The organism is Streptomyces sp. RK62, assembly GCF_018070255.1.
Lineage (GTDB): Bacteria > Actinomycetota > Actinomycetes > Streptomycetales > Streptomycetaceae > Streptomyces > Streptomyces nigra.
The window spans coordinates 109,470-165,791 of sequence record NZ_JAGPYD010000012.1 but is presented as its reverse complement, the minus strand read 5'-3'; the positions used below and the strand labels follow the sequence as shown (position 1 = coordinate 165,791).

Below are 56,322 nucleotides of genomic sequence, written 5' to 3'. Positions count from 1 at the left end.
CCGTCTGGGCGACATGGGCCTGGGCCGCGCCGGCCGCGGCGACCGGGTCGTGGTCGGCGATGGCGGTGGCCAGGACACGGTGGTCGTCGTCGCTCTTCCGACGCAACTCCGGGCCCTCAGGGAGGGTGAAGACCTGGTACTTGCGGCTGCGGGCACGGAAGACGGCGAGGAGGGTCGCCAGAGTGGGATTGCCGCCCACCCTGGCGATCTCCGCGTGGAAGCGGTGGTCCAGTTCGGAGGCCTCGGTGGGATCGCTGGTGGCCTCCATGGCGTCGATCAGCGAGAACAGGGTGTCGACGTTCTCCGGGGTGCAGCGCGCCGCCGCCTGGGCGGCCACATGGGCCTCCAGGACGCGCCGGATCTCGTAGACCTCCAACAGGCCGGAGAGCGGCAGCAGCTCGAGGGTCAGGGAGAGGCTGCCGATGACGTCCTCGGGCCTCAGCTGGGAGACATAGGTGCCCGAGCCGTGCCGGGGCTCGATGACACCCAGGGCGGCGAGCATGCGGACAGCCTCGCGCAGCGACCCCCGCGAGACGCCCAGCTCCTCGCAGAGCTCGCCCTCGGGCGGGATGCGCTCACCGGGACCGAGGCGCCCCGTCCCGATCATGTGCCGTAGGCCGTGGAACGCCTTCTCGACTGCGGACATCCGTCCCCTCTTCCTCCCCGTACGGGCCGGCGATCACGCCGCCGACGCCTCGGAGCACTGTAGCGACTTTCCGATGTGTCGGCCGCGTATCACCCCGAAGTCATCTGATGACTTTCACGGTACGACCCCTTGTTTCCGCCTCTGAAGATGTGCAGGATGCCGAGTCATCAGATGTGTCCGGCGGATCCTGTGCTTCCGCAGGACCGCCCTGCCCAGATGTGGAGACCTGTGAGCGAGACCGAGGTGACCACCGCACCACGCCCCCTGCTGCTGGCCGACGGCACGCCGGCCGACCGGGCGTGGTCGCTGGACCCCGCCCTCAAGCACCTGAACCACGGCTCCTTCGGGGCCGTGCCGCTGGTGGCCCAGGAGCGCCAGGAACTGCTGCGCGTGCAGATGGAACGCTCACCCGTGGTGTGGTTCCCGGCGCTCCCGGAGAAGCTCGCAGCCACCCGGGCGCGGCTGGCCGAGTTCCTGCGGGTCGACGCCGGCGATCTCGCCCTCGTCCCGAACGCCAGCGCCGGCGCGAGCGTCGTCTTCGCCGCCCTGAGCCTGCGCCCCGGCGGGGAGATCGTCGTCACCGACCACGGCTACGGGGCCGTGACGATGGGGGCCGAGCGGCTGGCCCGGCGCCACGGCGGACGGGTGCGCACCGCCCGGGTGCCGCTGGACGCGGACGAGGAGCAGGCGTACGAGGCGGTGGCCGCGGAGTTCTCCGACGCCACGCAGCTGGTGGTCGTCGACCAGATCACCTCGGCGACCGCGCGCCGGCTGCCGGTCGAGCGCATCGGCGCGGAGGCCGGGCGGCGCGGCATCCCGGTGCTCGTGGACGGCGCCCACGCCCCCGGTCTGCTCGACGCGCCGCTCGCCGGTGCCACGTACGACTTCTGGACCGGAAATCTGCACAAGTGGGGCTGCGCCCCGCGCGGTACGGCGGCCCTGGTGGCCCGGGGACCGCTGCGCGAGCTGCTGTACCCCCTCATCGACTCCTGGGCGGCGGCCGAGCCGTTCCCGGACCGCTTCGACCAGCAGGGCACGATCGACGCCACGTCCTATCTGGCGGCGCCGGCGGCCCTGGACTTCGTGGAGCGGACCTGGGGCTGGGCGGCCGCCCGCCGCTACATGGACGAACTGGCGGACTACGGCGCCGGGGTGATCGGCGCGGCGTTCGCCGGGACCGCGGGCTCGGACAACGCTGTCGACGTCGGGATGCCCGTCCCCGGGATGCGGCTGGTGCGGCTGCCCGACGGGCTCGCCGCCGACCGGCTCCAGGCCGACGCGCTGCGCGACCGGGTGGCCCGCGAGCTGGACGTCGAGGCGGCCTTCACCAGTTTCGGCGGCGCCGGCTACCTGCGGCTGTCCGCGCACGTCTACAACACCCCCGCCGACTACGAGTACTTCGCCGAGGAATGCGTCCCCGTCCTCGGCGCGTGGGCACGAGAGAACACAGGGAAGAGGTCAGCACAATGAGAAGAAGGACGGCAGTCCTCGCGCTCGGCACCGCCACCGCGCTGCTCGTGACCGGCTGCTCCACCATGAGCCCCGAGGCGGACGGCACCGTCACGCTCAACATGGTGGAGAGCCTGACGAACCCCACCCGCACCGCCCTGCTCAAGGACCTCATAGCCGACTTCGAGCAGCAGAACCCCAAGGTCAAGGTCAACCTGGTCTCCCCGCCCACCGAGCAGGCCGACCAGAAGCTCCAGCAGATGCTCCAGTCCGGCAGCGGCGTGGACGTCCTGGAGGTCCGCGACATCACCGTCGGGCCCTGGTCGAACAACGGCTGGCTGTACGACATGAAGAAGGACCTCGACGGCTGGAAGGGCTGGGAGGCGATGACGGAGAACGCCGTCAACGCCTCCAAGGACGCCAAGGGCGCCACGTACTTCGTCCCCTACGGCTTCTACGGCCTGAGCCTCTTCTACCGCACCGACCTCATCGAGAAGGCCGGCTTCGACAAGCCGCCGGCCACCTGGGAGGAGCTGCTGGAGCAGGCCAAGGCCATCCACGACCCGTCCGAGCGGCGCTACGGCTACGCCTTCCGCGGCGGCGCCAACGCCAACAGCAACGCGACGGCCGCCATCGAGGCGTATCTCGCCGACGACGTGGACCCGGCGAACGGCTTCAGGCTGAAGGACGGTCGTACGATCTTCGCCGCCCCGGAGGCCGAGGACGCGATCGAGAACTATCTGAAGCTGTTCAAGCAGGCGTCCCCCAAGTCGTCCGTCTCCTGGGGCTATCCGGAGATGGTGGAGGCCTTCTCCAACGGGTCGACGGCGTTCCTGCTCCAGGACCCCGAGGTGATCGCCACCGTGTCGGAGTCGAAGTCGATCTCCAAGGACCAGTGGGGCACCGCACCGCTGGTCTCGGGTCCCGGCGGGAAGACCGTGCAGCCGCTGGCCACCGCCGGCTGGGGTGTCGCCAAGGGCAGCGGCCACAAGGCCGAGGCCGTGAAGCTGGTGCAGTTCCTGTCCCAGGGCGAGGCGTCGACGTCGTTCACCAAGAAGAACAGCCTGGTGCCCATCCTCAAGTCGGCGACCAGTGACCCCTTCTACAAGTCCGGTCCCTGGGCGAGCTACGTGACCATGACCGAGCAGCCGGACAAGTACCTGGTCGTCACCCAGCCGCGTGGCGTCAGCTGGTGGGCCGAGTGGCAGCAGAAGGCGGACGCCGACGTGCAGAAGCTGGTCCTGGGCAAGACGTCGCCCAAGGGGCTGCTGGCCGGCTGGGACGCGTTCTGGACCGAGAAGTGGCAGCAGGAGCAGTAGACATGCCGGTCACGTCCACGACGACGTCGAAGACCACGGCGCCGGCCGAGGGGGCGGCCTCCCACAAGGGGGGTCTCCCCCGCGGGGGCCGCCGCAAGCGGGAGTTCACCACCCGGCGCGGCCTCGGCATCGCCGCCTATCTGGCGCCCGCCGCCCTGTTCGTGGCGGTCTTCACCTACTACCCCATGATCGCGGGCGGCCAGATGGCCTTCCGCAACTGGAAGCTGACCGACCTCACCGACACCTCGTGGGTCGGGCTGAAGAACTTCGGCGACGTCTTCGCCGACCCCGCCTGGGGCACGGTCCTCACCAACACCGCCGTGTGGGTGGTCGGTTCGATCGTCCCGCAGCTGGTGATCGGTTTCGCGCTCGCGCTGTGGCTGCGCCGCCGCTTCCGGCTGCGCGGCCTCTACCAGGCGCTGATCTTCTTCCCCTGGGCGATCTCCGGCTTCCTCATCGGCATCCTCTTCCGCTGGATGTTCAACAGCGAGTTCGGCGTCGTGAACGACCTGCTGCAGAAGGCCGGTCTGGTCGACGAGCCGATCGCCTGGCTGGCGGACCCGGACACCGCCATGATCGCGGTGCTCGTCGCCAACGTCTGGTACGGCGTCACCTTCTTCGCGATCATGATCCTGGCCGCGCTCCAGTCGATCCCCGACGAGCTGTACGAGGCGGCCGCGCTGGACGGCGCCGGCAAGGCGCGCACGCTGTTCCGGATCACGATCCCCTACATCCGGACGACGCTGGCGCTGACCGTGCTGCTCCGGGTGATCTGGATCTTCAACTTCCCCGACCTGATCTTCGGTATGACCGGTGGCGGGCCGAACAACGAGACGCACATCGTGACCACCTGGATGATCAAGATCACTCAGCAGGGCGACTACGGCAGGGCCTCCGCGCTCGGCCTCCTCGTGGTGGCCGCGCTGCTGGTGTTCGCGGTGTTCTTCCTGATGGCCACGCGTGAGAAGAAGGGGGCGAGGGCGTGATCGGCAAGGAGTCCACGGCCGGCCGGGCCGTCAAGTTCGTCTTCCTCGGCGGGTGGCTGCTCTTCACCGTCTTCCCGCTCTACTGGATCGCCGTCACCTCGCTGAAGGCGCCCGGCGACATCTTCCACTTCCCGCTCGCGTACTGGCCCGAGCACTTCTCGCTGGAGAACTACCGGGGCCTGTTCGGCACGGCCGACTTCGGGACCTACCTCACCAACAGCCTGATCGTCTCCCTGGTGGCCGGTGCCACCGCGACGGCGATCTCCATGCTCTCGGCGTATGTACTGGCCCGCTTCGAGTTCCGCAGCAAGTCGGCGCTGCTGATGGCGGCGCTGGTGACGCAGATGATCCCGTCGTTCATCGCCCTGGGCCCGCTGTATCTGCTGATGACGGACCTCGGCCTGGTCGACAACCGCCTCGGGCTGATCCTCGTGTACATCGCGGTGTGCATCCCGTTCTGCACGGTGATGCTGCGCGGGTTCTTCGAGAACATCCCGGACGCGCTGGAGGAGGCCGCCATGATCGACGGCCTGTCGCGGTTCTCGGCGCTGTTCCGGGTGCTGCTGCCGGTGATGCGGCCCGGGATCGTCGCGGCGTTCATCTTCAACTTCGTCAACTGCTGGAACGAGCTGTTCCTGTCGGTGACGCTGATGAACAGCGACGCGAACAAGACGGTGCCGACCGCGCTCAACGGGTTCATCTCCAGCTTCAACATCGACTGGGGCTCGATGTCCGCGGCGGCCGTGCTGACGATCCTGCCGACCATGCTGCTGTTCGCGTTCGCCAGCCGTCACATCGTCCAGGGGCTGACCTCGGGGGCGGTCAAGGGCTGAGCGTCGCACCAGGTCGGGGCAGGTGGATGGGCTCCGGCCGTGTGAGGCGTGTCCCGGCGGGCTACTCGGCGGCCGAGGGGTTGGGACCACAGCCTCTTGGGTTTCCCGGGGCCTGCCCGCCCCGGGAAACCGTACATTCCGCCCTCCGGGTCCCCACGGCAAATCCTCTCGTGTACCTCGTCCTGGCGCTTTCACTCCTCTTCACGGCCATCGTTCTCGGCACACCGCAATACCCCTCTCCGGCTTTTGTTGTCGCCCGGCAACTGAGTTAACCTTCACCGGATCTTTTCATCGGCCGGTTCCCGTGAACTGCGGAAACCGGCTGGTGAGTGGGCCCTTCACCGGGCCGGCGCGGTTCCGAGTCCTCGGCGCGGGGGCTCTTGGGGAGCGGAACGAGGGTGCGCATGACCAGCAAGACGACCGAGGCCGTCGAGACCGCCCCGGGTGAACAGGAGCTGCGGCAGTTGCTGGCCGGGCTGACCGCCGTACGCGACGGTGACTTCGGCACCCGGCTGCCGTCCGACGGCGAGGGCCTGCTCGGAGACATCGCCAACGTCTTCAACGGCATGGTCGACCAGCTGTCCGTGTTCACCTCCGAGGTCACCCGGGTGGCCCGCGAGGTGGGCACCGAGGGCACCCTGGGCGGCCAGGCGGAGGTGCCGGGCGTCTCCGGCACCTGGGCGGACCTGACCGACTCCGTCAACGCCATGGCGGGCAACCTCACCACCCAGGTGCGGGACATCGCCCAGGTGGCCACGGCGGTCGCCAAGGGCGATCTGTCGCAGAAGGTCGACGTCCCCGCGCGGGGCGAGATCCTTCAGCTGAAGGAGACCGTCAACACGATGGTCGACCAGCTGTCCGCGTTCGCCGACGAGGTGACCCGCGTGGCCCGTGAGGTCGGCAGCGAGGGCCGGCTGGGCGGCCAGGCCCAGGTGCCCGGGGTCGGTGGTGTGTGGCGCGACCTGACCGACTCGGTCAACTTCATGGCGGGCAACCTGACGTCCCAGGTCCGCAACATCGCCCAGGTGACCACCGCGGTCGCGCAGGGCGACCTCTCCCAGAAGATCACGGTCGACGCGCGGGGCGAGATCCTCCAGCTGAAGAACACCATCAACACGATGGTCGACCAGCTCTCCGCCTTCGGTGACGAGGTCACCCGTGTCGCCCGGGAGGTCGGCACCGAGGGACGCCTCGGCGGGCAGGCGGACGTCAAGGGGGTCAAGGGCACCTGGCGGGACCTCACGGACTCCGTGAACTTCATGGCGGGCAACCTCACCGCGCAGGTCCGCAATGTCGCCCAGGTCGCCACGGCCGTCGCGCAGGGTGACCTCTCCCAGAAGATCACCGTGGACGCGCGCGGCGAGATCCTGGAGCTGAAGACCACCATCAACACGATGGTCGACCAGCTCTCCGCGTTCGCCGACGAGGTCACCCGCGTCGCCCGCGAGGTCGGCACCGAGGGCAACCTCGGCGGGCAGGCCATCGTCCGGGGCGTATCGGGGACCTGGAAGGACCTCACCGACAACGTCAATGTGATGGCGTCGAACCTGACCGGTCAGGTCCGCTCGATCGCCAAGGTCGCCACGGCCGTCGCGCGCGGCGATCTGTCGCAGAAGATCACCGTCGAGGCCAAGGGTGAGGTCGCGGCCCTCGCGGACGTCATCAACACCATGGTCGACACGCTGTCCGCGTTCGCCGACGAGGTCACCCGTGTCGCCCGCGAGGTCGGCACCGAGGGCCGCCTCGGCGGCCAGGCGCACGTCCCGAACGTGGCGGGCACCTGGAAGGACCTCACCGACAACGTCAACTCGATGGCGAACAACCTGACCGGTCAGGTCCGCAACATCGCCCTGGTGACGACGGCGGTGGCCAACGGCGACCTGTCGAAGAAGATCGACGTCGACGCCCGCGGCGAGATCCTGGAACTCAAGACCACCATCAACACGATGGTCGACCAGCTGTCGTCGTTCGCCGCCGAGGTCACCCGCGTCGCCCGCGAGGTCGGCAGCGAGGGCCGGCTCGGCGGCCAGGCGGAGGTCGAGGGCGTCGAGGGCACCTGGAAGCGGCTCACGGAGAACGTCAACGAACTGGCCGGGAACCTCACCCGGCAGGTCCGGGCCATCGCCGAGGTGGCCAGCGCGGTCGCCGAGGGCGACCTGACCCGCTCGATCACCGTGGAGGCGTCCGGCGAGGTCGCCGAGCTGAAGGACAACATCAACTCCATGGTGGGCTCGCTGCGGGAGACCACCCGGGCCAACCAGGAGCAGGACTGGCTCAAGACCAACCTGGCCCGGATCTCCGGCCTGATGCAGGGCCACCGGGACCTGCCGGTCGTCGCCGAGCTCATCATGGACGAGCTCGCCCCGCTGGTCTCCGCCCAGTACGGCGCCTTCTACGCGGCCGAGGACACCGACCGCGGACCCGAGCTGCGGCTCGTGGGCTCGTACGGCTACCCCGAGGCCACCGACCGGCCGGAGCGCATCCGGGTGGGCCGCTCGCTGCTCGGCCAGGCGGCCCGCAACCGCCGTACCGTCAGCGTCGAGGAGCTGCCCGCGGACTACGTGACCATCTCCTCCGGCCTCGGGCAGACGGTCCCGCGCGCCCTGGTGGTGCTGCCCATCGTGGTCGAGGACCAGGTCCTCGGCGTGATCGAGCTGGCGTCCGTGACCCGCTTCACCCAGATCCACCAGGACTTCCTGGCCCAGCTGATGCCGACCATCGGCGTCAACCTGAACACCATCGTGGCCAACGCGCGCACCGACGAGCTGCTGGATGAGTCACAGCGCCTCACGGCCGAACTCCAGGAGCGCTCCGAGGAGTTGCAGGTGCAGCAGGACGAACTGCAGCGCTCCAACGCGGAGCTGGAGGAGAAGGCGTCCCTGCTGGCCTCGCAGAACCGCGACATCGAGGCGAAGAACCTCCAGATCGAGCAGGCCCGGCAGGAGCTGGAGACCCGCGCGCAGGAGCTGGCGCTGGCCTCCAAGTACAAGTCGGAGTTCCTGGCGAACATGAGCCACGAGCTGCGCACCCCGCTCAACAGCCTGCTGATCCTGGCCCAGTTGCTGGCGCAGAACCCGTCGCGCAACCTCACGCCGAAGCAGGTGGAGTACGCGGGCATCATCCACTCCGCGGGCTCGGATCTGCTCCAGCTGATCAACGACATCCTCGACCTGTCGAAGGTCGAGGCGGGCAAGATGGACGTCACGCCCGAGCGGGTGCCGCTGCGTGAGCTGCTGGAGTACGTCGAGGTGACGTTCCGCCCGATGACGACGCAGAAGAGCCTGGACTTCGCGGTGGCGACCGCGCCGGGCACACCGGCCGACCTGCTCACCGACGGCTCCCGGCTGCGGCAGGTGCTGCGCAACCTGCTGTCGAACGCGGTGAAGTTCACCGAGCAGGGCGGCGTCGAGCTGCGGATCGAGCCGGCCGCGGACCGTGAGGTGCCCATGGGCGTCCTGCGCGGCGGTCCCGTCGTGGCCTTCCGCGTCAAGGACACCGGTATCGGCATCCCCAAGCAGCAACTGGAGACGATCTTCGGAGCGTTCCAGCAGGCGGACGGCACGACCAGCCGCAAGTACGGCGGCACCGGCCTCGGTCTGTCGATCACCCGGGAGATCGCCCATCTGCTGGGCGGCGCGGTCACCGTGGAGAGCACACCCGGCCAGGGCAGCACGTTCACGCTGTATCTGCCGGTGGCGCGGGCCGACTTCGAGGGGGTGCTCGACGGCACCGCCCGGTCCCTGGAGCAGCAGGACGCGACGGCCGAACTGCCGCCGGCCACGGCCTCGGAGACGTCGTCCGTGAAGGCGCCCGAGCAGCGCAGACGCCGGCTGCTCGTCGTCGAGGGCCGCACCCGCGGTCTGCTCACCCTGGTCGCCGAGCGGGCCGTCGCGGACATCGCGCCGGACGCCGACGACCGGCTCGGCGCGATCGACATCATCACGGCCGTCGGGGCGCAGGAGGCGGCGAGCACCCTGGCCGCGGAGCCCTGCCACTGTGTCGTCCTGGAGCTCGGCATGGCCGACGAGGAGGGCGCGCGGCTGCTGCAGGCCATGGAGGGCGACTCGGCGCTGGCGAGTGTGCCGGTGCTGGTGCACACCGGTCACCATGTGGACCAGGCGCAGGAGCAGGCGCTGCGCTCGCGGGCCAGCGGCCGGCCGCTGGACTTCCTCTCCAGCCTGGACGAGCTGCGCGAGCGCATCACGCTGCACCTGTCCGCCGAGGAGCCGGGGGACGTGCTGCAGCTGGTGCGTCCCGAGGAGCCGCAGCGGGCGATGACGCAGGTCGTGGACAGCGCGTTCGCGGGCCGTACGGTGCTGGTGGTGGACGACGACGCGCGCAACCTGTTCGCGCTCAGCGGGGCGCTGGAGCTGCACGGCTTCCAGGTGCTGCACGCCGACAACGGCCGCCGGGGCATCGAGACGCTCCTGGCGCACCCGGATGTCTCGCTGGTCCTGATGGACGTGATGATGCCGGAGATGGACGGCTACGCGGCCACCGCGGAGATCCGCGCGATGCCCCAGTACGCGGATCTGCCGATCATCGCCGTCACCGCGAAGGCGATGCCGGGCGACCAGGAGAAGAGTCTGGCGTCCGGGGCCAACGACTACGTCACCAAGCCCGTGGACACCAACGACCTCATCAGTCGCGTCCAGCACTGGCTGTCGCCCTGACGGGCGGCCGTACCGCCGCGCGCACCAGCCGACCGCCCGGCGTCCCCGGACGTCCCCGCCGACGAACAGGTCAACCGTGAGCCATCCACTTCAGCCGGCCGAGCCGGAGCCCACCGGTCCTCCCCGGGGCGCCGAGCCGCTGCCCGACGAGCGGTCCACCGAAGTCGCCGTCCCCGACGGCGACGACCTCGCGGTGATCGAGGTGCCGGCCGGCGACGGCGACGCGCAGCGCTCCCCCGTCGGCAGACTCGCGGCGACCGTGGAGCGGCTGCGCCGGGAGGTGCGCGAGGCGCAGGCCGAGGCCGACGGGCGGGCCCTGATCGAGCTGGCCAAGGGCATCCTCGTGGAGCGCCTGGGCTGCGGTCCCGCGCAGGCGGCCCGGCAGCTCGCCGAGCTGACCGAGCAGGCGGGCATGTCCCCGCTGGAGTTCGCCGTCGAGGTCATCAACCAGGCGGCACGGGACCGGGTCGCGGAGGTGACCAGCGCGTTCCTCGCGAGCACGGCCGAGGACCGGGACAGCGGCGCGTCGGCGGTGCGGCTGCGGGCCGCCGAGAGCGGGGCGCTGGCCGCGCATGACGCGCAGGCCGTGGCCGAGTCCTTGATGGAGCATGCCTTGCGGCCGATCGGCGCGGAGGCCGTGGCCATCTGGGCGCTGGGCTCCGACGGCTCGCTGACGCTGGCGGGCAGCGCCGGGTTCTCGGCGGCGGAGGCGGGGCGCTGGCGGTACGTCCCGCCGGGCGTGGCGACCGTGGCACGGCGCGGGCTGGGTGAGCGGTCGGGGCACTGGATCGGCTGCCTGTCCGACACCCAGCTGCCCTCGATCGGTCAGCACCTCCATCCGGACGGCGGCCGGGCGGCCGTACCGGCGGGCACCGGCGGCCGGATCCACGGTGTGCTGGAGATCGTGTGGCCGGGGCCGATCGAGCCGCAGTCCCCGCAGATCGTCCGTCAGGTGGAGGCGCTGGCCGAGCTGTGCGCGCACACCCTGGAGACGTCGACGCCGCCCCGTCCGGGCGACGAGTGGCGTCCGGGCGTGCTGCCGGACGTGGCCGAGCTGATGGACCTGGCCGACGGCCTGCACGATCCGGCGCTGGTGCTGCTGCCGTACCTGGACGCGGACGGGGAGCTGGTCGACTTCCGCATCCACCACGTCAACAGCCGCTTCCTGGACCCGAGCGGCCGTCCCCGGGGCGTCGTCACCGGTTCGCTGCTGCTGGAGGCGTATCCGATGGCCGCCGGGGAGAGCGAGCTGTTCGACCAGGTCGAGCGGGTGTACGCCACGGGTGAGCCGTTCCGGGCCCGGCGGATGCGGCTGACCGCGCTGGTGGACGAGGTGCCGCTGGCGGCGGTCGCCGACATCCACGCGAGCCGGCACGGCGGCTGCGTCCTGCTGATCTGGCGCATGGAGGACGAGACGGCACGGCTGGCGAGCCTCCTGCAGCACGCGCAGCGCCTCGGCCGGATCGGCGGGTTCGAGGAGAACCTGATCACCGGTGAGATCACCTGGAACGGGCAGCTGTACGACCTGTACGGCAAGCCGCCGTCCGACGGTCCGATCCCGCTGGAGAACCTGCCGGCGCACGCCCACCCGGACGACGCGGTGGCCATCGGACGGTTCCTGCGCACGTTGCTGCACCACCGGCGGCCCGCCTCGGTGGCCTTCCGGCTCCAGCGTCCGGACGGCGTGACCCGGCACATCCGTGTGGTCGCCGAGCCGGAGCTGGACACCGACGGCCGGCTGTTCGTCGTCCGGGGCGCCTACCAGGACATCTCCGCGCACCACTGGACGGAGGTGGCGCTGGCCGCCACCCGGGACCAGCTCGCCCACTCCGAGCAGCAGGCCAGCGAACGCAACCGGCTGGCCCTGCAGCTCCAGCACGCGATCATGCCGCCCACGCAGGCCCCGCTGGACGCCCCCGGCCTGCGGGTGGCGGTGCGCTATCGGCCTGCCGAGACCCAGCATCTGGTCGGCGGCGACTGGTACGACGCGGTCGTGCTGCCGTCGCGGCTCGTGCTGCTGTGCGTGGGGGACGTCGCCGGTCACGGCATAGACGCGGCGACCAGCATGGTGGTGCTGCGCAACGCGCTGCGCGGCCTCGCGGTGACGGGTGCCGGCCCCGCCCAGCTGCTGTCCTGGCTCAACATGGTCGTCCACCATCTGACCGGCGGGGTGACGGCGACGGCCGTCTGCGCCCTGTACGACCCGGAGCGGCACACGCTGCGCTGGGCGCGGGCCGGGCATCTGCCGCCGGTGCTGGTGCGCGGCACCGAGGCCAGTCCGCTGCCGCTGGTCAAGGGCCTGCTGCTGGGCGCGGTGCCGGAGGCCACGTACGAGGAGGGTGAGGTCCAGCTGGCCGTGGACGACACCCTGCTCATGTACACGGACGGTCTGATCGAGCGGCGGGACCGGTCGGTGGAGGAGTCGCTGACGCAGCTGCTGGTGGCCGCGCGGACGGTGCCGCCCACGCTGGAGCAGCAGCTGGACCGGCTGCTCACGTACAGCAAGTCGGACACGGACGACGACACGTGCATCGTCGGGGTCCGGGTGGCCTGAGAGCCGGTGGACCGGCCGGGTGGCGCTCACCCGACCGGTCCACGGCCCGGTGGTCCGATCAGTGAATGAAAGGCGCATCACAGGTCTGCCCCGGCGAAAGCAGGGCACCTGATTCCTACTTCACCCTTTCTGAAGAGGAGTAGCGAACATGGCGAAGGACCTCACCCCCAAGTACACGGTGCCCGGCATCGAGCGCGAGGCGGCGGGGCGGCTCATCGACGTCCTGCGCCTGCGGCTGCACGCCCTCAACGACCTTCACCTCACGCTCAAGCACGTGCACTGGAACGTGGTGGGCCCGCACTTCATCGCCGTGCACCAGATGCTCGACCCGCAGGTCGACCGGGTGCGGGACATGGCCGACGACACGGCCGAGCGCATCGCCGCCCTCGGCGGGGTCGCGCAGGGCACGCCGGGTTCCCTGGTCAAGGAGCGGACCTGGGACGACTACTCGATCGGCCGGGAGGACGCGCTGGCGCACCTCGGCGCGCTGGACCTCGTCTACACCGGGGTCATCGAGGACGTCCGGGACGCCATCAAGGTCGTCGGGGAGATCGACCCGGCCACGGAGGACCTGCTCATCGAGCAGCTGCGGGACCTGGAGCAGTTCCAGTGGTTCGTCCGGGCGCACCTGGAGAACGCGGGCGGCACGCTGACGACGGCGCGGGCCGGTACGGAGACGGAGGCGGCCGAGGCCGCCAAGCGGTGACCGGTGAGGGCGGGCGCCCTCACCCGTTCGGAGAAGAGCCCCGGTCGCGACAGGCGGCCGGGGCTCTTCCGTGTCTTCAGGTGCTCCGGGGCTCGTCGAGGCGGGACAGCCAGGTGGTCAGCAGGGTCTCCAGGGTGTCGGCCTCGTCGGGCGAGAGCAGGTCCAGCAGCCGCCGTTCGTTGCGCATGTGGTCGGTGAAGGCGCGGTCGATCAGTTCCCGGCCGGGCGGGGTGAGGGCCACGATCCGGCCGCGCTGGTCGTCGGCGGAGCGGCGGCGGGTGACGAGTCCGGCGCGCTCCAGGCGGTCGATCCGCTTCGTCATGGCGCCGGTGGTGACCATGGTGTGGGCCGCGAGCTCGCCCGGTGCCCGCTCGTAGGGCTCACCGGCGCGGCGCAGCGCGCACAGCACGTCGAACTCTCCCTCGCTGAGCCCGTAGTGGCCGTAGACGAGGGCGAGTTCCTCGGTCAGCCGGTCGGCCAGGCGGTGCAGCCGGCCGATCACGCCCTGGGGGCGGATGTCCACGTCGGGCCGTTCCCGGCGCCATTCCGCCTGGATGCGGGCCACGCGGTCGAGGGGTTCACCAGGTTCCATGCCGTTCATCCCATCACAATAGCTTCCCGGGAAGCTATATTGTCTTCCATGGAAGCCAATATGCGGTGGGTGTCGATCACCGCGCTCGCGCCGGTGGCCTGGGGGGCCAACTACTACGTCACCCATGCGTACCTCCCGGCCGACCGGCCGCTCTACGGAGCCGCTCTGCGGGCGCTGCCCGCCGGGCTCGTGCTGCTGGCCCTGTGCCGGAAGCTCCCGCGCGGGGCCTGGTGGGGGCGCGCCGCGATACTCGGCCTGCTCAATGTGAGCGTGTTCTTCGTCCTGGTCTACGCCGCCTCCCAGCTGCTGCCCACGAGCGTGGCGTCGACGGTGATGGCGGCCTCCCCGGTGGCGATGCTGCTCATCGCCTGGGCGCTGGTGTCCGAGCGGCCCGGCCTCGCACATCTGGCCGGTGCGGCGACCGGGCTGGCCGGGGTGTGTCTGATGGTGCTGACGGGCGGTGAGTCGGTGAGCGTGCCGGGGGTGCTCGCCTCGGGGGCGGCGATGCTCGTCTCGGCCTTCGGTCACATCCTGACCAAGCGGTGGAGCGCGGACGTCGACGTGCTCGCCTCGACGGCCTGGCAGCTCACGGCGGGCGGCCTGCTCCTGCTGCCGTTCGCGGTGGCGGTGGAGGGCGGCCCGCCCGCGCTGTCCGGCCCCGCGCTGCTCGCCTTCGCGTTCACGGGGCTGGTGGCCACCGCGCTGGCCTTCGTCGCCTGGTTCACCGGGCTGCGCCATCTGCCGGCGGGGACCGTGGGACTCGTCGGACTCCTCAATCCCGTCACCGGGGTCCTCCTCGGGGTCGCGGTCGCCGGTGAGGCGCTGACCCTGAAGCAGTACGGCGGGCTCGCCCTGGTGCTGCTCGGGGTCGCCCTGGGCCGGCCCCGGCCGCCCGCTGCGGCCCCGGCGGCGCGTTACGCCCCGAACGATCCGGGTACCCGGAGGGATCGCGCTTCGCACGGTGTACGGCGCGGGACCCGCTGAGAGCGGGGACTTCCCGCCGTCGTCGCCCGCTTCCGGCCGAGATTGACGGGCCTCGCGCTGTGCTGCGAGGCTCGGGACGAAGTGTGACCGTTGTCGTCGAGCGAAGGGTGATCAGGTCCGACAGGTGCGGAGCTGACGAATTTATGACGCGTGTTGAAGGCTCCTTGCCCCAGGGGCAGGAGCTCTTGTCGTCCGTGGGTACCGCGTGGATGCGGGCACCCTACCCCGCTCTGGTCGTGGACACGGCCGGGGCCCTCGTGGAGATCAACGCACAGGCCGCCCGGCTCTTCCCCGCGGCCGGCCCCGGCATCCCGCTCGCCGACGTGGCACCGGACTGGCTCGTCGAGGGCCACCGGCGCGCCGCCGTCACGGGCGGCGAGGACGCCGGTGGGCCCGTACGCGGCCGTCACGGACAGTGGACGCTGGAGGCGCACGCGACACCCGGCGCGGACGGCCAGGTGGTGTGGTGGCTCGTCGACGACACCCACCGCGAACTCGCGGAGACGGCCCTCAGGAGCGAGAAGGAACGTCACGGCTTTCTCGCCGAGGCCTCCAGCCGGCTGCTCGCGTCCCTCAACACCGAGCGGTGCATGGAGGTGGCCGTGGAGCTGGCGACCCGGTACCTGGCCGACGCGGCCGTTCTCGTCGCCCCCGCCGCCGGACGCCGCCACCCGCTGTCGCTCTGCGCCGGGGACGGCGTCGTCCACCGGACGGCCCGCATCGAGCCCGCCGACGTGCCCGGCCTCAAGGAGGCCCTGCAGGGCTTCCCGCCCGTGCCGTCCCGCTGGATCGACCCGTCCGCGCTGCCCGAGTGGGCCGTGCCGGAGGGCTTCGACGGTCCGGTGGGCTCGGTCGTGGTCACTCCCCTGCCCGGGCACGGCGTCCCGGCCGGGGCCCTGATCCTGCTGCGGCGCAGCGACCACGCCGCCTTCGACGCCTCCGAGGAGTCCTTCGCACGGGTCTTCGCCGCCCGCGCGGGCGCCGCACTGTCCGCGGCCCGCCTCTACATGGAGCAGACGTCCATCACGGCCACGCTCATGGCGGACCTGCTGCCGCCGATGCTGCGTCGGGTGCACGGCGTGGAGTTCGCCGGCAGCTACCGGACCGCCCAGGACACCGAGCGCGTCGGCGGGGACTTCTACGACGTCCACCCCGGCGCCGCCCCCGGCGAGAAGACCCTCGCCGTGCTGGGCGACGTGTGCGGCAAGGGCCTGGAGGCCGCCGTGCTCACCGGGAAGATCCGCAGCACGCTCCAGGCGCTGCTCCCGCTGGCCGGCGACCACCAGCATCTGCTGCGCCTGCTCAACGGCACGCTGCTGAACAGCCGGCACACCCGGTTCGCCACCCTGGTGCTGGCCTCGGTGCTGCGCCAGGAGAACACCACGCATCTGTCGCTGACCAGCGCCGGGCACCCGCTGCCGCTGATCGTCCGGCAGGACGGCACCGTCGAGGAGGCGCGGACGTCCGGCACCCTGATCGGTGTGCTGCCCGACGTGAAGTCGACCACCGCCGAGGTGGATCTGCGGCCGGGCGAGAGCTGTCTGCTGTTCACCGACGGCGTCACCGAGGCCCGGGGCGGGCCGCTCGGCGACGTGATGTTCGGCGACGACCGGCTGCGGGCCGCGCTGGCCGAGTGCGCCGGGATGCCCGCGGAGGCCGTCGTCGAGCGGATCCACATGCTCGTCGCCGAGTGGATCGGCGAGAACCGGCACGACGACATCGCGGTGATGGCGATCACCGCGCCCCGTACGACGCATCTCACAGCCGTGGACGGACATACGGCGGGCAGGTACACCGCATGACCGACATGACGACCGCGCAGGAGGACGGGACGCTCGAGCGGGCCCGTGAGCAGCTGTGGCAGGCCGTGTGCGCCCGCGACGAGGACGCCGCCGCCCGGGCGGTGTTCACCGCGCTGGACGACGGCGCCGACCCGCAGGACGTCCTCCTGGACGTCATCGCCCACACCCAGCGGGAGGTCGGCCGGGCCTGGGCGGAGAACCGTTTCACGGTCGCCCAGGAGCACTCCGCGACCGCGATCCACGAGCGGATCATCGCCGCCATGGCGCACCGCGTCCCCGCCCCGGCCACCGACGACGCCCGTGTCGCGGTGACCGTCGCCTGCGTGGACGGCGAGTGGCACGCCCTGCCCGCCCGGCTCCTCGCCGAGGTGCTGCGGCTGCGCGGCCACCGGGTGGACTTCCTCGGCGCCCAGGTCCCCACCCCGCACCTCATCGCCCACCTCCACGCCACCGCGCCCTCCGCCGTGGCCCTGTCGTCCTCGCTGCCCCTGCGGCTGCCGGCCGCGCACAGCGCGATCACCGCCGTCCAGGCCCTCGGCATCCCGGTCGTCGCCGGGGGCGCCGCCTTCGGCGCCGACGGCCGCTACGCCCGGCTGCTGGGCGCCGACGCCTGGGCCCCGGACGCCCGGACCGCCGCAGGTCTGCTGGAGCGCGGGCTGCCCCGCCCGGCCGGCGGTGCCGTCCGGCAGAGCGTCGACGACCTGCCGCACCTGATCGACCAGGAGTACACGCTGGTCACACGCGCCAGACGGCAGGTGGTCAGAAGCACCCTGGCGGGGCTGGAGGAACGGGTGCCCGCGATGCGCGACTACAGCGCGGAGCAGCGCGAGCGCACCGCCGAGGACGTGCTGCACATCGTGGAGTTCCTCGCGTGCGCCCTCTACACCGACGACGGCTCCCTGTTCACCGGGTTCCTGGACTGGACGGCCGACATCCTGGAGGCCCGCCAGGTGCCCGCCCGCGTCCTGGACCCCACCCTGGTGCTGCTCCAGGACGAGCTGAAGGACTTCCCCCGCACGCTCGGCCTGCTCGCCGAGGGACGGGACACGCTGCGCCGGCGTGCCGCCCGTCCCCCCGCCCCCGAATCCGGCGCCCCCGTATGAGCAGCGCATCCGACGACAGCGTCTTCCACCTGGACACGGCCCTCGACGCCACCGGTGACGCGCACATCCGTATCACCGGCGACCTCGACTGGGACAGCGCCGACGAGCTCACCGAGGCGGCGCGCGCCCTGCTGCGCGCCGACCCGGCGCCCCGGCGGCTGCGCCTCGACTGCGCCCGGCTGACGCTGTGCGACTCGCTCGGCCTCGCCTCGCTGCTCATGGTGCACCGCGCCAGTGGCGAGGCCGGGACCCCGCTGCACCTGGACAACCGGCCCGAGGTGCTGCGGCGCCTGCTGGACCTGACCGGCACCGCAGAGCTCTTCGACGGCTCCGCGGGCCGTGCCGCCGACGCCCCGGACGCGTCCGGCGAGGCCGGCGCGGCACCCCCGCCCGCACCGCCCCGCCGGACGTGACCCGTGCGGCACCCGCCCTGCGCCCCGCCGGTCCCGGCCGTCACCGCTCGCGGTGGGCGGGGGTGGGGGGCCGATGCGCACCCACCTTTCTCGCGCGCGCGGCCACCTGTGAGAATGCTCCGGTGAACGACGAAGCCGAGATCATCGAGACCGTGGACGAGGACGTGCGCCTCGTCCGGGTCACCGGCGAGTTCGACGCCGACGAGGCCGAGGCCGTCACCGCCGCCCTTGCCGCGCCCCGGGACGGCGCCGCCCTGGCCACCGTCGTGGACCTGGGCGAGGTGACCTTCGCCGACTCCTCCCTGCTGCACGCGCTGCTGACCGCCCGGCAGGACCACGCCACCGCCGGTCTGCCGTTCGTCCTGATGGCGGTGAGCCCGCTCGTGCGGCGCCTGCTGGACCTCACGGACACCGCCCGCGTCTTCACCACGGCCCCGGACCTGACGTCGGCCCTGGACCTGATCCGCGAGGAGATCAATTCTCGTCGGTGATGACCAGTCATACTCGCCCGCGATGCGGGAACCAGGGAAAGGGGTGTTACGGGCAAGTGGGACATGAAGGAGGAGATGTGACCGCAGCAGACCTCGCCGCCGAACCTCAAGCGCGGCCCGTCACCGCCGCCATGGCCCGCTCCCACGTCCGCGCCCTCCTGGGCACCCGCGCCCAGGCGGAGGCGCCCTCCTCGACCACGGTCGACGACATCCTGCTCGTCGTCACCGAACTCGTCACCAACGCCGTACGGCACGGCGGCGGGCTCGTCGCGTTCGACGCCACCCTCGACGGCGAGACCCTCACCGTCAGCGTCACCGACGCCTCGCCCACCGCCCCGCACACGGTGCCGCGCACCCGCTCGACCGCGCCCGGCGGCTTCGGCTGGCCCCTCGTGCGGCAGCTCAGCCGCGAGGTCACCGTGACGCCGACCGCACACGGCAAGACCATCCGGGCGGTCATGGCGGCCGGCCCCGGCGCGTAGGAATCCTGGGCATTCCCCCGTTCGCCTCGCGGGCCGACCCGCTCTCCCTTAGGGTCGCGGGCAGACGACGGCTCCGACTTGGGAGGAGTGCCGATGTCCGGACAGTTCGAGACGACCTTCGAGGTCGACCGGCCCGTGGCCGCGGTGTTCGACTATCTCGCCGACGGCCGCAACGACCCTCAGTTCAGCCCCCGTGTGCAGCGCATCGAGCGGGTCCCCGACGCCCCGACCACCGTGGGCACCGTCTTCCGGAGCACCGTCAAGGACGCCGGGATGAAGAGCGCCCGAGAGTTCCGCATCACCGAGCTCCAGGCGCCCTCGAGGATCCGCTGGGCCGAGGTGTCGAAGAACAGCGTGACGGCCGACGAGGGCGGCTACGACCTGGAGCCGCTGGACGACGGCCGCACCCGGGTCCATCTCTACAACGTCCTGGAGGGCCACGGGGTCGGCAAGCTCCTGGTGGGGCTGGCCGTCGCCGCCGCCCGCAAGGACGCGCCCGCCTTCGGCGAACGCATCAGGACCGCGGCGGAGGCGGCCATCGCCCCGCGCTGACCGTCAGGCCAGGGGGTCGTGCCCCCAGTTCATCAGCGAGTGCCGCCAGCGGCTGTCCTCGACGTCTCCCGACGGCCGCTGTGCCAGATGGCGGCGGACATAGCCGACGACCTTGCGCATGTGCCCGTAGTCGTCGTCCGTCAGGTCGTCCTTCCTCGTACGGAGGATCTCGGCGATCCGCCGCCCGGAGGCGTGCCCGGTGGACTCGCCGCCGTCCTTGTGCTGCCCGGCCTCGCGCGACTCGTCGGTCGCCAGCCACTCGTCGAGCCGGGACGGTGACATGTTCACCGCTTCCCGGAAGTCGCTCCAGGTCTCCTCGCGCTCCGCGTCGTCCACGCCGTCCCACTTCCGTCGGTGTCCGGGCCGCCCCCGTTCAGCCTGCGGGGGCCGCGCTCGATCCGCAGCTTCTGGTCCGCCGTCCCGCGCGCTCTGCGCGCCCCTGTCACGCAACCGGTCGAGGCGGCCCACCACCGGGCCCGCCGTCACCCCGTGCACGACGACGGAGACCAGCACGGTGAACGTCACGACCGCCCACAGCTCCCGCGCCGGCACCGGGAAGTCGTGGTGCCCGAGGGCGTACGCGAGGTAGTACAGCGAGCCGATGCCGCGGATGCCGTAGGCGGCGATCACCCATCGCTCCCGGCGCCCCGGCCGCCCGCCGAGCAGCCCGAACCAGCCGGCCCAGGGGCGGATCACCACCAGCAGCAGCACCGAGGTGACGGCGCCCTGCCAGGTCAGCGCGTCGAGGCCGCCCCGGGCGACGAACGCGCCCAGCAGGAACAGCACGGCGGCGGTGAACAGCCGCTCGATCTGCTCCACGAAGTCGTGCAGGACGTTGTGGAAGCCGTGGGCGCGCTCGGCCGCGCGCAGCGCGCACGCCGTGACGAACACGGCCAGGAAGCCGTAGCCGCCGACCAGCTCCGTCACGCCGTACGACAGGAAGGTGGCGCCCACCGCGACGAAGCCCTCGCGGTGCTCGGACAGCCGCAGCACCGGCCGGCGGGTCCAGAAGAACAGCCACCCGAGGAGCCGTCCGATGACCAGACCGCTCACCACCCCGACCACGCACTTCAGGAGGACGTCGTGGGCGACCCAGCCGCCGATCCAGTCGGCCGACCAGCCGCTGCCCGCGGCGGCCAGCAGCGCCAGCGCCGCGTACGTGAGGGGGAACGCGAGGCCGTCGTTGAGTCCCGCCTCGCTGGTGAGGGAGAAGCGCACCTCGTCCTCGTCGTGCGGGTCCTCGGTGGGCTCCCCCACCCGCACCTCGGAGGCGAGCACCGGGTCGGTCGGCGCGAGGACCGCGGCGAGCAGGAGCGCGGCGGCGGGCGGCCAGTCCAGCAGCCACCAGGCGGTCAGCGCGGTCGCCACGACGGTGAGCGGCATGGTGATGCCCAGCAGCCGCCAGGTGGTGCCCCAGCGCCGCAGCCCGACGGGCCGGTTGAGGGCCAGCCCGGCGCCCATCAGCGCGATGATCACCCCGACCTCGGTGACATGCTCGGTGACCAGCCGGTCGGCCACCGGATCGACCTCGGGCAGCGGCAGGGGCAGCAGATACACGCCGACGCCCGCCGCCAGGAACACCAGCGGCAGCGACAGCGGCCGTCCGGCCACGACCCGCGGCAGCACCGCCGCGAGCAGCGCCCCGGCACCCAGCCACGCGCTCACCGCATCGCCGATCGTCACGTTCCCGTGCCCACCCTCCCGTCATGCCGTGTGCTCCCACGCGTCGCACGGAGCCACGGCAGCCACCTGGACCCGGCCCGCGTACCCCGGCGCGGGTGTCCTATGAGCGCGCATCCGTCCCGCCCGTCCCGGGTGGGACGGTTATGTCCGCGCGGCCCGGGAACGCGGTCCGCCGGAACACCCGAGGCAAGGCTGGTGCAGCGATGACCGAGTACGAGCGTTCCCGCACGATGCCCGCGCAGCCCGAGCACGTCTTCGACCAGGCCGCCGCTCTGGACCGGCTGGACAGCTGGCTGCCGGACGCCGTGCACGTGGAGGCGGACGACCCGCCCGCCGTGACCGTGCACGAGGACCGCACCGACGAGGACACCGCCGCGCTGCTGCGGGCCCGGCCGGAGCAGATGCGGCTGGAGTGGGGCACGCGTGACGACGGCGCCTACGCGGGCTGGCTCCAGGTGGCCGGGATCGACAGCGGCGCCAGCGAGGTGACGCTCCATCTGTCCTTCTTCGACGAGCGCCACGACCCCGGCGAGGCCCGGGTGGGCGAGGCCCTCGACGGCAGCCTGGCCCGCCTGGAGGAGCAGGTGCGGCTACGGGTCGACAACGCGGCGGGCTGATCCGGGACCGGCCACGGCCGGTCAGCCGCCGTCCACCGCCGGGAACTCGACGCCCGGCCCGCCGTACGCGGGGCGGTCCCCCGCGTACGGCCGGTGGGCCGCCGCCGGCGGGGCGCAGCCGGCGGACGCCGTCCCGCACACCGGGGTCGCGGCGCCGAGCGGGACGCCGTTGCCGCGCAGCACCGAGCGGACGTCCAGGATGAGCGGGAAGACCTCGTGGTTGCGGTCCCCGCCCTGCTCGTCCCAGGCCCGCTGCTCGGCCTCCACGGCCATCCGGTCCTCGGCGAACACCCGCTCGGTGAAGCGCCGGATGAGCGGCCAGGCCAGCCGCAGCGCGCCCGGCACCTTCTGCTTCTCGATCATGAGTAGTCCGTAGGCGTGGCAGACGCGCTGTTCGGCGTCCTCGGGGACGTACACCGCCCACAGCCGGAACGCCGGATGGTCCGCGCCCTCGGGCACGAGGTCGAGCGTCTGGTACGGGTACTCGGTGCGGATCGTCATCACGTCCGCGGAGTCCCTGCCGCCCAGCCCCTCGGCGGCGAGCAGGCCGGCGCCGCGATTGCGCTTGCCCCCGGCGTGCGTGAACAGGTACCGCGCCTCGACCGAGCGCGGGGTGGTGGTGTACCCGAGCAGTTCGGGGTGCAGGGTGCCGACGACGCCCCGGTGCAGGAACTGGTGGTTCATGTCGAGGAGGTTCTCGTGCATGAACGAGTAGTGGCAGCGCACCGTCCGGGAGAAGGTCATGGTGCTGTAGCGCGGTGAACCGTACGCGGGCAGGTCGGGCGGGTCGGTGACGGCGGCCTTCTCCGGGTCGCCGGGGAAGACGAACACCAGCCCGTACGCCTCGCGGACGGGATAGCCGCGCACACCGCGCGGCGGTCTGCGGTCACCCTTGGAGAGGTAGGGGATCTGCGAGATACGGCCGTCGCCGCGGTAGGCCCAGGCGTGGTAGCAGCAGCGCAGGGTCTCGCCCTCCACGACGCCCATGCTCAACGGCACCTGCCGGTGCGCGCAGCGGTCCTCCAGGGCGTGCACGATGCCGCTACGGGTCCGGAACAGCGCGATGCGCTCCCCGGCGAAGACCGCGGCGACGGTCCGGCCGCGGCGGACCGCGCGGGACCGGGCGACCGGGTACCAGAAGTCGGGGTGCGCCCCCACCCGCCTGAGGTCGAAGGCGGCGTCCGGTTCCGGGTGTCCCGGGCTCCGGCTCTCCTGGCTCCCGGCGGAGTCCGTCTGGTTCATACCTCTCCCTCGCGTCGGGACGACCGGCCGGGGCCCGCCCGAGACGCGTCGCGGGGGCCCGGCACCCGCTCATCCTCACGGCCGGAGGGGGCCGTGTCCCGCCCAGCACGTCCACCGGGGTGAGGGGCCGTCACCCGCCCCTGAGTTGCGGCGGGGCTCCACCAGGCATTCCATAGCCATGCGGAGCAGTCGCCGGGGACCTCCGGCCCCCGGCAAGCGTGCAGGGCCGACACTGTCGGGCGCGCTGGCGGAGAGGTCCGGATATGAACTGTTACGAATGCAACCAGTTGGACCGCGCCACCGACGCGGTCGCGGTGTGCCACGTGTGCGGGGCCGCGGTGTGCCCCGAGCACGTGCACTCGGAACCGGTGCAGATGCGGGGGCCCGCGCAGCCGGGCAAGGTGATCCACAGCCGGCCGGCCCGGCGCATGACGTGCCCGGTGTGCCGTACGGCCGAGAAGGCGACCTGACCCGGACGGCTGCGCGCCGTCTCAGCCGGCGTCCGGCTCCCCCGTGCCGCGCAGGTCCCGTTCGATGCGTTCCCAGACCGGCCGGGACGGGGGCTCGGGGAGGTCCGGGGTCTCGATCGCGCGGGCGAGTCTCACGACCCGTCGCAGCCGGGACAGTTGCTCCCGGCAGGCGGGGCAGTCCGCGAGGTGCCGGGCGGTGTCGCCGTCCTCGCCGGGGTCGTCGTCGCGCAGCGCCCACTCCACCAGGGTGGCGGGCGTGAGGTGCCCGGGGGCGGCCGTCATGGGTCGTCCTCTCGCGAGGAGCCCCCTCCGGTGTGGGGCTCGTCGCTGTTTCGGGTGCCGGGCGCGCGGTGGATGCGGTGCCGGGCGAGCCGCTTCAGGGCGGCCGGTGCCGGGCGAGCCGCTTCAGGCGGCCAGGTTGTCGGCGCGGCCCTGTTCGAGCGCACCACGGAGGCGGTACAGGCCGCGGCGGGTGTGACTCTTGACGGTGCCCAGGGGCAGGCCGGTGCGCTCGGCGATCTGGGCCTGCGTCAGGTCGTCGTAGAAGGCCATGCAGAGCACCTGCCGCTGGCGGGCGGGGAGCCGGGACAGGGCGTCCACCAGCAGCACCCGGTCCAGGACGTCGTCGGGGCCGGTGCCCTCTCCGGACGCCGGGCCGGTGGCGTCACCGACGGCGTCGGCCAGGGCCAGGCGCCGGGTCCGCGCGGAGAGCGCGTCGGCGATCTTGCGGCGGGTGATGCCGACGAGCCAGGCGCCCAGCGGGCCGCGCTCGGGCCGGAAGCCGTGCCGTCCCCGCCAGGCGCCGAGGAACACCTGCTGGGTGACGTCCTCGGCCTCGTGCGGGTCGCCGAGGGAACGGGCGGCCAGGGTGTGCACCAGCGAGCCCCAGCGCCGGTAGATCCCCGCCAGGGCGTGCTGGTCGCCGGCGAGCAGGCCCCGGGCCAGCTCCTCCTCGTAGAGGGTCTCCTCGGCCGGCGCGGAGCCGGCGGGGCGGGTCGGGATGGTGGCGGTTCGCGTTCGCGTGCTCATGGCCCGGTTCCTCCTGCCGCTCGCCGGGTGCCGGAAGGCCGTCGGTCGAGCCGTGACGGTCGCCGTGGTCTCCGGCGCGGTCCTCAGTCTGTTGAGCATGAAACGACGCAGACAACACGCATCGTTTGTGCGTCGTACACTGTCGGGGTGGACACCGACATGCGGGACGACGGGGACGCCGGGCGCGGCGGCGGGCTGACGACGGGCGAGGTCGCCCGGCGGCTCGGGGTGGCGCCGACCACCGTCCGCACCTGGGACCGGCGCTACGGCCTGGGCCCGGACGCGCACACCGGCGGCCGGCACCGCCGCTGGACGCCCGCGGACGTCGCGCGGCTGGAGCGCATGTGCGCGCTGACCGCCAACGGCCTTCCCCCGGCCGAGGCGGCGCGCCTGGCCCGCGAGGGGGCACCGGACGACACCGCCACCGCCCGGCCGACCGCCGGACCCCCGCCCCGGCGGGCCGCGCCCGGACGCAGCCGGGCCGGCAGCGGTCTGCGCCTCGGGGATGTGCGGCAGGAGTGCAAGGGGGTCGCCCGCGCGGCGCTGCGCCTGGACGCGCCCGCGCTGGACGCCCTGCTCGCCGCCGCGATCGAGGAGCACGGGCTGGTCACCGCCTGGACCGAGGTGATCATGCCGACGCTGCAGGCGGTCGGCCGGAAGTGGGAGAGTTCGGACGACCGCTATGTCGAGGTCGAGCACTTCCTGTCCTGGCATGTCTCCGGCGCGCTGCGGCGCGCCGCGCCCCCGGTGGCCGTCGACCGTCCGGGCGCCGTCGCCGTCCTCGCGTGCGTGCCCGGGGAGAGCCACACCCTGCCGCTGGAGGTGCTGGCCGCCGCCCTGTCCGAACGCGGCGTCCCCGTGCGGATGTTCGGCGGGGCGCTGCCGGCCGGTTCCCTGGTGGCGGCCGTACGGCGGACCGGTCCCTCGGTGGTGGGGCTGTGGGCCCAGTCCCGGTCCACGGCGAGCAGGCCGCTGGCCCAGCACGTCGCCGGGATGGAGTGGGGCGTCCGGGGAGCCCGGCGGCGGCCGGTCGTACTGCCCCTGGGGCCGGGCTGGGCGGGATCGCCGATGCCCGGTATGCCGCGCGCGACGAACCTGGCGGAGGCCGTCGCCGCCGTGGAGGCCCGTATGCCGGTCTGACCGCCGCCGTCTCGACCGCCGCGCACCGGGTACGCGCTCCGCGCAGGGCGATTCGGGTGGGCCGTACCGGGGTTGCGGGCGGGCCGCCCGCCGGTGGGCCGCCCGGCGCGGTAACCGTGGTCGGATCGCGAGGAGGCGAGGAGGGCTATGCGGGCTTGGCCGAGCGATTCCGGGGTGCCGGCCGGTCCCGGTGCATCCGGAGGTGGGCGGCGCGCGGAAGACGGGACGTATCGAGACGGCCCCCGACCCACAGATCCGGAGCGAGGCACGTGAGCGGCGACGGCACTGGCCCCCGGCGGTGGGTCGCGTGAGCAGCCCCGGACCGGACACCGACGTGCTCGTGCTGGGCGGTGGCGCGGCCGGGCTCTCCCTCGCGCAGCAGTTGACCGCGACCACCGACGTCCGGGTGCTCGTGGTCGAGCCGCCCGACGGCCCGGTCCGCCCGCCGGTCCGGACCTGGTGCTTCTGGGACGACGGCGACGGCGGCCTGGACGACGTCGTCGGCGCGTCCTGGCCACGGCTGCGGGTGCACGGCGGCGACGGCACCGCGCACACCGTCGACCCGGCCCCGCTGCGCTACCGGATGCTGCGTTCGACGCGGTTCGAGGAGTACGTGCACGCCCGGCTGGCGGAGCGGCCCGGCTGCGGTGTCCTGCGCGCCACGGCCGGCGCCGTACGCGACACACCCGGCGGGGCGGAGGTCGACTGCACGACTCCCGACGGCGGTCCACTCACCGTGCGGGCCCGGCTCGTCTTCGACTCGCGACCGCTCGGCGCCCTGCCGCCCGCCCGCACCCGGCTGCTCCAGCACTTCCGGGGCTGGTTCGTGCGGACGGCACGGCCCCGGTTCGACCCCGGCGTCGCCGACCTGATGGACTTCCGCGTCCCGCAGCCCGGGCACGGGCTCGCCTTCGGGTACGTCCTGCCGCTCGCGCCGGACCACGCCCTCGTCGAGTACACGGAGTTCTCCCGGACGCCCCTGACCACACCGGCGTACGAGAAGGCCCTCGACCGGTACTGCCACGACGTCCTCGGCCTGGGCCCGTTCACGGTGGAGGCGGCCGAGCAGGGTGTCGTGCCGATGACCGACGCGCGCTTCCCGGTTCGGGTCGGGCCTGCGGTGTACCGCATCGGCACGGCCGGCGGCGCGACCCGCCCCTCCACCGGCTACACCTTCGCCGCCGCGCAGCGCCAGAGCCGGGCCGTCGCCGCCTCCCTGGCCGCCGGACGCCCGCACGTTCCGCCGCCGCACGGACGGCGGGCGCTCGCCATGGACGCTGTCATGCTGCGCGCCCTGGACACCGGGCGCCTCGACGGACCCGCGTTCTTCACCTGCCTGTTCGCCCACACCCCCGCCGAGCGGCTGCTGCGGTTCCTCGACGGCGCCACCTCGCTGCGGGAGGAGTGGGCCATCGGACTGCGCGGCCCCGTGGGTCCGATGCTGCGCACCGCGCTCGAACTGCCCTTCCTGCCCCGCCGTTCCCACCCCGCACCACGATCCGGAGACCGCCTCCCATGACACTGCTGCGCGACCACGACCTGGCCCGCGCCTTCGACCACGCGTCGGGCACCTACGACCGCCTCACCGCCCTCAACCCCGGCTACCGCAGAGAACTCCTGCGCTCCGCACGCCGGTTGCGGCTGCCCCAGGACGGCGAGGGGCTGCGCGTCCTCGATCTCGGCTGCGGCACCGGCGCCTCCACCCGCGCCCTGCTGCGGGCCGCGCCCCGCGCCCGGATCACCGCCGTCGACGCCTCGGCCGGCATGCTGCGCCGGGCGCTGGACAAGCCCTGGCCGGAGCGGGTGCGGTTCCTGCACCGCACGGCCGAGGAGACGCTCACGGATGACGAGGGCCCGTACGACGCGGTGTTCGCGGCCTATCTGTTCCGCAACGTCACCGAGCCCGACCAGGTGCTCGACACCGTACGGGCCCGTCTGCTGCGGCCGGGCGGGCGGCTGGCCGTCCACGAGTACAGCCTCAGTGGGTCGGCGGGCCACCGGGCGCTGTGGCGGGCGGTGTGCGGCGGGGTGATCGTCCCGATGGGCACCCTCACCGGCGACCGCGCCCTGTACCGGCACCTGGGCCACAGCGTGCTGCGCTTCGACACGGCCCCGGCGTTCAGGGACCGGCTGACCCGCGCCGGCTTCACGGACGTACGGGCGCTGCCCGTCGCCGGCTGGCAGACCGGCATCGTGCACACCTTCCTGGCCCGCAACGGCTCCCCCGCGCATCCGGAGCCGGCCCGATGACCGCCCAGACCCGGCCCGCCGCCCGGCGCGGCCGCGACCGCAAGGCCGAGGTGCTGATGCCGGCGCCCGGCCGGGACCGGTTCGAACCCGGGGAGGAGCCGTCCGTCGCCGTGATCGGCGGCGGGATCGCGGGGCTCGCCGCGGCCACCCTGCTGGCCGAGCGGGGCGCCCGGGTGACCCTCTACGAGCGGGAGCACTCCCTGGGCGGCCGGCTCGCGGGCCGGCGCACCCGCCTGGCCGACGGCTCCGACGTCACGATGAGCCGCGGCTTCCACGCCTTCTTCCGCCAGTACTACAACCTGCGCGGTCTGCTGCGGCGCACCGATCCCGGGCTCGACCGGCTCACCCCGCTCGCCGACTACCCGCTGCGGCACAGCGGGGGCCTGACGGACAGCTTCGCGAAGGTGCCGCGCACCCCGCCGTTCAGCGCCCTCGGCTTCGTCGTGCTGAGCCCCACCTTCGGCTGGCGCGACCTGGCCGCGATGAACGCGCGCGCGGCGCTGCCGCTGCTCGACGTGCGGGTGCCCGAGGTGTACGAGCGTTTCGACCACGTCAGCGCGACCCGCTTCCTCGACGGGGTGCGCTTCCCGGAGACCGCGCACCATCTGGCGTTCGAGGTGTTCTCGCGGAGCTTCTTCGCCGACCCCGCGGAGCTGTCGGCGGCCGAGTTGCTGCTGATGTTCCACGTCTACTTCCTCGGCTCGTCGGAGGGGCTGCTCTTCGACGTGCCGGACGAGCCGTTCCCGCAGGCGCTGTGGGAGCCGCTGGGCGACTATCTCCAGCGGCTGGGCGCGGACGTGCGCACGGGCACCCCCGTGGACACCGTCGAGCCCCGGGAGGGTGGTGGCGCGGAGGTGCGGACCGGTTCCGGCGCCACCGCGTACGAGGCGGTCGTGCTCGCCCTCGACCCGGGCGCGCTGCGGCAGTTGGTCGCCGCGTCACCCGGGCTGGGGACCGAGGCGTGGCGCGCCGACATCGACGCGATGCGGACCGCTCCGCCGTTCCTGGTGTCCCGGCTCTGGCTCGACCGGCCGGTCGGCCCCGAGCGGCCCGCCTTCCTCGGCACCAGCGGGTACGACGGACTGGACAACATCAGCGTCCTGGACCGCTACGAGGGCGAGGCCCGGCGCTGGGCCGTGCGAACCGGCGGCTCGGTCGTGGAACTGCACGCGTACGCGGTCACCGACGGACGGCCCGAGGACGTACAACGCGGGCTCCTGGAACGGCTGCACGAGATCTACCCCGAGACCCGGGACGCGAAAGTGATCGACGCGCGGCACGAGTGGCGCGCCGACTGCCCGCTCTTTCCGGTGGGTTCGTACGACCGCCGGCCCCGGGTGCGGACCCCGCACCCCTGGCTGACGCTGGCCGGGGACGCCGTCCGGTGCGATCTGCCGGTGGCCCTGATGGAACGGGCGGCCACGACGGGCTTCCTCGCGGCCAACGCGCTGCTGGCGGCGCGGGGAGTGCGCGGCCAGGTCCTGTGGACGGTGCCGCGCGCGGGCCGGTCCCCGGTCCTGCGGGCCCTGGGCGCCCTGGCGACGGCACGCTGAAGGCGGCCGGGCGGGGACGCACCCCGCCCGGCCGCCTTCGTAGCCCGCTCAGCCCGGGAAGCGCCCGGTGCTCCGCAGCGCCCAGCGGCGTTCCGCGTAGGCCAGGTCGTCGCGCCACAGGCGGCCCGCCGTGCGGCGCATCAGGGGGCGCAGGGCGGGGGCGGCCGCCCGGGCGAGGGCGAAGCCGCGGCGGTCGGAGGCGGCGACGATCGCCTCGACCACGGCGGTACGCGGCCTGCTCGCGCCCTCGGCGGTCAGCGGGGTGGCATGGGTCTCCACGACGGACGTCGCCCCCTCGCCCTCCGTGATGCGCATGAGGACCGTACGCGGATCGGGCGCGGTGAACTCGGCGCGCACCGGCACCACCCAGGAGCCCAGCGCCCGGAAGGAGACGTCGACGACGAACGCGTCGTCCCCGTCGCCGTCCGGTGAGCCGACCACCTTCAGGTCGACGAACGAGTACGGGTGGAACCACGAACCGTGCCAGGGATCCAGGCGGTTGGCGACGACGTCCTGCGGTTCGCAGGTCCCCACCGCCGTGAACACGGCGTCCAGCGCACCCGCTTCGGGGCGGCGCGGCACCACCGGGTGCTCCAGCGGCTCCTCGCCGCCGACCTCGTCCAGCCGTACCCAGACGAGGACCCCGTCGTCGTGCACGGGATAGGGCTCCCAGCCGGCGAACGGGGCGCCGTCCAGGGCGAGTCCGTGCCAGTGGCACACCAGCGTGCCGCACACCACACGGCTGTCACGCAGCGGCGCCCCCAGATGCGGGCAGATCCCGGACCCGGCGTGCGGCGTGCCGTCCTCCCCGCGCCACAGCACGACCTCGACGCCTCCGACGGTCCTGCCGTAAGGGCGTTCGCCGGCCCGGATGTCGCGGGAGGCGCCGACGACGAACCAGTTGCCGGAGGGGCGGGCCGAGGCCCGCTTGAGCGCGTCGGCGATGAGCGCGGGGCGGGCCTGCCGCCAGGAGGGCTGCTGCCGCGCCCAGTCCGGCGGGCGCCGGAAGCGCAGCGGTGGGGTCCAGCGGGCGTCGTCCGGTCGGCGGGTCACCTTGCCTGCCCCTTCGTCTGCGGCGCCGGCCGCCCGGCCGTGGGGGCCGGGTGCGCGGCGTGGGTGGTGGTGTGCCGGCGGGCCGCGAGGATGCGGACCGCGCCGGCCGCTGCGGTGGCCGCGCGGCGGCCGACGGAGACGACCGCGCGGCGGTGCAGGACGTCGTGGTCCTGCTCGGCGATGGCGTCGAGGATGCCGCCGTACAGGGTGAACGCGGTGCGGATGCAGGGCCGTACGCGGGGTTCGAGCATGGCGATGCCCGGTTCGGCGACCCGGTAGACCTCGCGGGTCAGGGCCTCGGCGGCGGCGAACGCGGCGCGGATGCGCGGGTCGCGGCGGCCGGTGCGGCGGCTCCACTCCAGCAGGGGACGGTCCACCCCGTGGGCGGCGAGCAGGTCGGCCGGCAGATAGACGCGGCCCCGGTCCAGGTCCTCGCCCACGTCGCGAAGGAAGTTGGTGAGCTGGAAGGCGACTCCGAGGTCGGCGGCGTGCGGGGCGGCCTCCTCGCGGGGGACGACGGTGCCGAGCACCGGCAGCATCTGCAGGCCGATGACGGCGGCCGAGCCGTGCATGTAGGCGCGCAGGTCGGCGTAGGTCGGGTAGTCCGTGACGGTCAGGTCCGCCCGCATCGAGGCCATGAAGTCGGCGAACAGCGCGGTGTCGATGGAGTAGCGGGCGGCGGTGTCGGCGACGGCGCGGACGACGGGTTCGTCACCGCCGCCGGTGCGCAGTCCGTGCGCGAGGTCGCTCTCCAGGCGGCGCAGCAGGACGTCCCGTTCGGCGGGGGTTCTGTCGCGGTCGAGGGCGTCGACGATGTCGTCGGCCCAGCGCGCGAAGCCGTACAGGGCGTGGACGGCGCAGCGGCGTTCCAGCGGCAGCAGGCGGGTGGCGAGGAAGTAGGTGCGGCCGTGGCGGGCGTTGAGGGTGCGGCACCGCAGGTAGGCGTCGCGCAGCGCGGGGTCGGTGATGCGGGCGGCGTCGAGTTCACGACGGGACATCGGTACCTCGTACGGTCGGGGCGGACGCGGCGCGCCCGGTCGGCGGGAGGGCATGGGCGCGGGAGAGGCGGCGGGGCGCGGTGACGCCGGTGACACGGGCGGCGGCGAGCTTGCCGCTGACGAGCACCGTGGGCACGCCCACCCCGGGGGTGGTTCCGCAGCCGGCCAGGACGGCGTTGTCGACGCCGCGGACCAGGTTGCGCGGCCGGAAGGGGCCGGTCTGCGCGAAGGTGTGGGAGACCGAGAAGGGGCTGCCCGCGGCGTGGCCCTGGGCGGTCCAGTCCAGCGGGGTCACCAGCATCTCCTCCTGGACGCTCGCGCCGAAGCCGGTGAGGCCGCGCCGTTCGAGTTCGGCTACGAGGCTGTCCCGGTAGCGGGGGCCGAGGTCGCGCCATTCGGGGGCGGACGGTCCGACGTCGGCGTTGGGGCAGGGTGCGAGGACGTAGTGCAGATGCCGTCCGGGCGGGGCGAGTTCGGGGTCGTGGGTGGTGGGGCGGGTGATGAGCAGGGAGGGGTCGCTCATCAGGGCGCCGGTTCGGGTGAGTTCGTCGAAGGTGGACTCCCACGCCGCCCCGAAGGACAGTGTGTGGTGGGCGAGTCCGGGCCAGGTGCGGTCGGTCCCGGCGTGCAGGATCACCGCCGACGGGGAGTGCCGCAACGGGACCGGGCGGCGCGGGGCGCGGCCCAGGAGCCGGTAGGCGGTGGGCAGTTCGCAGGTGAGCACCACCGCGTCGCAGGCGATCCGCTCCCCCGACGCCAGACGGACGGCGCGGACCCGGCCGGCGGACTGCTCCAGCGAGGCCACGTCGGACGACCAGCGCAGGTCGGCGCCGGCCTCGGCGGCCGCGTCGGCCATCCCGCGGGGCAGGGCGTGCATACCGCCGCGCGGGAACCACACCCCGGCGACGGTGTCCATGTAGGCGATGACGGCGTAGGCCGCGAGGGCGCGGGCGGGGGCGACCCCGGCGTACAGGGCCTGGAAGGAGAAGATCCGCCGCAGCCGTTCGTCGCCGAGGAAGCGGCCGATCCGCCGGTCGAGCCGGCCGAAGCCGCCGAGGGCGGCCAGCCGGGCCAGGTCGGGGCTGACGAGCTGCAGCGGGGAGTCGAAGTTGGCGTCGATGAAGCGGCCCATCTGCGCCCGGTACAGGCGTTCCAGCCAGTCCCTCAGGTCCCGGTAGCCGGCCGCCTCGGCCGGTCCGGCGAACCGCCGCACCTCCTCCTCCATCGCGGCACCGTCGGTGTGCACGTCCAGCGCGCTGCCGTCGGCGAACCGCGCCCGGTACGCGGGGTGCAGCGGCATCAGCTCGACATGCCGGGCGAGGCTGTCGCCGACCGCCGCGAACGCCTCGTCCGCCAGGTGCGGCATGGTCAGGACGGTGGGCCCGGTGTCGACCCCGTACGGGCCGAGCTGGACGCGTCCGGCCCGGCCGCCGGGGCCGGCGTCGCGTTCGACCAGGGTGACCCGGCGTCCGGCGCCCAGCAGATGGAGGGCGCAGGCGAGGCCGGAGAGGCCGGCGCCCACGACGACGACGTGTTCCGTCGGTCCCGGTACGGTCCTCACGCGATGTCCTCCGTCCGCTGCGGGACGCCGCCGGAGACGCGCGCGACCAGCGCCGCGAATTCCTCGCGTACGGCGGTGTCGGCGCCGGTGTCCTCGAAGTGCCGCAGGCTCGCGGCGGCCAGTTCGGCGATCTTCGTCTCGGTGAGCGCGCGGGCGCCGGTCCACTCCAGGGCCTTGCGCATCCGCTCGACGGCGCCGTCCGGACGGTCGGTGGACGCGGGGGCGAGCGCCGCCACGGCCTCCTCATCACCGGAGGCCGCCGCGAGCCGGACGGCGACGGCGAGCAGATAGGTCAGCTTGCGGGTGCGCAGGTCGTCGTCGGCCGGCTTCCCCGTCAGCGCGGGGTCGCCGAAGGCGCCGAGGAGGTCGTCGCGGAGCTGGAAGGCCAGCCCGGCGTGCCGTCCGGCGCGGCGCAGCGCGTCCACGGTGGCGGGTCGGGCCCCGGCGAGCGCGGCGCCCAGCGCGAGGGGCCGCTCCACCGTGTAGAGGGCGCTCTTCAGGGTGGCGACGGTCAGCGCCTCCTCGACGCCGGACGCGCCGGTGGCCTGGGCGTGCAGGTCGCGGTACTGGCCGGCGACCATCTCGCCGCGCATGGCCCGCCACTCCTCGTACAGCCGGGGGCCGTGCGGGAGGCGCAGCGCGACCTCGGTGAGCAGGTCGTCGGCCCAGGCGAGCGCCAGGTCACCGGCGAGGACGGCGGCGGAGGCCCCGAACGACTCCCCGGAGCCGGTCATCCGGGCGGCGGAGTGCAGGCGGGTCAGCTCCACATGCAGGGTGGGGCCGCCCCGGCGCAGCGGTGAGCCGTCCATCAGGTCGTCGTGTATGAGCGCGCAGGCCTGGAGGAGTTCCAGGGCGGCCCCGGTGCGCAGGACCGCGGAGGCGTCGCCCGTGCCGCCCGCGGCCCGCCAGCCGCACCAGACGAACGCCGTGCGCAGCCGTTTGCCGCCCCTGCGGATCAGTCCCGCGACGCGCCCGGCGACGTCCTCGGCGAAGACCGGGTCGACCTGCCGGGCCTGGCGCAGTCGGGTCTCCAGGACGTCGTCCAGCACGGCGTCGACGCGCCGGGCCGCCTCGAGGGCCGTCGCCGGCGCGTGGGCCGTATCGGCTGCCGTCGGCCTCAGTTCCAGCATGCACGGCCCCTTCTCACTCTCCGTCACCTGCACACCTGCACTTCCGCCGAGGCCTCGGGTGTGGATGCGCCCATGTGTTCCCCGCCTGCTCGATCCGCCGGCCGAATGCACTCCATGGGCCGAACACGGCCGTGAAGGTGGGCCCCGCGTACCCGCGAGGGCCCGCGGCTCACCCGGTGTCACCGATCCCCTACCGGCCGGAACCAGGACATGAAGGAGCGAAACGGACTCCCAGTGGACCACCGTCCGGCCGCGTTCCGGCGCTACGGCACGGGCGATCCGGCGGGATTCGCCGTACCGCTCCTATTCGGGGCCGCCGCCGGACCGGGCGTGTGCGGACCGGCGGAGCGCGTCGGGGAGATGCGACTCGATCCGGGCGAGCTGGGCGGCGAGTCCGCGCAGCCAGGTGTCGAGGTCGACCAGCGCCGGTGCGGGCCGCCCCGGCGGGGGTTCGGCCGGTGGCCGCGAGGGCCGGGACGGCGGGGGTTCGCCCGCGCACAGCGCGGCCAGCCGGTCGGTGGTCTCGGCGAGGGCGCTGGAGCGCGCCTGTTCCCGGTCGGCCGCGGACGGCGGCAGCGCGGCGACGGGCAGGTCGAAGCGGGGCAGCCACTGGGCGCCCAGGAAGACGTGGTGGGCCGTCATGAGGACGGCCTGCCAGTCGGCGCCGCCGCGCCCGCCGCCCCCGGGTTCGCTGCGGAACTGCGCGTACGCGGCCTCCGCGAGCCGCAGCCGGTGCAGGGCGGGCAGCGTCGGCGGGGGCGGCACCGACCCCGGCGGCACGGCGGCGAGCATGCCGACGGTGCCCTTGATCAACGGGCCGCACTCGCGCAGCAGCCCCGCCATCGTGCGGCGCACCTCCGCGCGGGCGCCCGCCGGCCAGGCGAACAGCCCGCACAGCAGTCCGATCGCGCTGCCGGTGACGACGTCCACGATCCGCACCTCTGCCAGCTGCCAGGACGCCGGAGTGATCTGGGCGAACGCCGACGACACCACCAGCGTGAACAGCCCCTGCGCCCAGGCGATGCCCAGCAGCGGCCCGACCGAGAACGCGACCAGCATGGCCGGGGCGAGCACGGCGGCGTAGGCGTCGGTGTGGCGGCCGAGTCCGATGAGCAGGGCGCCGGCGGCGACGGCGCCCAGCAGATTGCCGAGGACGGCCCGGCGGATGGCCGCCCAGGTCTCGCCGACGGTGGTCCGGCTCAGGGTGAGCACCGTCAGCAGCACCCAGAAGCCGTGCGCCAGGTCGAGCGACCCGGCCACCAGGCGGGCCGCGGCCAGCGCCACCGCGATGCGCAGCGCGTTGTGGAACTGCACGGACCGGGGTGTCAGGTTCCCGATGATCCGGCGCCACCAGAGCAGCGGGATGCCGCTGTACGCGTACCAGAACAGCACCGGCGGCTCGATGGGTTCCCTGCGCCGCCCGTCGAGGCCGACGCGCACGGAGATCTCCAGGGTGCGCACCGACTCGGCGATGGACAGCAGCAGCGCCTGCCGGCGCAGGACGTCCGCGGGCGGCACCTCGTCGGCCGGCCCGGCGGCCTGCCGCACCCGGATGCGCTGGAAGTCCTCGATGGCCGCGTCCATCCGGTGGGAGGGCGGCGCGGCACGGCCCGTGCGCAGCGCGGTGACGGTCTCGTCGAGGAGGGTCGTCACCTGCGGCAGGAGCGAGCGCAGGGCCCGGTCCGTGCCGTCGGCGCCCTGCCCCTCGGTGCGGGCGAGGGCGCGCAGTTCGCCCCGCTCGCTCAGATGGGCCAGTTGCTCCAGCAGCCGGCGGGTGGCGGTGCCCGCCTGGGCCATGCCGCGCATCGCGCGTCCGGGGCCCGCGGGGCGCTGCGCGGGCGCCACCCCGGACAGCCGCAGCCGCGCGCCGGCCTCACGCAGCTCCTGCGGGGTCAGGGCCAGGTCGCCGGTGATGGCCCCGCGGGCCGTGCGCAGCACCTCCGCCAGGGCGGCGCGATAGGTCGGATGGTCGGGTGGATCGGGCAGCACGAACAGCTCGCACAAGACCAGCGCCAGCACCCCGACGGTGAGCCCGGCCAGCCGCAGCCCCAGCGCGCCGGGGTCGTACGGCGGGAAGCAGGCGAGGATGTAGAAGAGCTGGAGCGCGGGCGCCGCCCCGGCCGGACGCGGGCCCGCGACGGCGGCGAAGGCCAGCAGGAAGCCCACGACGAGCATGCCGAGGACGGCCGCCCAGGTGTGCACGGCCAGCGCGGTGCCGAGCGCCACCAGGGCCAGGCCGACGGGCAGGGCCTTGAGCATGACCTCGGCGCGCTGCCGCCCCGACCCCGGGATCGTCGACAGCAGGCCCAGCGAGATCGGCGCGAAGAGCGCGTACAGCGCGAGGACGGGCTCGTCGAAGCCGTACAGGCAGGTGTAGAAGCCGGCGGACGCGGCGAGGGCCACCCGCACCGCCCGGCGCAGGATCGCGGTCCGCCTCGCCGTCGCCGTGCCGGTGACGGCGGATGCCGGTGGAGCCTCGGCGGCCTTGTGCATGGTCCTCCCGGACGGACGCCACGGCGACGCATCGCGGCACGGAACGGACGGTGCTTACGTTCTGATTCTTGCCGGGTACCGGCCTTCGGGCGAATTCCGGGCGGCGGCCGCGATCGGAGGGACGCCGGGTGGTACGGGGCATGGAGATGGCCACTCCCCCAGATCCGTCTCCCCCACCCCCGGGTCGCCCGAGCGGCGTGGACGCCGGTGTGCCGGGCTGGCTGCGGACGGCGGCCGCCTACGCGTGGCGGATCATCGCCGTCGCGGTCGTCGTACGGGCCGCCTTCTCGGTGCTCGGGCAGTTCCACCGGATCGCGGTCGCCGTCTTCCTCGGTCTGGTCCTCACCACCGTGCTGCGCCCCGTCACCGGGCTGCTCGCCCGCCGGATGCCCCGCCCACTGGCGGTGGCGGTGTCCCTCGTCGGCGCCCTCGCGCTCGTCATCGGGGCGCTGGTGCTGGTCGGCGAGACGGTGGCCGACCAGCGCAAGGGCCTGCAGAGCGAGTTCGAGAAGGGGATCGACCGGATCGAGGGCCAGTTGGAGGGGCCGCCGTTCCGGCTGCCCGCGGACACCTTCAGCGATGTCCAGTCACGGATCGGCCGGCTGCTGTCCGAGCACCGCTCCACGGTCATCAGCGAGGCGGTGAGCGGCGCGAGCCGGCTGGTGGAGGTCCTCACCGTGCTGGCGCTGGCGCTGTTCTGCGCCGTGTTCTTCACGCATTCGGGCGACCGGCAGTGGCAGTGGATCTGCGCCCAGCTCCCCGCCTCGGCGCAGCGGCCGGTCTCGGTGGCCGGCCGGGCCGCGTGGCGGACGTTCACCGGGTACACCCACGGCATCCTGCTGGTCGCGGGCACCAACGCCGTGCTCGTCGGGGTCGCCCTGCTGGCGCTGCGGGTGCCGCTCGCCGTGCCCCTGGCGCTGCTGGAGTTCGCGGCGGCCTTCATCCCGCTGATCGGCTCGCCCATCGCGCTGGCCGTCGCGGCGGTCGTGGCGCTGGCGGCGAAGGGGCCGATGACCGCGCTCATCGTGGTCGCCCTGATCGTCGTCATCGGGCAGATCGAGGGGCACGTCCTGCATCCCCTGGTGATGAGCTGGGCGGTCAGTCTGCACCCGGTGGTCGTGGCGCTCGCCGTCGTGGGCGGGGCGATCGCGGCCGGGTTCATCGGCGCGGTCGTGGCCGTGCCGTTCGTGGCCGTCCTCTGGTCGGTCCAGCAGGCGCTGCGCGGCATGAAGAACTAGCTACGCGCCGCCTCAGTGACGGCCTGGTGGACGGCGCGGGCGACGCGGGCTCCCCACAGTGAGCGCGGGCCGCCGAACGCGTGGGTCTCCTCGCCCGGGACCGGGCGGCGTACGGCGACGCACACGGCGTCCGTCGGGGTCCCCGAGCAGTCGAGGCCGGCGTCGACGAGTGCCTGCACCTTGGCCTCGGTCGCGGTCATGACCGTGTTCACGAGGGCCGCGTCGGTCAGGGGCACGGGGACGGCGACCACGATGTTCACGGTCCCGGGCCGGACGGCCGTCATGGCGGGCTCGGTCCAGGACGCCGCCCAGCCGCGTACGCCGAGCCCCGCGGTGGCGACCGCGGTCACGCCGCCGTCCTGCCCGCTGCCGTACGCCCGGACGTCCGCGGCCGTCATCAGCCCGACGCCCGGCCCGTGCGCGCCTACGTGCCGGGCCAGGTCCGCGAGGTGCCGGTCGGGGTCGGTGCGCCGGTAGCCGTGGGCGACCTGGGCGTTGAGGACCCAGGCGCGGTCGCCGATCCCGCCGCCCAGCACGGCGTTGCTGATCATCCGCCAGCCTGCCCCGGCCCGCCACAGCAGGGCGTTCAGCGTCTCGCCGTCCTCCGTGCGGGTCATCTGCTCCACCATCGGCGGCGCGGGTGCGGGGCGGGGCGGGGGGACGACGGCGGTCACCGGGGAACTCCTTGCGCGCGGCGGGACCGGCCGATCGTACGGGACCACTGGTGTGCCGTCAGCCGCGGGACTCCAGGTACTCCTTCACCCCGGGCGCGGTGTGCGCGTCCTCCTCGTTCACGACGGCGCCGACCGCCTTGGCATCCGGCTTGAGCACATACGTCTCGGTGCTGGCGGGCCGGGCCTTGTCGGAGAAGTTCTGCGCGGTGCCGAGGCCGACGTCGACGGCGGACTGCGCGCGGTGCGCCGCGACGACGTCCTCGCGGGCCAGACTGCCCTTCTCGCAGGCCTTCTTCAGATCGTCGCCCATGATCCGGGCGGCGTTGTAGCCGGACAGCACCCCGGCGTCGAGCAGGGAGCCCCGGTACTTCTTCTGGTAGGCGGCGACCATGTCGCGCACGCCGGGCAGCTCGGAGCTGACCGCGGGGGCCGCGCTGACCACGTGCAGCAGGGCGGCGAGGGCCGGCGCGGCCGGTGTCTTCATCAGCTGCGGGGCGTAGCCGGGGGCGCTGCTGACGACGGGCACCTTCAGGCCCCGGGAGGCGGCGACACCGACGAGCGAGGCGGTCTGGGCGGGCCCGGCGCTGATGAGGATCGCCTTGACGCCTTCCTTCCGCAGCGCCGAGACCTGGGCGGACAGGTCGGTGTCGGTCGCCTTGATCTTCTGTCCGGCAACCTTGAGGCCCGCCTTCTTCGCGGCCCACTGGGAGCCCTCGAGCGCGTTGGCGCCGTAGTCGCCCTCGAAGTAGACGTGCCCGATCGTGTCGCCCTTCGCTACCTTCTTCGTACGCGTGAGGTAGTCGACGGCGGCGATCATGTCGACGTCGTAGGTGGTGCCGAGGACCTGCACGGACTCCTTGCCGAGCAGGGAGGCGGCCCAGGCCTGCGGGAAGGTCAGCACCTTGTCGCGTTCGATGTCGTCGAGCAGGGCTGCCATCACGGGCGAGCCGATGACCTGGGGCAGGGCGACCACGTCGGAGGAGAGGTCGGCGTAGGCGGTGACGGCCTTCTGGACGTCGTAGCCGTGGTCCTTGACGACGATCTCCACCCGACGGTCGCAGATGCCGCCGTCGGCGTTGACCTCGTCGGCCCACATCTGCTGGGCCTGCACGATGCTCTTGCCGAGGGTGGCGTACGGACCGGTGAGGTCGGTGAGCGCGCCCAGCCGGATGGTCTTGTCGGTGACGCCGGGCCCGGTCTTGATGCCGCCGGCGCCCTCACCGCCGCTCTTGGCGGAGTCGGCCTTGGAGCTGCATCCGGTGCCGGCGAGCAGCAGGGCGGCGAGGCCCGCGGCCAGGAGCGTCCTGGTCCGTCGTGGGGCGGCGCGGTGCGGGGGCTTCACAGGGTCGTGCGTGGGCTTCACGGGGTCGGCTCCTTGGCTCGTACGGCGGACGCGGGGGACGGGGACGGTTCGGGGGCGCCTGTGGGCGGGGGCGCGGCGCGGGGACGGCGCAGCCGGGCGCGCAGCCGGCGGGTCAGGCCGTGCAGTCCGTCGGGGGCGAACAGCAGGATCAGCACGATCGCGGCGCCGTAGAGATAGCGGGCGGCCTCGGTGGGGCCGACCGTGCCGTCGGAGGTGCCCGGGGCGGCGACCAGCGGCAGCTGGTCGGCGTAACGGGTCATCAGCAGGGGCAGCGCCGTGACGAAGACGGCGCCGGCGGTGGCGCCCGCCACCGAGCCGAGGCCGCCGATGACGATCATGGCGAGGTAGTCGACGGACAGGACGAGGCCGAAGTAGTCGGGCACCACGCGGCGGAAGGACAGGGCGAGCAGCACCCCGGCGAGGCCCGCGTACATCGACGACACGACGAAGGCGGCGGAGCGGTACCGGGACACGTCGACGCCCATGACCGAGGCGGCGGTCTCGCTGTCGCGCAGCGCCACCAGGGCGCGTCCGGGGCGGCCGCGCAGCAGTCCCCGGGCGGTGAACCAGGTGAGCGCGAACAGGGCGAGCCCCAGGTACCACAGCCGTTCCTCGGCCCCGAACGGCACGCCCAGCAGGGTCAGTTCGGAGTCGGCGGAGAAGGAGAAGCCGCCGAGTTCCAGCGGGGGCACCGAGCGGCCGTTGAAGCCGCCGGTGACGGAGTCGGCGGTGAGCAGGACGTGGTGGCCGAGGAAGACGAGCGCGAGCGTGGCGACGCCCAGGTAGACGCCGCGCACCCGGCCGGCGACGGGGCTGAACAGCCCGCCCGCCGCCCCGGCGAGGAGGACCGCCAGCACGGCGGCCACGGAGGTCGGGAGCCCCGGGCCGGGCTCACCGGCCAGCCAGACGTAACCGTAGGCGCCGACGGCGAGGAAGAAGGCGTGCCCGAGGGAGAGTTGGCCGGCGGTGCCGGAGAGCAGGCCGAGGCCGACCGCGCCGACCGCAGCGGCCATCGAGAAGAGCCCGATGCGCAGCCAGAACGCGTCCAGGTAGAAGGGCAGGGCGCACAGGACGGCGACGACCGCGAGGGTCCGGCCGAGGCGCAGCGCGTGGGCGCGGGAGGGTCGCTCAGACACGGACGGCCGCCTTTCCGCCGAACAGCCCGGTGGGCCGCACCAGCAGGACGAGCACCATCACCGCGTAGGGGGCGACGTCGCCGAACCCCTCGCCGAGGACGTGCAGTTCGGACTGGTAGCCGGCGACGAGCGCCTCGGTCAGGCCGATCGTCAGACTGCCGGCGAGGGCGCCGGGCGGGGACGCCATGCCGCCGAGGATCGCGGCGGGGAAGGCTTTCAGGGCGATCTGCCCGGTCGTCCGTTCCAGGCCGGGGGCGGGGAACGCGGCGAGGAAGACGGCCGCGAGGGCCGCGAGCGCGCCGGCCAGGCACCAGGCGAGCATGCGGACCCGCACCAGCCGCACCCCCATGAGGGAGGCGGCCTCGACGTCCTCGGCGGCGGCGCGCAGCGACAGGCCCCAGGAGGTGTACCGGAACAGGGCGAAGACCCCGGCGATGACGAGGGCGGAGACGACGATGGCGGCGATCCGGCTGTCGGCCACGGTGACCGGCCCCAGCGCGCTGACGTCGTCGCCCCAGGGGTCGCCGAGGGCGAGGAGGTCGCCGCCGATGCGCCGGGACAGGTCGGTGAGGATGACGATGTCGACGCCGATGGTGACGATGGTCTGCACATGGGCGGCGTGCGGGTCCGCTCCCCCGCCGGCCTGGAGGAGGAAGCGGTCCATGGCGCCGGCCACGGCGGCGGTCACCAGGACGGACACGGCGAGGGCGCCGGCGAAGCCGAGGTCGTCGTGGAGCACGGCGGTGAGATAGCCGCCGAGCAGCAGCAGCGAGCCGTGCGCGAAGTTCATGACACCGGACGCCTTGAAGATGATGACGAAGCCGAGGGCGACGAGGGCGTAGACGGCGCCCAGGGCGAGGCCGTTGAACAGGGTGTCCAGGAAGGTGGTCATGCGGCGTCCTCCTCGTCGGCGCCGGTGCCGAGGTAGGCGCGCAGCACCTCGGGGTCGCCGCGGACCTCGTCGGGGGTGCCGTGGGCGATGACCCGGCCGAAGTCGAGGACGGTGACCTCGTCGGCGAGCCGCATCACCAGGCCCATGTCGTGTTCCACCAGCACCACGGAGAGGCCGAGTTCGGCGCGCACGGTGTGCACGACCTCGACGGCGCGGGCGCGTTCGGCCGCGTTCATGCCGGCGACCGGCTCGTCCAGCAGCAGGACGCTCGGCTCCAGGCACAGGGCGCGGGCGAACTCGACGCGTTTGCGGTCGCCGTAGGAGAGCAGGGCGACGGGGCTGTCGAAGTGCTCCGCGAGACCGGTGAGTTCGGCGATCTCCCGGGCCCGCGCGAGGTGGTCGCGCTGTTCGCGGCGGGCGTGCGGCAGGCGCAGCGCGCTGGCCGCGAAGCCGGCCCGGGACAGGGCGTGCCGGCCGAGCATCAGGTTGTCGGCGACGGTGCCCTGGGTGGTGACGATGTTCTGGAAGGTGCGGGCCACGCCGAGGGCGGCGATGCGGTGCGGGGCGAGCCGGGTCAGGTCGGCGTCACCGAGGCGCACGGTGCCGGACGCGGGGCGGCACAGTCCCGACAGGACGTTGAAGCAGGTGGACTTGCCCGCCCCGTTGGGGCCGATGAGCGCGTGGACGGTGCCGGGGGCGACGGTGAAGGACACCGTGTCCAGGGCGGTGAGACCGGCGAAGCGGACGGTCACGTCCGTCACGGCCAGTTCGGGTGGTGCGGTGGTGCGGACGGTCACGCGGCTCCCTGCCCCTCGGTGTCGTTCGTGCCGGGGGCGGTGGCGCCCCCGGTCGTCTTCGCGGGCTCCGGTGTCTCGCCCAGGTACAGCCGGCGTACGGCGTCGGTGCGGGCGAGTTCGTCGGCGGGCCCGGAAAGGCGGACCTCGCCGACCTCCAGGACATGGGCGGTGTCGGCGAGGGACAGCGCCATGCCCGCGTTCTGCTCGACCAGCAGGACGGCGGTGCCCTGGGCGTTGATCTCGCGGACGACCTCGGCGATCCGGTACACCATCTGCGGGGCGAGGCCCAGGGAGGGCTCGTCCAGCAGGAGCAGCCGCGGGGCGGCCATCAGGGCGCGGCCAATGGCGAGCATCTGCTGTTCGCCTCCGGAGAGCAGTCCCGCGGCCTGCCGGGTGCGTTCGGCCAGCCGCGGGAAGAGGGCGAAGACCCGGTCCCGGGCCTCGTCGACCTGCGCGGGGCGCCGCCGGCCCAGGCCGAGGCCGCCGGTGCGCAGGTTCTCGTCGACGGTCAGTCCGGCGAAGACGCGGCGGCCCTCGGGGACCTGGACGACTCCGGCGCGTACGGCGGCGACCGGGTCGCGTCCGTCGAGTTCCGTGGTCCCGTAGTGGATGCGGCCCGCCGTGACGGCACCCCGGTGCAGGCGCAGGGTGCCGGACACCGCGCGCAGCAGAGTCGTCTTGCCCGCGCCGTTGGCGCCGAGCAGCGCGACGACCGAGCCGTTCGGGACGGTCAGGGACACGGAACGAAGGGCGGACACGGCCCGGCCGTAGGTCACGTCGAGCGCTTCGACGCGCAGGGCGGGCTCCGCGTCCGGTGGTGCTTCGGGCATCACGTCTCCTCGGATCCGTGCCGTCGGGCACGGGTGCTTCGGGGGGAAGGGCAGCCCACGACAGCACGCCCGCGACCGGCGGGTACAGGTGTCCGCGCGAGGTCGCTGCGTGGTCCCAACGGGGGTGGGCCGGGGTTGTGCGGGTGCCCAGGTGCGCCGGGTGCGCCGGCCGTGCGGCACCGGGCCGGGCCCGTCCTACAGGCTCCTGAGGATCTCCGCCCTGCGGTCCCGGTACTCCTGCTCGGTGATCGCCCCGGACGCGCGCAGCTCGTCCAGCGTGCCCAGGCGGGCGGTGATGTGGCGGGCGGACACCGGCGGCGGCGCGGCGAGGCGTCGGCCCAGCAGATCCGCGAGGGCCGCCCCCTGGTCGCGGGGCACCTGGCGGATCTCGGTCCTGCCGCCCGCCGAGACGACGGCGAGCGTGCCCGTCAGCAGGCCGCCCGTCCACTGGACGGAGCTGATCCGGTCGTAGGGGACGTCCTCGACCGTGCGCGTGAGCACGCCGTGGCCGTAGAGGACCAGGCGACGGTCGGTCAGGGCGACGACGCCGGTGCCGCGGCCGTACGTGCCCGTGGCGAGCATCTCGACGGTCTCGCCGTCGTCCAGCACCTCGGGCAGGCGCCGTATCGCGTGCCGCACGCCGAGGTTCGCGACGCGCAGGGCCGCCGCGTTGACCCGGGTGCGCACGGCCGCGTGCGGCCAGGCCCGGGGCACGGGCGGGAGGAGCCCGCGCCGGCGTTCCCTGTCAGCCATGGCGCCTCCAGCGGACCGGCCCCCCCGGCCTCCTCACCCGAGTGCACCATCAGGGGCGCGGCCGCGCATCTTCGTCCGCCGGGCGCCCGCCGGGGCGGCCGGTCAGCCGCGCAGCAGGCGCCGGGCCGTCAGGGCGAGGCTGATCTCGACGACGTCGGCCGGGCGGGCCAGGGAGCGGCCGGTGAGCTGCTCGCAGCGGCGCAGCCGGTTCAGGACGGTGTTGCGGTGGCAGTACAGCCGTTCCCCGGCGCGCTGGGCGGAGCCGTCGCAGTCGAACCAGGCGGTCAGGGTGTCCAGCATGACGTCCCGGTCGGCCGGGTCCAGGCGCAGCAGCGGGCCGAGCACCTGCTCGGTGAGGGTGGCGCCCAGCTCCGGACAGGAGACCACGAGTGCCTCGGGGAGGTGCTCGGTGAGCCGGATCGTGCCGCCGTCGGGCGCGCAGATGCCGAGCGCCAGATCGGCCAGCCGGCGGGCGTCGCCCACCGCGGCCAGGCCGGTCACCGCGCCGCCGACGCCGATCCGCCGGCCGGGCACGCCGTCGGCGGACAGGCCCAGTGCCTCGACGGGGTCGCGGCCGTCGTCCGCGTCCCCGTCGTCGCCGACCAGGACGATGCCGTGGTCCACTTCCCCTCCTGAGTGCCAGTACACGCTCGCATCGGGTGGTACGGCGGTGGCGCGGACGCCCGTCGGCAGCTGGGGCCGGCCGCCCGCGACCGCGACGACGACATAGCGGCCCTGTTCCGGCAGGCGCAGCCCCTCGGCGGTCTCCGGCAGGTCGGCGATCCGGCTGGTGCCGTCCAGGAGGGCGGCCGCGAGGAGCCGTACCCGGTTCTCGCGCCGCCAGGCGAGCTGCCGCTCGGTGTGCCGGTACGCCTCGGCGACGATGCCGCAGTGCTCGTCCACGAAGTCCCAGACGTCGGTGGCGACGTGCACCAGGAGCCGGACGTCCTCGGGCGCGGAGCGGGAGGTCTCCTCGACCAGCCGCTGCCAGACCAGGGAGCCGCCCAGCCGGAACGCGTGCAGCAGGGCGTCCAGGGGCAGCCCCTGCTCGGCCCGGTTGACGCCGATCCGCCAGGTGCAGCGGTGCGCGGCGTCGCGGGTGCCGCGCGGGTCGAGCAGGGAGGTCACGCTGTGCCGCAGCGAGCGGTGGGCCTCCTCCCAGGTGGCGCCGTGGTCGTGGGCCAGCGCGGCGCGGTACGCGGGTTCCTGCTCGCCCAGGGCGGCCAGCAGCCGGTCGGTGAGTTCCGGGAGGTCGTCGAGCAGCACACGGGCCGCCCGGTGCAGGACGCGCAGCGCGTCGGCGTCGATCAGTGACCGCAGGCGCGGTGTGCGCTGCCGCGGGACGGGCACCGGCCCGGTGCGGATCGTGGCGCGTGTGCGTACGGCAGGATGCATCGCGGTCCTCCCCCAGCCTCGGCTTCCCGGCAGGGCTCCGGCGCCGGGCCGGCTCAGCGGTGTCCGGCGGGGTGCGCTGCCCATGCGGCGGTCGCCACCCGAATCGTCCTGCACCGAAGGATGGCATACCGTCCGGTCGGTCCCTAGGGGTGTGCAGGGGCATTCTTCGGCCGGCGCGGGTCTCGGGGTGGTTCACCGGTCCTCCTGGCCGACCATGAGCGCCAGTTCGATACGGGAGCGCACGCCGAGGGCGGCGAAGACGTTGCGCAGGTGGTAGTCGACCGTGCGGGTGCTCACGGCGAGACGCTGGGCCACCTCCCGGTTGGTGGCGCCCTCGGCCACATACCGGGCGATACGCAGTTGCTGCGGGGTGAGCCGGGCCAGGCCGGCGGCCCGTTCGGTCCTGGACGCGGCGCCGTTGGCGCGCAGCTCGGCGCCGGTCTGCTCGGCCCAGGCTGCCGCGCCGCAGCGTTCGAAGCCGACCAGGGCGGCGCCGAGGCGGGCGCGGGCCTCGCGCAGACGCCGGCGCCGGCGCAGCCAGCGGCCGTACAGCAGCTCGGTACGGGCGCGCTCGAAGTCGCCGCCGGCCTCGTCGTGCAGGGCGAGCGCCCGCAGATAGAGGGCGTCGGCCCGGTCTCCGGGGGCGAGCAGGGCCCGGCAGCGGGCGAGCTGCGCCGGGGCGTGCGGGTCGGCGCCGAAATCCGCCCACAGCGCGAGGTCGCCGACGAGCGGCCGCGCGTCCTCGGGGTGCCCGGCGAGCACGGCGGCCTCGACGAAGCAGGGCACGGCGAGCATCCACACGGCGAAGTGCCCGCGCCGGGGGCCGGGTCCGACGAGCGGTCCGAGCCGGTCGGCGGCGTCCAGGGGGCGGCCCCGGGCCAGGTCGGCGCGGGCCACGGCCCATTCGGCGAGGGTCGCCGCCTGCGCCAGGCCGTGCCGGCGGGCGATGGTCAGGGCGGTCGCCGCGTAGCCCTCGACCGCGCCGGTGTCGCCCTCGATGGAGGCGGCCAGGGCCAGCATGGCGTGATGGCTGGCCGTGGTGTTGCGGTGCCCGGCCGCCGCCGCGGCCCGGACGCCCTCCTCGGCATGGGCGCGGGCCTGCGCGTGCCGTCCGGCGCGCAGTTCCCCGTAGGCGAGGTACTCGAGGGCCCGCGCCTCCGAGGCGACGCAGCCCGTGTTGCGGGCGGCGGCCAGGGCGCGGGCGCCGGCGGCGCGGGCCTCCCGGAGGTCCCCGAGCAGCAGGGCCGCGGCCGCCGCCCGCAGCAGCCGTTCGGGCCGGTCCTCGGTGCGGGCCCGGTCCAGCACCCGCCGCAGCGGCCCTACGGCGAGCTCGGGCCGCCGGGCCAGCAGCGCGCGCATGCCGTCGCGGTGGTCCCGGAGGAAGGCGTCACCCGTCCGCCCTGGTCCGGCGGGGGCCTCGCCGTCGAGGACGCTCAGACAGGCCGCGATGTCGCCCGCCGCCCAGGCGGCCTCCGCGGCGGACATCCGGGCGGCCTCGGCCAGTTCGGGCGTGTCGGCGGCGAGCAGGGACGCGGCCAGCAGCAGGCTCTCCCGGGCGTCGTCCACCGGCCCGTCGAGCAACTGCCGTCGGCCGCGCGTGAGTTCGAGGCGCCCCCGGTCGACCACGACCCGGGGAGCGGTCCGCGCGCTGCTCCTGTCTGCGGTCATTCCCGTGACGTTACGGGCGCGTAACGCGAGGCGGAAGGCCCGCGTCCGTGCCGGGGGGCCCGAATCCCGGGCCTCACCTGCGCGTTGGCGGTGGACGGCGGGCGACGGGTCTGTGCCGGCGCCCAGCCGTCGGCGCCGGGGACCGTGCCCCGGCACAACGCGGGGGCGGTGGACGCCGTACGCGCGTCCACCGCCCAAGTGCCGTGCGGTGTCAGGAGGTGTGGGGGCAGTTGCCCCGGTACTCCTCGATGGTCAGGCTCGGTTGCGGCAGCGGGCACAGGAACTGCTCGTAGCGGGTGTCGTTGTCGATGAACCGCTTGAGCCAGGAGATGCTGTACTTCGCGATCGTCGTGTTCGACGAGTTGGGCGTGAAGTGGGTCGCCCCGTTCAGCTCCAGGTACGCCCGGTCGAGGCGCGAGGACAGGCCGTTGTAGAACGGCTCGGCGTGCGTGGCGACCGGGGCGACGGTGTCGCCGTCGGCGCCGAAGATCAGGGTCGGCGTGGTGAGTTCCGGCCAGCTCTTGTCGGTGTTCCACGGGGTCAGCGGGATCGCCGCCTGGAGCGACGGACGGGTCTTGGCGGCCTCCAGGCTGCCACCGCCGCCCATGGAGTGCCCCATGACGCCGAGGCGGCTCGCGTCGACCCGTCCGCGCACCGAACTGCGCTCGGTCAGATAGTCCAGCGCGGCCAGCAGCTGGCGGCCCCGCGAGTCGGGCTGGTCGACCGTGGTGAGGGTGTCGATGGTGAACACCACGAAGCCCTGTGAGGCGAGCCGTGGTCCGAGCCAGGCGATCGACGACTCGTAGGCGGTGAAGCCCGGGGAGACGGCCACGGCGCCGAAGGTGCCGTCGCTGGTCGAGGTCGGGTAGTAGATGGTGCCGCCGCCGAAACCGGTGACCGCGAGCGAGGAGACGGACGTCTGCGACACGGCGTACGGGCCGCGCGCCGCCTCGATGCTGGACGTGGTGGGGGCCGGTCCGCGCTCGTAGGGGTTGTCGGCGGCGTGGGCGCCCGGCCCGCCGAGGGTGCCGAGTCCGACGAGCGCGGCGAGGGCCGCGGCGGCGCCGGCCAGGCGTCCGGTCCGGCGCCGCGCGGACGCGGGGGCCTGCGGACGTGTGGTGCTGTGGGGGTGGTGCACGGGTCGTCCTCTCTGTCGTGGCGGGCGGGAGGCACCACGGGCACACGGGACAAGGGGAGTCGGCCGTGTGCCCGCGGTGGGACCCGCCGTGGGCTGGCCGTGCCACTGTCGGGGACCGTGCGGCCCGCGCGGACCGGCAATGTCACCGGTCTTGTGGCGGGCGGTGCGCTGGCCCGGTCGTAGGGCATTCCGCTGCGCGGCGGCCCGGATGCGGCCAAGCTGGGGCGTGCAGGACCCGACCGCAGGAGCAGGGAGCCGCCCCATGTCACTCGCCCGTGTCCACAACTTCTCCGTCTCGCTCGACGGCTTCGCCACCGGCGAGGGACTCAGCCGCGAGGCGCCGTTCGGGCATGCCGGGGAACGGCTGCACCAGTGGATGTTCGCCACCCGCTGGTGGCACGAGCGGAGCGGCGACGCGGGCGGGACCAGCGGCGCCGACGACGTCTTCGTCCGCCGGTTCGAGCCCGGGATCGGCGCCGAGATCATGGGCGCCGGCAAGTACGGCTATCCCGGCTGGCACGAGGACCCGGAGTGGAAGGGCTGGTGGGGGCCCAATCCGCCGTTCCACACCCCGACCTTCGTCCTCACCCGGCACACCCGGCCGCCGCTCGCCATGGAGGGCGGCACCACCTTCCACTTCCTCGACGCCTCACCGGCCGACGCGCTGAAGACGGCACGGGAGGCCGCGGGCGGGAAGGACGTACGGATCGGCGGCGGCGCCACCGTGATCCGGGAGTTCCTCGCCGCCCGGCTCATCGACCATCTGCACGTGGTGGTCGTACCGGTCGTGCTGGGCCGGGGCGTCCGCCTCTGGGACGGGCTGGAGGGGCTGGAGCGGGACTACGCCGTCGACACGGTCACCACGTCGAGCGGTGTCACGCATCTGACGTTCGAGCGCACGGCCCGCTGACGCGGCATCGCACACCCTCCCCTCCTGGCACTCGCGTTCCCGCCGGTCACGGCCCAGGCCGCCGCGGTGGAAGCGCCGCGTGTGCGGGGGCCCCGCCGGGGCATCCGCATGTCCGGGAGGTTCACATGAACACGAGTGCGATGGCGTCGACCGGACGGCTCGGACGGCTGCGCAGCGGGCGGGCCGCACGGGGTTCGGTCACGCGGGGGGCGGCACGGGCGGGGCTCGCCGCACGAGGTGTGATCTATCTGCTGGTCGGCGCGCTGGCCGTGCAGGTCGCGTTCGGCGACACGGGCCGGCAGGCCGACCGCGGCGGCGCCCTGGCCGAACTGTCGCAGCGGCCCTTCGGCGCCGTGCTGCTGTGGGCGCTGGGCATCGGGCTGGTCGGGATGGCGCTGTGGCGGCTGAGCGAGGCCGTGTTCGGCGCGCCCGGCGAGGACGGGCGCAGCGCGCGCAAGCGGCTGATGGCGGCGGCCCGCTGCGGCTTCTACGTCTTCGTCGCCTACTCCGTGCTGTACTTCGCCGCCACCCGGCACCAGAGCTCCGGCGGGTCCAGCGACCAGCAGTCCCGGGACGCGACCGCCCGGGCGCTTGAGCTGCCCGGCGGCCAGTGGCTGGTCGGCGCGGCCGGGATCGGTGTCGTGGCCGCGGGCGTCTGGATCGGCGTCCGTGCGGTCCGGCGCAAGTATCACGACAAGCTCCAGCTGGGCCGGATGAGCCGGCGCACCCGTCAGCTGGTGGACGTCACCGGCGTGGGCGGCGGCGCGGCGCGCGGCCTGGTGTTCGCCGCGGCCGGGGTCTTCGCGGTCCGTGCGGCCGTCGCCTATGAACCGGACCGCGCGAAGGGCCTGGACGACACGCTGCGCAGCCTCGCCGAGACGCCGCTGGGGCCGTGGCTGCTGGTCTGCGTGGCGGTGGGTCTGGTGCTGTTCGGGCTGTTCTCGTTCGCACTGGCCCGCTGGCGTCGTGTGTGAGCCGCGCGGCGCGGGAAACACGGGGCGAATGAGCGAATTCGAGATTCCGCAAGGCGACGGCCGGCCCGTGGACGTGTACCTGGACCTCCTGCGCGTTCGGATGGACACGGAGGACTACCGCCTCCTGCGACGCCTGGTGGAGCCCGTGCTCCAGGCGATCCAGGAGGAGCGCCTGTCCAGCCTCGACCTCGCGCTCGACTCCGGGGCCGACGACCTGCCCCAAGAGGTCCGTGAGGAGGCCGCCCTCGTGATCGCCACCGCGGTCACCGGCCGCATGGACAACGAGGTGGTCGAGATCGACGTCGACGAGACCGGTCCCGTTCGCATCGTCACCGACGCCACCACCGCCTCCGACCCGGAACGCCTCGGCGAGATCGCCGACTACATCAGGGAACGGCACAGGGAGACGGAGGAGCTGCGCGGCATCGCCGAGGTCAGCGGGCTCTCCACCGACTTCTGACCCCGGTCTGCCGAGGGGTGCCCTGAAGGACCGGCTGGACCGGCTTCACGGGCACCCTTTCGGCATGTCCTCCGGCGGGACGCGGCGGCGCGCGGAGGCGGCCAGCCGGTCGGCGAACGCGGAGACCAGGTCGCGCAGCGCGTCGGGGCGCTCCACGACGAACGGCCGGTCGAGTGCGGCGAGCACGGGAGGCAGCCAGTCCAGCCGTTCCGCCCACAGCTCTACGCGCAGCCAGCGCTCGTCCTCCCCTCCCCCGCCCGCCGGAGGCTCCTCCAGGCTCGCGACGGAGGCGGGCAGGTGGGCCCGGACGTGTGCGGCGGTCGCGTGGATCCGCAGGGTCACCTCGTGCCGGTACGCCGCCGTGGCGAACCCGGACACCACGCGCTCCGCCGGAGAGGTCCCCTCGGGCGGGGTGAACGAGCCCGGCAGGGTCCGCACGTCCGCGATGCGGTCGAGCCGCAGGGTCCGGTCCTCGTCGATCCCGGCGTCCCTGCCGGTGACGTACCAGCGGCCCGCGTGCGCGACGATCCCGTACGCGTGCAGGGTGCGGTGGCTGCGCCGCCCGTCGCGGCCGGTGTAGCGGAGCGCGACGGGACGGCGGTGGCGCACCGCGTCGGCGAGGGTGAGCAGGACACCGGAGTCGGGGGCGTCCGGTTGCCCGGGGTCGTCCGTGAAGGCGAGGGATTCGAGGAGGGCGTCGAGCCGGCGGGCCAGGTGCCGGGGCAGTACGCGCCGGATCTTCGCCGACGCCGTCTCGGTGGCCGTGCGCTGGGATGTCGTCAGCCCCGCCCGGCGGCCGGCGACCAGGCCGAGCAGCACGGCCAGCGCCTCGTCGTCGCCGAGCATGAGCGGGGGGAGCCGGTGTCCGGGGCCGAGCCGGTAGCCGCCGTAGCGGCCGCGCACCGATTCCACGGGGATGTCGAGGTCGATCAGCTGGTCCACGTACCGCCGCACGGTGCGCCCCTCGACGCCGAGCCGGTCGGCCAGTTCGGCCACCGTCCGGGTGCCGCCCGACTGCAGCAGCTCCAGCAGGGTCAGGACGCGGGCGGTGGGTCGGGACATACGTCCCAACCTAGCGGCAATAGAGGACCGATTATGTCCGCTATTTCACCTAGCCTCGCCGGTGAACGCCTTAAGCACCACGTCTTCCGCACAACGTCTTCCGCACCGCCGAGGAGAGTCCCATGGAGTTCGTCTCCGTCCGCATGATCACCGCCGATGTGCCGCGCCTCGTCGCGTTCTACGAGCGCGCCCTGGGCATGCCCGCGACCTGGGCCACCGAGGAGTTCGCCGAACTCAGGACCCCGGGCGCGGCCCTCGCGATCGCGGGCACCGGCACCGTCCCGCTGTTCGCCCCGGACTCCGCCCGCCCGGCCGCCAACCAGAGCGTCATCGTCGAGTTCCTCGTCGACGACGTCGACCGTGTGCACCAGGACCTGACCGGCTTCGTCAGCGATGTCGTCGCCGGGCCCACCACGATGCCCTGGGGCAACCGGTCCCTGTTGTTCCGCGACCCGGACGGCACCCTGGTCAACTTCTTCACGCCCGTGACTCCGGCCGCCCTCCAGAAGTACGGACGCTGACCCCGCGCCCCGCAGATTGCTTTTCGGCCACGGAGCGGCGCCGCGAAGATCGTCTCCCTCTATCCTTCCGCTCGGCCACCGACGGTGGCCGAGCGACAGACGGGGGACGACATGACATACCGGCGCGCGGCGATACCGGCCCTGGTCGGGGGCGTACTCATCACCTTGCTGCTGTGGTGGGCCGGGGCGAGCGCCCACGCGCTCCAGTTGCAGGGCGCCACCCGGGCCCTCGGCATCGAGTCCGTCCAGGAGCTGCGCCGCTGGCTCGCCCCCTGGGCCTACGACCAGTCGGTGCTGATCGCGCCCGGTGACGGCGCCGGGGTGAGCGGGACCCCTGACTACTCCGATCTGCGGCGCACCGGGATGCAGATCCGGTTCGTGGCGCTCTTCCTCTTCTACGTCGGGGGCGCGCTGCTCCTGCTGCGCCGGATGCCGCCCTCGCACGGGCGGACGCCCGGCACGCTGCTCGCGCTGTGGGCGTGGGGGCCGGTGGCCGGGACACTGGCGGCCGGCGTCTCCACCCCGTGGCTGATCGCCTCGGGCGGGCAGGGCAGTTACCGGTTCCTGCCGCAGCTGGCCGCGGGGATCGAGTCCAGCGGGCCGGTGGCCGTGCTCGTGGCACTACTGGTCGCCGGGCTCACGGTCCTGGTCGGGCGCGCGGTCGCCAAGGACGCGGGGACGCCGCCCCGATCGGCGGTGCCGGTGCGCGCCGCACGGCTGGGGGCCACGCTGGGCACCGCCTGGATCGCCGTGTCGCTGCTGATCCTGTCGTACGACGGGGTCGCGGCCCGCATCCACACCGCGTTCAGCGGCACGGGACGGCTCTCCGAGCCCGGCGACCTGCTGCGCCAGTGGCTGATCCTGGGCGGCTGGACGGCCCCGGCGGGCAAGGCGTTCGACGACTGGCTGCTCTACCGCCTGGTCGACGTACTGGTGCTGGTGGCGGTGTGGTGGGCGCTGCGGCTGCTGCCGGGCCTGCTGACCCGGGTCACGCTTCCGGCGATGGCGGTGGGCGGGGTCTGTGCGACGGTGCTGGCGCTGCTGACCGGCCAGATCCTGCGCATCCCGCTGGACGACACGCTCGGCGTCTGGGGCCCGACCCACTTCCTGTCCGGCCTCGGCCAGCATGTTCCGGCCGCGCTCACCTTCGGCGCGACGGCGGGCACGCTGGCCTACGTGATCCTGCGGCTGGCGGGTGGGCGTACGGCGGAAGCCCCGCAGCCGGTCGCAGCGGTGTGACCGGCCCTCAGGCCCCTCCCCCGGACGCCGCCCGGTCCGCGTCGCCGCCCTGGCCGAGCCGCCGGCCTCGGCCAGCATGTCCCGGCCGCCCTCACCTTCGGCGCGACGGCGGGCACGCTGGCGTACGTGATCCTGCGGCTGGCCGGCGAGCGTACGGCCGAAGCCCCGCAGCCGGTCGCAGCGGTGTGACCGGCCCTCAGGCCCCTCCCCCGGACGCCGCCCGGTCCGCGTCGCCGCCCGCGCCGAGCGGGCCGGTGTAGGCGAGCGGGATCTCCGCCTCCAGACAGGGCATGGCCCGGCGGGTCACCCGGAGCACCACCGGGGGCAGGGCCGCGCGCACCGGCTGGGTGAGCCGCAGCCACGCCGGGGCGTAGACGGACGTACGCCTGCGTTCGAGGCCGCTGACCAGGCGGGCGGCGACGGTGTCGACCGGATACACCCGGCGTGCGGGCGGCGGCATGTGGCCGCGCAGCTCGCGCAGGACGGCGTACCGGTCGGCGTCCCGGATCATGTCGGTGTCGGTCCAGTTGATGTAGGCGACGCCCACACCGACCCCGCGGTGCGCCACCTCGGCCCGCAGGGCGTGCGCAAAGGCCTCCACGCCGGCCTTGGAGGCGCAGTAGGCGCTCATCAGGGGCGCGGCGCCGATCGCCGCGAGGGAGGCGATCTGGAGCAGGAACCCCCGGGTGTCGAACAGGTCGGGCAGGAAGGCGCGTGCCGTGTTGGCGCTGCCGGTGAGGTTGACGTCGATGACCCGGGCCCAGGCGGCGGGGTCCGAGGAGGGGAACGGCCCGCCCTCGGCGATGCCCGCGTTGGCCACCAGGGCGGAGACGGGGCCGAGACCGGCCCGGACCCGCCCGGCGGCGTCCGCGAGGGCGTCCGGGTCGGTGATGTCGGCCTCCAGGGCCAGGGCCGGCCCCGGCAGCTCCTCGGCCAGCGCCTCCAGTTCCTGCTTCTCGTGGCCCAGCAGGGCCACGCGGGCGCCGCGCCCGGCGATCTGCCGGGCCATGGCGGCGCCCAGACCGCGGGCGGCTCCGGTGACGACGACCGTCCGGTCGGCGAGCGGGCTGCTGCGCACGGGCGGTCCCTCCTCTCGGTGGTCGGTCGGGGCCGGGTTCCGGCCGCGTCACGACTCCTCGGTCGGCGGCAGCGCCGCGTGGTCGGGGTGGCCGTGGGTCCGGCGCTCCTCCTTCATCTCCGCCTCGAAGAGGTGGTCCGCGCCGTCGGCGAGCTCCTGCAGCGCGCTCGCCTCCAACTGCTGGAAGGGCCGGTAGTAGGTGGCGTTGTAGGCCTCGACGATCTGGAAGGTCCAGTGCCCGGGGATGACGTTGCGGCCGAGGATCTCCTTGCGGACCTTCTCGGCCCACTCGGCGTGGCCGGCCTCGCGCAGCAGCTCGACCGCGCGGTCCAGCTGCAGATCGGCGGTCCCGGTGAGCTGGTGGAAGTCGTAGAGGCGGCCGCGAGCCCGCTCGGTGGTCTCCAGCGCCTTGGAGAGCGCTCCGAGGGCTTCCACGGTCTTGTCGTCGACCCCGGCGGGGCGGGGCCGGATGCGGTCGCGGTGCGCGGGGGCGTCGTCGTGCGCGGTCATCGTTCTCCTCGACGGCGTCGAACGGTCTGCGTGGGTGGGTGTGTCGTCATCGTCGCGTGCCGGTGCGGTCCCGGCCGCTCAGCAGACGCTGGGCGCGGGCCAGACCGGGCGGCCGGTGGCGGTGCAGGGCGGCGCGTGCGGCGTTCGCGCCGGGCGCGCCGTGCACTCCGCCGCCCGGGTGGGCCCCGGAGGAGGCCAGGAAAAGGCCGGGGATGGGGGTCTCGGGGCGTCCGGTGCCGGGGACGGGGCGGAAGAGGAGCTGCTGGTGCATGGCGGTGGTGCCGCCGTTGATGGCGCCGCCCACCAGGTTGGCGTCCATCGCCTCCAGAGTCGGGGGCGCGAGGACGCGGCGGGCGCGGATCCGCCGGCGGAAGCCGGGCGCGAAGCGTTCCACCTGGCGTTCCATGCGGTCGGCCATCAGCTCCTGCTCCTTGGCGTTCCAGCTTCCGGTGACGCCCTCGCCGGCGGCGTCGGCGCGGATCTCGTGCGGCACATGGGTGTACGCCCAGGCGGACTCCGTGCCCTGCGGGGAGCGGGAGGGGTCGGAGATGGTCATCTGGCCGAAGAGCAGGAAGGGCCGGTCGGGGACCTCGCGCATGGCGAGCTGGGCGGCGAAGCGGGTGAGCTCGTCCACGCCGTCGGCGAGGTGCACGGTGCCGGCCCGGGCCGCCTGCTCGGCCTGCCAGGGCACCGGCCCGTCGAGCGCCCAGTCCACCTTGAAGGTGGCGAAGTCCCACTGGAAGCGCCGCAGGTCGTCCAGCAGCTGCGCGGGCAGATGCTCGGGTTCGACCAGGTCGCCGTAGAGGGCGGGCACGGACAGGTCGGCGAGGACGGCCCGGCGGGCCGCGACGGTGTCCCCGGCCGCGGTCCGTACGCCGAC

The 56,322-nt window shown here is 74.0% G+C and carries 51 protein-coding genes and 1 pseudogene (2 of these 52 running past the window's edge); 26 read left to right on the top strand and 26 right to left on the bottom strand.

All coding sequences use genetic code 11. From position 1 onward, the window contains the following. Window positions 1-646: the 5' portion of a FadR/GntR family transcriptional regulator gene (locus tag KBY32_RS23860; RefSeq protein ID WP_055623122.1), read on the bottom strand. Its footprint begins 56 nt before the window's first position; only the first 646 of its 702 coding nucleotides appear in the window; it begins with the start codon at window positions 644-646; the stop codon falls past the left edge of the window. A gap of 228 nt (window positions 647-874) precedes the next feature. Between KBY32_RS23860 and KBY32_RS23855 the strand changes: the two genes are divergently transcribed. The 7 genes from KBY32_RS23855 (at window position 875) to KBY32_RS23825 (ending at window position 13,166) form a co-directional block, all read left to right on the top strand. Next, window positions 875-2,116 carry an aminotransferase class V-fold PLP-dependent enzyme gene (locus tag KBY32_RS23855; RefSeq protein WP_210981550.1) on the top strand — a complete coding sequence of 414 codons (1,242 nt, stop codon included), beginning with the start codon at window positions 875-877 and terminating at the stop codon, window positions 2,114-2,116. Then, window positions 2,113-3,414, top strand: coding sequence for a sugar ABC transporter substrate-binding protein (locus tag KBY32_RS23850; protein WP_210981549.1), 1,302 nt, complete (start codon window positions 2,113-2,115; stop codon window positions 3,412-3,414). Before KBY32_RS23855 ends, KBY32_RS23850 begins: the two co-directional genes overlap by 4 nt. 2 nt (window positions 3,415-3,416) lie before the next feature. Further along, entirely contained in the window at window positions 3,417-4,400 is a 984-nt protein-coding gene (locus tag KBY32_RS23845) for a carbohydrate ABC transporter permease (RefSeq protein ID WP_210981548.1), read from the top strand. After that, window positions 4,397-5,233: a carbohydrate ABC transporter permease gene (locus KBY32_RS23840; protein WP_108710127.1), complete on the top strand. Its 837-nt coding sequence runs from the start codon at window positions 4,397-4,399 to the stop codon at window positions 5,231-5,233. Before KBY32_RS23845 ends, KBY32_RS23840 begins: the two co-directional genes overlap by 4 nt. A gap of 404 nt (window positions 5,234-5,637) precedes the next feature. After that, a complete protein-coding gene (locus KBY32_RS23835; protein ID WP_210981547.1) occupies window positions 5,638-9,906 on the top strand; it encodes a HAMP domain-containing protein in 4,269 nt (1,422 codons plus the stop codon). Between the two features lie 76 nt (window positions 9,907-9,982). Further along, the gene (locus KBY32_RS23830; RefSeq protein WP_210981546.1) at window positions 9,983-12,460 is read left to right on the top strand and encodes a SpoIIE family protein phosphatase; all 2,478 of its coding nucleotides are present in this window, start codon (window positions 9,983-9,985) and stop codon (window positions 12,458-12,460) included. A gap of 148 nt (window positions 12,461-12,608) precedes the next feature. Next, window positions 12,609-13,166, top strand: coding sequence for a Dps family protein (locus tag KBY32_RS23825; protein ID WP_210981545.1), 558 nt, complete (start codon window positions 12,609-12,611; stop codon window positions 13,164-13,166). Window positions 13,167-13,242: 76 nt separating this feature from the next. On the opposite strand, the gene KBY32_RS23820 is transcribed toward KBY32_RS23825, so the two are convergent. Next, window positions 13,243-13,758, bottom strand: coding sequence for a MarR family winged helix-turn-helix transcriptional regulator (locus KBY32_RS23820; protein ID WP_055623170.1), 516 nt, complete (start codon window positions 13,756-13,758; stop codon window positions 13,243-13,245). Between the two features lie 48 nt (window positions 13,759-13,806). On the opposite strand from KBY32_RS23820, the gene KBY32_RS23815 reads away from it, so the two are divergent. The 7 genes from KBY32_RS23815 (at window position 13,807) to KBY32_RS23785 (ending at window position 19,585) form a co-directional block, all read left to right on the top strand. Further along, entirely contained in the window at window positions 13,807-14,742 is a 936-nt protein-coding gene (locus tag KBY32_RS23815; RefSeq protein ID WP_210981544.1) for an EamA family transporter, read from the top strand. Between the two features lie 143 nt (window positions 14,743-14,885). Next, window positions 14,886-16,544 (top strand): PP2C family protein-serine/threonine phosphatase, encoded by a 1,659-nt coding sequence (locus tag KBY32_RS23810; protein ID WP_210981543.1) that lies wholly within the window; start codon window positions 14,886-14,888, stop codon window positions 16,542-16,544. Then, on the top strand, window positions 16,541-17,647 hold the full coding sequence (locus tag KBY32_RS23805; RefSeq protein ID WP_210981542.1) for a B12-binding domain-containing protein: 1,107 nt from the start codon (window positions 16,541-16,543) through the stop codon (window positions 17,645-17,647). The genes KBY32_RS23810 and KBY32_RS23805 overlap by 4 nt, the downstream gene beginning before the upstream one ends. Further along, on the top strand, window positions 17,644-18,060 hold the full coding sequence (locus tag KBY32_RS23800) for an STAS domain-containing protein (RefSeq protein WP_210981541.1): 417 nt from the start codon (window positions 17,644-17,646) through the stop codon (window positions 18,058-18,060). The genes KBY32_RS23805 and KBY32_RS23800 overlap by 4 nt, the downstream gene beginning before the upstream one ends. 122 nt (window positions 18,061-18,182) lie before the next feature. Beyond that, window positions 18,183-18,551 (top strand): STAS domain-containing protein, encoded by a 369-nt coding sequence (locus KBY32_RS23795; protein WP_210981540.1) that lies wholly within the window; start codon window positions 18,183-18,185, stop codon window positions 18,549-18,551. Window positions 18,552-18,628: 77 nt separating this feature from the next. Then, window positions 18,629-19,033, top strand: a complete 405-nt coding sequence (locus tag KBY32_RS23790) for an ATP-binding protein (RefSeq protein WP_308293783.1) — start codon at window positions 18,629-18,631, stop codon at window positions 19,031-19,033. A gap of 93 nt (window positions 19,034-19,126) precedes the next feature. Continuing rightward, the gene (locus tag KBY32_RS23785; RefSeq protein WP_210981538.1) at window positions 19,127-19,585 is read left to right on the top strand and encodes an SRPBCC family protein; all 459 of its coding nucleotides are present in this window, start codon (window positions 19,127-19,129) and stop codon (window positions 19,583-19,585) included. Between the two features lie 3 nt (window positions 19,586-19,588). On the opposite strand, the gene KBY32_RS23780 is transcribed toward KBY32_RS23785, so the two are convergent. After that, window positions 19,589-19,921: a DUF3140 domain-containing protein gene (locus KBY32_RS23780; protein ID WP_199835445.1), complete on the bottom strand. Its 333-nt coding sequence runs from the start codon at window positions 19,919-19,921 to the stop codon at window positions 19,589-19,591. A 105-nt stretch (window positions 19,922-20,026) separates the two neighbouring features. Next, window positions 20,027-21,268, bottom strand: a pseudogene (locus KBY32_RS23775) (cation:proton antiporter); the annotation flags it as partial. A gap of 203 nt (window positions 21,269-21,471) precedes the next feature. Between KBY32_RS23775 and KBY32_RS23770 the strand changes: the two are divergent. Then, on the top strand, window positions 21,472-21,885 hold the full coding sequence (locus tag KBY32_RS23770) for an SRPBCC family protein (protein WP_115505352.1): 414 nt from the start codon (window positions 21,472-21,474) through the stop codon (window positions 21,883-21,885). Between the two features lie 21 nt (window positions 21,886-21,906). On the opposite strand, the gene KBY32_RS23765 is transcribed toward KBY32_RS23770, so the two are convergent. Further along, entirely contained in the window at window positions 21,907-23,127 is a 1,221-nt protein-coding gene (locus tag KBY32_RS23765) for an aromatic ring-hydroxylating dioxygenase subunit alpha (protein ID WP_210981537.1), read from the bottom strand. 263 nt (window positions 23,128-23,390) lie between these two features. Between KBY32_RS23765 and KBY32_RS23760 the strand changes: the two genes are divergently transcribed. Continuing rightward, the gene (locus KBY32_RS23760) at window positions 23,391-23,597 is read left to right on the top strand and encodes a DUF2180 family protein (RefSeq protein WP_115505354.1); all 207 of its coding nucleotides are present in this window, start codon (window positions 23,391-23,393) and stop codon (window positions 23,595-23,597) included. A 21-nt stretch (window positions 23,598-23,618) separates the two neighbouring features. Here the strand turns inward: KBY32_RS23760 and KBY32_RS23755 are convergent, their stop codons facing one another. Both KBY32_RS23755 and KBY32_RS23750 read right to left on the bottom strand, forming a co-directional pair. Further along, window positions 23,619-23,879, bottom strand: a complete 261-nt coding sequence (locus tag KBY32_RS23755) for a hypothetical protein (RefSeq protein ID WP_210981536.1) — start codon at window positions 23,877-23,879, stop codon at window positions 23,619-23,621. A gap of 123 nt (window positions 23,880-24,002) precedes the next feature. Beyond that, on the bottom strand, window positions 24,003-24,626 hold the full coding sequence (locus KBY32_RS23750; protein WP_210981535.1) for a sigma-70 family RNA polymerase sigma factor: 624 nt from the start codon (window positions 24,624-24,626) through the stop codon (window positions 24,003-24,005). A gap of 159 nt (window positions 24,627-24,785) precedes the next feature. Between KBY32_RS23750 and KBY32_RS23745 the strand changes: the two genes are divergently transcribed. The 4 genes from KBY32_RS23745 (at window position 24,786) to KBY32_RS23730 (ending at window position 29,569) form a co-directional block, all read left to right on the top strand. Beyond that, window positions 24,786-25,766, top strand: a complete 981-nt coding sequence (locus KBY32_RS23745) for a MerR family transcriptional regulator (RefSeq protein ID WP_210981664.1) — start codon at window positions 24,786-24,788, stop codon at window positions 25,764-25,766. A gap of 307 nt (window positions 25,767-26,073) precedes the next feature. Then, window positions 26,074-27,285 carry a lycopene cyclase family protein gene (locus KBY32_RS23740; protein WP_308293782.1) on the top strand — a complete coding sequence of 404 codons (1,212 nt, stop codon included), beginning with the start codon at window positions 26,074-26,076 and terminating at the stop codon, window positions 27,283-27,285. Further along, the gene (locus KBY32_RS23735) at window positions 27,282-28,016 is read left to right on the top strand and encodes a class I SAM-dependent methyltransferase (protein WP_210981534.1); all 735 of its coding nucleotides are present in this window, start codon (window positions 27,282-27,284) and stop codon (window positions 28,014-28,016) included. Before KBY32_RS23740 ends, KBY32_RS23735 begins: the two co-directional genes overlap by 4 nt. Continuing rightward, window positions 28,013-29,569 (top strand): FAD-dependent oxidoreductase, encoded by a 1,557-nt coding sequence (locus tag KBY32_RS23730; protein ID WP_210981533.1) that lies wholly within the window; start codon window positions 28,013-28,015, stop codon window positions 29,567-29,569. Before KBY32_RS23735 ends, KBY32_RS23730 begins: the two co-directional genes overlap by 4 nt. Window positions 29,570-29,617: 48 nt before the next feature. Here KBY32_RS23730 and KBY32_RS23725 read toward each other — a convergent pair whose 3' ends face one another. The 5 genes from KBY32_RS23725 to KBY32_RS23705 form a co-directional block, all read right to left on the bottom strand. Then, complete coding sequence (locus KBY32_RS23725; RefSeq protein ID WP_210981532.1) at window positions 29,618-30,622, bottom strand: DUF5914 domain-containing protein; 1,005 nt, start codon at window positions 30,620-30,622, stop codon at window positions 29,618-29,620. Further along, the gene (locus KBY32_RS23720; protein ID WP_210981531.1) at window positions 30,619-31,620 is read right to left on the bottom strand and encodes a phytoene/squalene synthase family protein; all 1,002 of its coding nucleotides are present in this window, start codon (window positions 31,618-31,620) and stop codon (window positions 30,619-30,621) included. Before KBY32_RS23720 ends, KBY32_RS23725 begins: the two co-directional genes overlap by 4 nt. Beyond that, entirely contained in the window at window positions 31,607-33,181 is a 1,575-nt protein-coding gene (gene crtI / locus KBY32_RS23715; protein WP_210981530.1) for a phytoene desaturase family protein, read from the bottom strand. Before crtI ends, KBY32_RS23720 begins: the two co-directional genes overlap by 14 nt. Next, entirely contained in the window at window positions 33,178-34,311 is a 1,134-nt protein-coding gene (locus KBY32_RS23710) for a polyprenyl synthetase family protein (protein ID WP_210981529.1), read from the bottom strand. Before KBY32_RS23710 ends, crtI begins: the two co-directional genes overlap by 4 nt. A gap of 303 nt (window positions 34,312-34,614) precedes the next feature. Next, window positions 34,615-36,804: an FUSC family protein gene (locus KBY32_RS23705; protein ID WP_210981528.1), complete on the bottom strand. Its 2,190-nt coding sequence runs from the start codon at window positions 36,802-36,804 to the stop codon at window positions 34,615-34,617. 146 nt (window positions 36,805-36,950) lie between these two features. On the opposite strand from KBY32_RS23705, the gene KBY32_RS23700 reads away from it, so the two are divergent. After that, the gene (locus tag KBY32_RS23700) at window positions 36,951-38,042 is read left to right on the top strand and encodes an AI-2E family transporter (protein WP_210981527.1); all 1,092 of its coding nucleotides are present in this window, start codon (window positions 36,951-36,953) and stop codon (window positions 38,040-38,042) included. Here the strand turns inward: KBY32_RS23700 and KBY32_RS23695 are convergent. The 10 genes from KBY32_RS23695 to KBY32_RS23650 form a co-directional block, all read right to left on the bottom strand. Beyond that, window positions 38,039-38,716, bottom strand: coding sequence for an adenosylcobinamide amidohydrolase (locus KBY32_RS23695; protein WP_308293781.1), 678 nt, complete (start codon window positions 38,714-38,716; stop codon window positions 38,039-38,041). The two genes, KBY32_RS23700 and KBY32_RS23695, sit on opposite strands and share 4 nt — an antisense overlap. 58 nt (window positions 38,717-38,774) lie before the next feature. Continuing rightward, on the bottom strand, window positions 38,775-40,079 hold the full coding sequence (locus KBY32_RS23690) for an ABC transporter substrate-binding protein (protein WP_370592140.1): 1,305 nt from the start codon (window positions 40,077-40,079) through the stop codon (window positions 38,775-38,777). Further along, complete coding sequence (locus KBY32_RS23685; protein WP_374224986.1) at window positions 40,076-41,215, bottom strand: branched-chain amino acid ABC transporter permease; 1,140 nt, start codon at window positions 41,213-41,215, stop codon at window positions 40,076-40,078. Before KBY32_RS23685 ends, KBY32_RS23690 begins: the two co-directional genes overlap by 4 nt. Next, a complete protein-coding gene (locus KBY32_RS23680; protein WP_055623096.1) occupies window positions 41,208-42,107 on the bottom strand; it encodes a branched-chain amino acid ABC transporter permease in 900 nt (299 codons plus the stop codon). Before KBY32_RS23680 ends, KBY32_RS23685 begins: the two co-directional genes overlap by 8 nt. After that, entirely contained in the window at window positions 42,104-42,904 is an 801-nt protein-coding gene (locus tag KBY32_RS23675; RefSeq protein ID WP_055623095.1) for an ABC transporter ATP-binding protein, read from the bottom strand. Before KBY32_RS23675 ends, KBY32_RS23680 begins: the two co-directional genes overlap by 4 nt. Further along, window positions 42,901-43,734 carry an ABC transporter ATP-binding protein gene (locus KBY32_RS23670; protein ID WP_115505366.1) on the bottom strand — a complete coding sequence of 278 codons (834 nt, stop codon included), beginning with the start codon at window positions 43,732-43,734 and terminating at the stop codon, window positions 42,901-42,903. The genes KBY32_RS23675 and KBY32_RS23670 overlap by 4 nt, the downstream gene beginning before the upstream one ends. A gap of 195 nt (window positions 43,735-43,929) precedes the next feature. Beyond that, the gene (locus KBY32_RS23665) at window positions 43,930-44,487 is read right to left on the bottom strand and encodes an SHOCT domain-containing protein (protein WP_210981660.1); all 558 of its coding nucleotides are present in this window, start codon (window positions 44,485-44,487) and stop codon (window positions 43,930-43,932) included. Window positions 44,488-44,589: 102 nt separating this feature from the next. Then, window positions 44,590-45,882 carry a helix-turn-helix domain-containing protein gene (locus tag KBY32_RS23660; protein WP_210981526.1) on the bottom strand — a complete coding sequence of 431 codons (1,293 nt, stop codon included), beginning with the start codon at window positions 45,880-45,882 and terminating at the stop codon, window positions 44,590-44,592. A gap of 192 nt (window positions 45,883-46,074) precedes the next feature. Then, the gene (locus KBY32_RS23655; RefSeq protein ID WP_210981525.1) at window positions 46,075-47,550 is read right to left on the bottom strand and encodes a helix-turn-helix transcriptional regulator; all 1,476 of its coding nucleotides are present in this window, start codon (window positions 47,548-47,550) and stop codon (window positions 46,075-46,077) included. Between the two features lie 211 nt (window positions 47,551-47,761). Continuing rightward, the gene (locus KBY32_RS23650; RefSeq protein WP_210981524.1) at window positions 47,762-48,688 is read right to left on the bottom strand and encodes a dienelactone hydrolase family protein; all 927 of its coding nucleotides are present in this window, start codon (window positions 48,686-48,688) and stop codon (window positions 47,762-47,764) included. Between the two features lie 262 nt (window positions 48,689-48,950). On the opposite strand from KBY32_RS23650, the gene KBY32_RS23645 reads away from it, so the two are divergent. From KBY32_RS23645 to KBY32_RS23635, 3 genes are all read left to right on the top strand, one after another. Beyond that, window positions 48,951-49,598, top strand: a complete 648-nt coding sequence (locus KBY32_RS23645) for a dihydrofolate reductase family protein (protein ID WP_210981523.1) — start codon at window positions 48,951-48,953, stop codon at window positions 49,596-49,598. A gap of 125 nt (window positions 49,599-49,723) precedes the next feature. Further along, window positions 49,724-50,572, top strand: a complete 849-nt coding sequence (locus KBY32_RS23640) for a DUF1206 domain-containing protein (RefSeq protein ID WP_055623088.1) — start codon at window positions 49,724-49,726, stop codon at window positions 50,570-50,572. A 28-nt stretch (window positions 50,573-50,600) separates the two neighbouring features. Further along, on the top strand, window positions 50,601-51,032 hold the full coding sequence (locus KBY32_RS23635) for a hypothetical protein (RefSeq protein WP_055623087.1): 432 nt from the start codon (window positions 50,601-50,603) through the stop codon (window positions 51,030-51,032). A 45-nt stretch (window positions 51,033-51,077) separates the two neighbouring features. Here the strand turns inward: KBY32_RS23635 and KBY32_RS23630 are convergent, their stop codons facing one another. After that, window positions 51,078-52,094 carry a YafY family protein gene (locus tag KBY32_RS23630; protein ID WP_210981522.1) on the bottom strand — a complete coding sequence of 339 codons (1,017 nt, stop codon included), beginning with the start codon at window positions 52,092-52,094 and terminating at the stop codon, window positions 51,078-51,080. A 122-nt stretch (window positions 52,095-52,216) separates the two neighbouring features. On the opposite strand from KBY32_RS23630, the gene KBY32_RS23625 reads away from it, so the two are divergent. Both KBY32_RS23625 and KBY32_RS23620 read left to right on the top strand, forming a co-directional pair. Beyond that, complete coding sequence (locus KBY32_RS23625) at window positions 52,217-52,615, top strand: VOC family protein (protein ID WP_210981521.1); 399 nt, start codon at window positions 52,217-52,219, stop codon at window positions 52,613-52,615. A gap of 111 nt (window positions 52,616-52,726) precedes the next feature. Next, window positions 52,727-53,854: a hypothetical protein gene (locus KBY32_RS23620; RefSeq protein ID WP_210981520.1), complete on the top strand. Its 1,128-nt coding sequence runs from the start codon at window positions 52,727-52,729 to the stop codon at window positions 53,852-53,854. Window positions 53,855-54,050: 196 nt separating this feature from the next. On the opposite strand, the gene KBY32_RS23615 is transcribed toward KBY32_RS23620, so the two are convergent. The 3 genes in view from KBY32_RS23615 to KBY32_RS23605 are tightly spaced (at most 48 nt apart) and all read right to left on the bottom strand, a layout consistent with a single transcriptional unit that may run on beyond the window. Then, window positions 54,051-54,932: an SDR family oxidoreductase gene (locus tag KBY32_RS23615; RefSeq protein ID WP_210981519.1), complete on the bottom strand. Its 882-nt coding sequence runs from the start codon at window positions 54,930-54,932 to the stop codon at window positions 54,051-54,053. A gap of 48 nt (window positions 54,933-54,980) precedes the next feature. After that, complete coding sequence (locus KBY32_RS23610) at window positions 54,981-55,442, bottom strand: hypothetical protein (RefSeq protein ID WP_210981518.1); 462 nt, start codon at window positions 55,440-55,442, stop codon at window positions 54,981-54,983. Between the two features lie 46 nt (window positions 55,443-55,488). After that, window positions 55,489-56,322: the 3' portion of an NAD(P)/FAD-dependent oxidoreductase gene (locus KBY32_RS23605; RefSeq protein ID WP_210981517.1), read on the bottom strand. 786 nt of this gene lie beyond the right edge of the window; 834 of the gene's 1,620 nt are visible here — the last part of the coding sequence; its start codon lies off the right edge, out of view — the gene reads right to left on this strand; its stop codon occupies window positions 55,489-55,491.

Coding starts and splice junctions, on each gene's coding strand:
- KBY32_RS23735 (WP_210981534.1), top strand. CDS start 27,282: ATGACACTGCTGCGCGACCACGACCTGGCCCGCGCCTTCGACCACGCG.
- KBY32_RS23810 (WP_210981543.1), top strand. CDS start 14,886: ATGACGCGTGTTGAAGGCTCCTTGCCCCAGGGGCAGGAGCTCTTGTCG.
- KBY32_RS23750 (WP_210981535.1), bottom strand. CDS start 24,626: ATGAGCACGCGAACGCGAACCGCCACCATCCCGACCCGCCCCGCCGGC.
- KBY32_RS23755 (WP_210981536.1), bottom strand. CDS start 23,879: ATGACGGCCGCCCCCGGGCACCTCACGCCCGCCACCCTGGTGGAGTGG.
- KBY32_RS23700 (WP_210981527.1), top strand. CDS start 36,951: ATGGCCACTCCCCCAGATCCGTCTCCCCCACCCCCGGGTCGCCCGAGC.
- KBY32_RS23730 (WP_210981533.1), top strand. CDS start 28,013: ATGACCGCCCAGACCCGGCCCGCCGCCCGGCGCGGCCGCGACCGCAAG.
- KBY32_RS23785 (WP_210981538.1), top strand. CDS start 19,127: ATGTCCGGACAGTTCGAGACGACCTTCGAGGTCGACCGGCCCGTGGCC.
- KBY32_RS23630 (WP_210981522.1), bottom strand. CDS start 52,094: ATGTCCCGACCCACCGCCCGCGTCCTGACCCTGCTGGAGCTGCTGCAG.
- KBY32_RS23720 (WP_210981531.1), bottom strand. CDS start 31,620: ATGTCCCGTCGTGAACTCGACGCCGCCCGCATCACCGACCCCGCGCTG.
- KBY32_RS23710 (WP_210981529.1), bottom strand. CDS start 34,311: ATGCTGGAACTGAGGCCGACGGCAGCCGATACGGCCCACGCGCCGGCG.
- KBY32_RS23610 (WP_210981518.1), bottom strand. CDS start 55,442: ATGACCGCGCACGACGACGCCCCCGCGCACCGCGACCGCATCCGGCCC.
- KBY32_RS23635 (WP_055623087.1), top strand. CDS start 50,601: ATGAGCGAATTCGAGATTCCGCAAGGCGACGGCCGGCCCGTGGACGTG.
- KBY32_RS23680 (WP_055623096.1), bottom strand. CDS start 42,107: ATGACCACCTTCCTGGACACCCTGTTCAACGGCCTCGCCCTGGGCGCC.
- KBY32_RS23845 (WP_210981548.1), top strand. CDS start 3,417: ATGCCGGTCACGTCCACGACGACGTCGAAGACCACGGCGCCGGCCGAG.
- KBY32_RS23660 (WP_210981526.1), bottom strand. CDS start 45,882: ATGCATCCTGCCGTACGCACACGCGCCACGATCCGCACCGGGCCGGTG.
- KBY32_RS23770 (WP_115505352.1), top strand. CDS start 21,472: ATGACCGAGTACGAGCGTTCCCGCACGATGCCCGCGCAGCCCGAGCAC.
- KBY32_RS23820 (WP_055623170.1), bottom strand. CDS start 13,758: ATGGAACCTGGTGAACCCCTCGACCGCGTGGCCCGCATCCAGGCGGAA.
- KBY32_RS23760 (WP_115505354.1), top strand. CDS start 23,391: ATGAACTGTTACGAATGCAACCAGTTGGACCGCGCCACCGACGCGGTC.
- KBY32_RS23625 (WP_210981521.1), top strand. CDS start 52,217: ATGGAGTTCGTCTCCGTCCGCATGATCACCGCCGATGTGCCGCGCCTC.
- KBY32_RS23670 (WP_115505366.1), bottom strand. CDS start 43,734: ATGCCCGAAGCACCACCGGACGCGGAGCCCGCCCTGCGCGTCGAAGCG.
- KBY32_RS23805 (WP_210981542.1), top strand. CDS start 16,541: ATGACCGACATGACGACCGCGCAGGAGGACGGGACGCTCGAGCGGGCC.
- KBY32_RS23745 (WP_210981664.1), top strand. CDS start 24,786: ATGCGGGACGACGGGGACGCCGGGCGCGGCGGCGGGCTGACGACGGGC.
- KBY32_RS23765 (WP_210981537.1), bottom strand. CDS start 23,127: ATGAACCAGACGGACTCCGCCGGGAGCCAGGAGAGCCGGAGCCCGGGA.
- KBY32_RS23850 (WP_210981549.1), top strand. CDS start 2,113: ATGAGAAGAAGGACGGCAGTCCTCGCGCTCGGCACCGCCACCGCGCTG.
- KBY32_RS23620 (WP_210981520.1), top strand. CDS start 52,727: ATGACATACCGGCGCGCGGCGATACCGGCCCTGGTCGGGGGCGTACTC.
- KBY32_RS23655 (WP_210981525.1), bottom strand. CDS start 47,550: ATGACCGCAGACAGGAGCAGCGCGCGGACCGCTCCCCGGGTCGTGGTC.
- KBY32_RS23815 (WP_210981544.1), top strand. CDS start 13,807: ATGGAAGCCAATATGCGGTGGGTGTCGATCACCGCGCTCGCGCCGGTG.
- KBY32_RS23825 (WP_210981545.1), top strand. CDS start 12,609: ATGGCGAAGGACCTCACCCCCAAGTACACGGTGCCCGGCATCGAGCGC.
- KBY32_RS23640 (WP_055623088.1), top strand. CDS start 49,724: ATGAACACGAGTGCGATGGCGTCGACCGGACGGCTCGGACGGCTGCGC.
- KBY32_RS23835 (WP_210981547.1), top strand. CDS start 5,638: ATGACCAGCAAGACGACCGAGGCCGTCGAGACCGCCCCGGGTGAACAG.
- KBY32_RS23645 (WP_210981523.1), top strand. CDS start 48,951: ATGTCACTCGCCCGTGTCCACAACTTCTCCGTCTCGCTCGACGGCTTC.
- KBY32_RS23665 (WP_210981660.1), bottom strand. CDS start 44,487: ATGGCTGACAGGGAACGCCGGCGCGGGCTCCTCCCGCCCGTGCCCCGG.
- KBY32_RS23800 (WP_210981541.1), top strand. CDS start 17,644: ATGAGCAGCGCATCCGACGACAGCGTCTTCCACCTGGACACGGCCCTC.
- KBY32_RS23705 (WP_210981528.1), bottom strand. CDS start 36,804: ATGCACAAGGCCGCCGAGGCTCCACCGGCATCCGCCGTCACCGGCACG.